The sequence below is a fragment of the Brevibacterium mcbrellneri ATCC 49030 genome (assembly GCF_000178455.1).
In the GTDB taxonomy this organism is placed as follows: domain Bacteria; phylum Actinomycetota; class Actinomycetes; order Actinomycetales; family Brevibacteriaceae; genus Brevibacterium; species Brevibacterium mcbrellneri.
The window spans coordinates 1-57,394 of record NZ_ADNU01000049.1 but is presented as its reverse complement, the minus strand read 5'-3'; the positions used below and the strand labels follow the sequence as shown (position 1 = coordinate 57,394).

General features: G+C 57.7%; 53 protein-coding genes and 1 pseudogene (1 of these 54 cut by a window edge). 31 read left to right on the top strand and 23 right to left on the bottom strand.

Going from position 1 to position 57,394, the window contains the following annotated elements; translation table 11 throughout:
• On the top strand, window positions 1–113 hold the end of the coding sequence (locus HMPREF0183_RS09200; protein ID WP_005885260.1) for a GNAT family N-acetyltransferase. The gene continues 475 nt to the left of window position 1, outside the view; only the last 113 of its 588 coding nucleotides appear in the window; its start codon lies beyond the left edge, outside the window; it ends in the stop codon at window positions 111–113.
• Here HMPREF0183_RS09200 and HMPREF0183_RS09195 read toward each other — a convergent pair.
• On the bottom strand, window positions 110–1,519 hold the full coding sequence (locus HMPREF0183_RS09195) for an SLC13 family permease (protein WP_005885259.1): 1,410 nt from the start codon (window positions 1,517–1,519) through the stop codon (window positions 110–112). The genes HMPREF0183_RS09200 and HMPREF0183_RS09195 overlap by 4 nt on opposite strands.
• Before the next feature lie 174 nt (window positions 1,520–1,693).
• On the opposite strand from HMPREF0183_RS09195, the gene HMPREF0183_RS09190 reads away from it, so the two are divergent.
• From HMPREF0183_RS09190 to HMPREF0183_RS09180, 3 genes are read left to right on the top strand one after another with little or no spacing between them, the layout of a single operon-like run.
• Window positions 1,694–2,656: an NADPH:quinone oxidoreductase family protein gene (locus HMPREF0183_RS09190; RefSeq protein WP_040348767.1), complete on the top strand. Its 963-nt coding sequence runs from the start codon at window positions 1,694–1,696 to the stop codon at window positions 2,654–2,656.
• Between the two features lie 16 nt (window positions 2,657–2,672).
• Entirely contained in the window at window positions 2,673–3,443 is a 771-nt protein-coding gene (locus tag HMPREF0183_RS09185; protein ID WP_005885255.1) for an enoyl-CoA hydratase, read from the top strand.
• Entirely contained in the window at window positions 3,436–5,064 is a 1,629-nt protein-coding gene (locus HMPREF0183_RS09180; protein ID WP_005885252.1) for a long-chain-fatty-acid--CoA ligase, read from the top strand. Before HMPREF0183_RS09185 ends, HMPREF0183_RS09180 begins: the two co-directional genes overlap by 8 nt.
• 39 nt (window positions 5,065–5,103) lie before the next feature.
• On the opposite strand, the gene HMPREF0183_RS09175 is transcribed toward HMPREF0183_RS09180, so the two are convergent.
• Window positions 5,104–5,964 (bottom strand): hypothetical protein, encoded by an 861-nt coding sequence (locus HMPREF0183_RS09175; RefSeq protein WP_005885250.1) that lies wholly within the window; start codon window positions 5,962–5,964, stop codon window positions 5,104–5,106.
• A 42-nt stretch (window positions 5,965–6,006) separates the two neighbouring features.
• Window positions 6,007–6,357 carry a nuclear transport factor 2 family protein gene (locus tag HMPREF0183_RS09170; RefSeq protein WP_040348765.1) on the bottom strand — a complete coding sequence of 117 codons (351 nt, stop codon included), beginning with the start codon at window positions 6,355–6,357 and terminating at the stop codon, window positions 6,007–6,009.
• A gap of 169 nt (window positions 6,358–6,526) precedes the next feature.
• On the opposite strand from HMPREF0183_RS09170, the gene HMPREF0183_RS09165 reads away from it, so the two are divergent.
• Both HMPREF0183_RS09165 and HMPREF0183_RS09160 read left to right on the top strand, forming a co-directional pair.
• Window positions 6,527–7,906 carry an NAD-dependent succinate-semialdehyde dehydrogenase gene (locus HMPREF0183_RS09165; RefSeq protein ID WP_005885246.1) on the top strand — a complete coding sequence of 460 codons (1,380 nt, stop codon included), beginning with the start codon at window positions 6,527–6,529 and terminating at the stop codon, window positions 7,904–7,906.
• Between the two features lie 59 nt (window positions 7,907–7,965).
• Window positions 7,966–8,421 carry an NUDIX hydrolase gene (locus tag HMPREF0183_RS09160; protein ID WP_005885244.1) on the top strand — a complete coding sequence of 152 codons (456 nt, stop codon included), beginning with the start codon at window positions 7,966–7,968 and terminating at the stop codon, window positions 8,419–8,421.
• Here the strand turns inward: HMPREF0183_RS09160 and HMPREF0183_RS09155 are convergent.
• The 3 genes from HMPREF0183_RS09155 to HMPREF0183_RS09145 all read right to left on the bottom strand — a co-directional run bounded on the left by HMPREF0183_RS09155 (window position 8,398) and on the right by HMPREF0183_RS09145 (window position 10,237).
• A complete protein-coding gene (locus HMPREF0183_RS09155) occupies window positions 8,398–8,613 on the bottom strand; it encodes a hypothetical protein (RefSeq protein WP_005885242.1) in 216 nt (71 codons plus the stop codon). The two genes, HMPREF0183_RS09160 and HMPREF0183_RS09155, sit on opposite strands and share 24 nt — an antisense overlap.
• Window positions 8,614–8,713: 100 nt before the next feature.
• Entirely contained in the window at window positions 8,714–9,313 is a 600-nt protein-coding gene (locus HMPREF0183_RS09150) for a DUF805 domain-containing protein (RefSeq protein ID WP_005885240.1), read from the bottom strand.
• A gap of 159 nt (window positions 9,314–9,472) precedes the next feature.
• Window positions 9,473–10,237 carry a DUF805 domain-containing protein gene (locus HMPREF0183_RS09145; protein ID WP_005885237.1) on the bottom strand — a complete coding sequence of 255 codons (765 nt, stop codon included), beginning with the start codon at window positions 10,235–10,237 and terminating at the stop codon, window positions 9,473–9,475.
• Between the two features lie 57 nt (window positions 10,238–10,294).
• Here HMPREF0183_RS09145 and HMPREF0183_RS09140 point away from each other — a divergent pair, with 57 nt between their 5' ends.
• Window positions 10,295–12,034, top strand: coding sequence for a formate--tetrahydrofolate ligase (locus tag HMPREF0183_RS09140; protein WP_005885235.1), 1,740 nt, complete (start codon window positions 10,295–10,297; stop codon window positions 12,032–12,034).
• Between the two features lie 168 nt (window positions 12,035–12,202).
• On the opposite strand, the gene HMPREF0183_RS09135 is transcribed toward HMPREF0183_RS09140, so the two are convergent.
• The 3 genes from HMPREF0183_RS09135 to HMPREF0183_RS09125 form a co-directional block, all read right to left on the bottom strand.
• Window positions 12,203–13,039, bottom strand: coding sequence for a MetQ/NlpA family ABC transporter substrate-binding protein (locus HMPREF0183_RS09135; RefSeq protein ID WP_005885234.1), 837 nt, complete (start codon window positions 13,037–13,039; stop codon window positions 12,203–12,205).
• 115 nt (window positions 13,040–13,154) lie between these two features.
• Complete coding sequence (locus tag HMPREF0183_RS09130; protein ID WP_005885233.1) at window positions 13,155–13,817, bottom strand: methionine ABC transporter permease; 663 nt, start codon at window positions 13,815–13,817, stop codon at window positions 13,155–13,157.
• Window positions 13,804–14,844 carry a methionine ABC transporter ATP-binding protein gene (locus tag HMPREF0183_RS09125; RefSeq protein ID WP_040348763.1) on the bottom strand — a complete coding sequence of 347 codons (1,041 nt, stop codon included), beginning with the start codon at window positions 14,842–14,844 and terminating at the stop codon, window positions 13,804–13,806. Before HMPREF0183_RS09125 ends, HMPREF0183_RS09130 begins: the two co-directional genes overlap by 14 nt.
• 207 nt (window positions 14,845–15,051) lie before the next feature.
• Here HMPREF0183_RS09125 and HMPREF0183_RS09120 point away from each other — a divergent pair, with 207 nt between their 5' ends.
• The 5 genes from HMPREF0183_RS09120 (at window position 15,052) to HMPREF0183_RS09100 (ending at window position 22,488) form a co-directional block, all read left to right on the top strand.
• Window positions 15,052–17,169: an acyltransferase family protein gene (locus HMPREF0183_RS09120; protein WP_005885231.1), complete on the top strand. Its 2,118-nt coding sequence runs from the start codon at window positions 15,052–15,054 to the stop codon at window positions 17,167–17,169.
• A gap of 75 nt (window positions 17,170–17,244) precedes the next feature.
• Entirely contained in the window at window positions 17,245–19,302 is a 2,058-nt protein-coding gene (locus HMPREF0183_RS09115) for an acyltransferase family protein (protein WP_005885230.1), read from the top strand.
• A gap of 238 nt (window positions 19,303–19,540) precedes the next feature.
• Window positions 19,541–20,509 (top strand): glycosyltransferase family 2 protein, encoded by a 969-nt coding sequence (locus HMPREF0183_RS09110; RefSeq protein WP_005885229.1) that lies wholly within the window; start codon window positions 19,541–19,543, stop codon window positions 20,507–20,509.
• Window positions 20,510–20,989 (top strand): GtrA family protein, encoded by a 480-nt coding sequence (locus HMPREF0183_RS09105; protein WP_005885228.1) that lies wholly within the window; start codon window positions 20,510–20,512, stop codon window positions 20,987–20,989. It begins immediately after the preceding gene.
• A complete protein-coding gene (locus HMPREF0183_RS09100) occupies window positions 20,986–22,488 on the top strand; it encodes a hypothetical protein (RefSeq protein ID WP_005885227.1) in 1,503 nt (500 codons plus the stop codon). Before HMPREF0183_RS09105 ends, HMPREF0183_RS09100 begins: the two co-directional genes overlap by 4 nt.
• Here the strand turns inward: HMPREF0183_RS09100 and HMPREF0183_RS13320 are convergent.
• From HMPREF0183_RS13320 to HMPREF0183_RS09070, 6 genes are all read right to left on the bottom strand, one after another.
• Window positions 22,388–24,541 (bottom strand): DUF6716 putative glycosyltransferase, encoded by a 2,154-nt coding sequence (locus HMPREF0183_RS13320; RefSeq protein ID WP_005885226.1) that lies wholly within the window; start codon window positions 24,539–24,541, stop codon window positions 22,388–22,390. The genes HMPREF0183_RS09100 and HMPREF0183_RS13320 overlap by 101 nt on opposite strands.
• 1 nt (window position 24,542) lies before the next feature.
• Window positions 24,543–25,973: a polysialyltransferase family glycosyltransferase gene (locus HMPREF0183_RS09090; RefSeq protein WP_005885225.1), complete on the bottom strand. Its 1,431-nt coding sequence runs from the start codon at window positions 25,971–25,973 to the stop codon at window positions 24,543–24,545.
• A complete protein-coding gene (locus HMPREF0183_RS09085) occupies window positions 25,970–26,962 on the bottom strand; it encodes a glycosyltransferase family 2 protein (RefSeq protein WP_005885224.1) in 993 nt (330 codons plus the stop codon). Before HMPREF0183_RS09085 ends, HMPREF0183_RS09090 begins: the two co-directional genes overlap by 4 nt.
• A gap of 58 nt (window positions 26,963–27,020) precedes the next feature.
• The gene (locus HMPREF0183_RS09080) at window positions 27,021–27,902 is read right to left on the bottom strand and encodes an N-acetylneuraminate synthase family protein (RefSeq protein ID WP_005885222.1); all 882 of its coding nucleotides are present in this window, start codon (window positions 27,900–27,902) and stop codon (window positions 27,021–27,023) included.
• Between the two features lie 57 nt (window positions 27,903–27,959).
• Window positions 27,960–29,141: an acylneuraminate cytidylyltransferase gene (locus HMPREF0183_RS09075; protein ID WP_005885220.1), complete on the bottom strand. Its 1,182-nt coding sequence runs from the start codon at window positions 29,139–29,141 to the stop codon at window positions 27,960–27,962.
• Window positions 29,142–29,230: 89 nt separating this feature from the next.
• Window positions 29,231–30,778 (bottom strand): dolichyl-phosphate-mannose--protein mannosyltransferase, encoded by a 1,548-nt coding sequence (locus HMPREF0183_RS09070; protein ID WP_005885219.1) that lies wholly within the window; start codon window positions 30,776–30,778, stop codon window positions 29,231–29,233.
• Window positions 30,779–30,840: 62 nt separating this feature from the next.
• Here HMPREF0183_RS09070 and HMPREF0183_RS12235 point away from each other — a divergent pair, with 62 nt between their 5' ends.
• The 14 genes from HMPREF0183_RS12235 to HMPREF0183_RS09000 all read left to right on the top strand — a co-directional run bounded on the left by HMPREF0183_RS12235 (window position 30,841) and on the right by HMPREF0183_RS09000 (window position 47,958).
• Complete coding sequence (locus HMPREF0183_RS12235; protein WP_050775402.1) at window positions 30,841–31,500, top strand: DUF4190 domain-containing protein; 660 nt, start codon at window positions 30,841–30,843, stop codon at window positions 31,498–31,500.
• Window positions 31,501–31,562: 62 nt separating this feature from the next.
• Complete coding sequence (gene rsmI, locus HMPREF0183_RS09060; protein ID WP_005885214.1) at window positions 31,563–32,402, top strand: 16S rRNA (cytidine(1402)-2'-O)-methyltransferase; 840 nt, start codon at window positions 31,563–31,565, stop codon at window positions 32,400–32,402.
• Window positions 32,403–32,420: 18 nt separating this feature from the next.
• On the top strand, window positions 32,421–34,004 hold the full coding sequence (gene metG / locus HMPREF0183_RS09055; RefSeq protein WP_005885212.1) for a methionine--tRNA ligase: 1,584 nt from the start codon (window positions 32,421–32,423) through the stop codon (window positions 34,002–34,004).
• A complete protein-coding gene (locus HMPREF0183_RS09050) occupies window positions 34,004–34,942 on the top strand; it encodes a TatD family hydrolase (RefSeq protein ID WP_005885210.1) in 939 nt (312 codons plus the stop codon). Before metG ends, HMPREF0183_RS09050 begins: the two co-directional genes overlap by 1 nt.
• Window positions 34,943–35,211: 269 nt before the next feature.
• Window positions 35,212–35,505, top strand: a complete 294-nt coding sequence (gene groES, locus HMPREF0183_RS09045; RefSeq protein WP_005885208.1) for a co-chaperone GroES — start codon at window positions 35,212–35,214, stop codon at window positions 35,503–35,505.
• Between the two features lie 42 nt (window positions 35,506–35,547).
• Complete coding sequence (gene groL, locus HMPREF0183_RS09040) at window positions 35,548–37,146, top strand: chaperonin GroEL (protein WP_005885206.1); 1,599 nt, start codon at window positions 35,548–35,550, stop codon at window positions 37,144–37,146.
• A gap of 167 nt (window positions 37,147–37,313) precedes the next feature.
• Window positions 37,314–39,983 carry a TIGR03773 family transporter-associated surface protein gene (locus HMPREF0183_RS09035; RefSeq protein WP_040348759.1) on the top strand — a complete coding sequence of 890 codons (2,670 nt, stop codon included), beginning with the start codon at window positions 37,314–37,316 and terminating at the stop codon, window positions 39,981–39,983.
• Window positions 39,980–41,557: an anchored repeat ABC transporter, substrate-binding protein gene (locus HMPREF0183_RS09030; protein WP_005885202.1), complete on the top strand. Its 1,578-nt coding sequence runs from the start codon at window positions 39,980–39,982 to the stop codon at window positions 41,555–41,557. Before HMPREF0183_RS09035 ends, HMPREF0183_RS09030 begins: the two co-directional genes overlap by 4 nt.
• The gene (locus HMPREF0183_RS09025) at window positions 41,554–42,549 is read left to right on the top strand and encodes a choice-of-anchor M domain-containing protein (RefSeq protein ID WP_050775401.1); all 996 of its coding nucleotides are present in this window, start codon (window positions 41,554–41,556) and stop codon (window positions 42,547–42,549) included. Before HMPREF0183_RS09030 ends, HMPREF0183_RS09025 begins: the two co-directional genes overlap by 4 nt.
• The gene (locus HMPREF0183_RS09020) at window positions 42,546–43,283 is read left to right on the top strand and encodes an anchored repeat-type ABC transporter ATP-binding subunit (protein WP_005885198.1); all 738 of its coding nucleotides are present in this window, start codon (window positions 42,546–42,548) and stop codon (window positions 43,281–43,283) included. Before HMPREF0183_RS09025 ends, HMPREF0183_RS09020 begins: the two co-directional genes overlap by 4 nt.
• Entirely contained in the window at window positions 43,280–44,122 is an 843-nt protein-coding gene (locus HMPREF0183_RS09015; RefSeq protein WP_005885196.1) for an anchored repeat-type ABC transporter permease subunit, read from the top strand. Before HMPREF0183_RS09020 ends, HMPREF0183_RS09015 begins: the two co-directional genes overlap by 4 nt.
• Window positions 44,119–46,014, top strand: coding sequence for a hypothetical protein (locus HMPREF0183_RS09010; RefSeq protein WP_156798221.1), 1,896 nt, complete (start codon window positions 44,119–44,121; stop codon window positions 46,012–46,014). Before HMPREF0183_RS09015 ends, HMPREF0183_RS09010 begins: the two co-directional genes overlap by 4 nt.
• Complete coding sequence (locus tag HMPREF0183_RS12230; RefSeq protein WP_005885194.1) at window positions 46,014–46,931, top strand: lytic transglycosylase domain-containing protein; 918 nt, start codon at window positions 46,014–46,016, stop codon at window positions 46,929–46,931. The genes HMPREF0183_RS09010 and HMPREF0183_RS12230 overlap by 1 nt, the downstream gene beginning before the upstream one ends.
• A 79-nt stretch (window positions 46,932–47,010) precedes the next feature.
• A complete protein-coding gene (locus HMPREF0183_RS09000) occupies window positions 47,011–47,958 on the top strand; it encodes a pseudouridine synthase (RefSeq protein WP_005885193.1) in 948 nt (315 codons plus the stop codon).
• Between the two features lie 8 nt (window positions 47,959–47,966).
• Here the strand turns inward: HMPREF0183_RS09000 and HMPREF0183_RS08995 are convergent, their stop codons facing one another.
• The 4 genes from HMPREF0183_RS08995 to HMPREF0183_RS08985 form a co-directional block, all read right to left on the bottom strand.
• Window positions 47,967–48,362: an HsmA family protein gene (locus tag HMPREF0183_RS08995; protein WP_005885192.1), complete on the bottom strand. Its 396-nt coding sequence runs from the start codon at window positions 48,360–48,362 to the stop codon at window positions 47,967–47,969.
• A gap of 216 nt (window positions 48,363–48,578) precedes the next feature.
• Window positions 48,579–48,875: a helix-turn-helix domain-containing protein gene (locus tag HMPREF0183_RS12590; protein WP_245527150.1), complete on the bottom strand. Its 297-nt coding sequence runs from the start codon at window positions 48,873–48,875 to the stop codon at window positions 48,579–48,581.
• A 127-nt stretch (window positions 48,876–49,002) separates the two neighbouring features.
• Window positions 49,003–50,166, bottom strand: coding sequence for an MFS transporter (locus tag HMPREF0183_RS08990; RefSeq protein WP_005885189.1), 1,164 nt, complete (start codon window positions 50,164–50,166; stop codon window positions 49,003–49,005).
• 71 nt (window positions 50,167–50,237) lie between these two features.
• A complete protein-coding gene (locus HMPREF0183_RS08985; RefSeq protein ID WP_040348753.1) occupies window positions 50,238–50,840 on the bottom strand; it encodes a TetR/AcrR family transcriptional regulator in 603 nt (200 codons plus the stop codon).
• A 109-nt stretch (window positions 50,841–50,949) separates the two neighbouring features.
• Here HMPREF0183_RS08985 and HMPREF0183_RS08980 point away from each other — a divergent pair, with 109 nt between their 5' ends.
• On the top strand, window positions 50,950–51,141 hold the full coding sequence (locus HMPREF0183_RS08980; protein ID WP_005885187.1) for an NUDIX hydrolase: 192 nt from the start codon (window positions 50,950–50,952) through the stop codon (window positions 51,139–51,141).
• A 171-nt stretch (window positions 51,142–51,312) separates the two neighbouring features.
• Here HMPREF0183_RS08980 and HMPREF0183_RS12225 read toward each other — a convergent pair whose 3' ends face one another.
• Genes HMPREF0183_RS12225 through HMPREF0183_RS08965 form a run of 3 tightly spaced genes read right to left on the bottom strand, consistent with a single transcriptional unit; the run spans window position 51,313 to window position 53,854 of the window.
• Window positions 51,313–51,774 (bottom strand): helix-turn-helix domain-containing protein, encoded by a 462-nt coding sequence (locus HMPREF0183_RS12225; RefSeq protein WP_005885185.1) that lies wholly within the window; start codon window positions 51,772–51,774, stop codon window positions 51,313–51,315.
• A 14-nt stretch (window positions 51,775–51,788) separates the two neighbouring features.
• A complete protein-coding gene (locus HMPREF0183_RS13405; RefSeq protein ID WP_005885184.1) occupies window positions 51,789–52,691 on the bottom strand; it encodes an NADP-dependent oxidoreductase in 903 nt (300 codons plus the stop codon).
• Between the two features lie 17 nt (window positions 52,692–52,708).
• Entirely contained in the window at window positions 52,709–53,854 is a 1,146-nt protein-coding gene (locus tag HMPREF0183_RS08965) for an MFS transporter (protein ID WP_040348750.1), read from the bottom strand.
• A gap of 18 nt (window positions 53,855–53,872) precedes the next feature.
• Between HMPREF0183_RS08965 and HMPREF0183_RS08960 the strand changes: the two genes are divergently transcribed.
• From HMPREF0183_RS08960 to HMPREF0183_RS13440, 4 genes and pseudogenes are all read left to right on the top strand, one after another.
• Complete coding sequence (locus HMPREF0183_RS08960) at window positions 53,873–54,319, top strand: MerR family transcriptional regulator (RefSeq protein ID WP_211205339.1); 447 nt, start codon at window positions 53,873–53,875, stop codon at window positions 54,317–54,319.
• Window positions 54,320–54,631: 312 nt separating this feature from the next.
• Entirely contained in the window at window positions 54,632–55,039 is a 408-nt protein-coding gene (locus HMPREF0183_RS13305) for a helix-turn-helix domain-containing protein (RefSeq protein ID WP_005885180.1), read from the top strand.
• Window positions 55,036–55,248 (top strand): MmyB family transcriptional regulator, encoded by a 213-nt coding sequence (locus tag HMPREF0183_RS13445; RefSeq protein WP_342610915.1) that lies wholly within the window; start codon window positions 55,036–55,038, stop codon window positions 55,246–55,248. The genes HMPREF0183_RS13305 and HMPREF0183_RS13445 overlap by 4 nt, the downstream gene beginning before the upstream one ends.
• Before the next feature lie 34 nt (window positions 55,249–55,282).
• Window positions 55,283–55,497 (top strand): annotated as a pseudogene (locus tag HMPREF0183_RS13440) (MmyB family transcriptional regulator).
• A gap of 13 nt (window positions 55,498–55,510) precedes the next feature.
• On the opposite strand, the gene HMPREF0183_RS13515 reads toward HMPREF0183_RS13440, so the two are convergent.
• A complete protein-coding gene (locus HMPREF0183_RS13515; RefSeq protein WP_211205338.1) occupies window positions 55,511–56,623 on the bottom strand; it encodes an MFS transporter in 1,113 nt (370 codons plus the stop codon).
• Window positions 56,624–57,394: the final 771 nt, after the last annotated feature.

The following is a 57,394-nucleotide window of genomic DNA, read 5'->3' as shown; positions in this document are numbered from 1 at the left end:
AGCCCACTGGGGAGACTGAACCGTTCCCGTACGGTGATGAGCGTTTTGGTACGCCCCTGCGTGATGATCTGGAATTTGTGGTGCTGTCAAAAGGGCTGGACATACCGAACTAGCTTGCAAGCATAGTTGGCACGACAAGCAAACCGATCAATGCAACTGGCCCAATCACTACCATTGAAAGCCCAAATCGAGTGAGCACTCGAACCAACCTGGGTTTGTCTTCTTCTGGAGCTGTTGCGACAACCGTGGCGCCCAAAGTGGAAAACGGGCTGACATCGACCACCGCTGAGCAAATTCCGAGCGCAGCGATGAGTGCCCAGCCTGGAAGGCTTCCATCTGCAATCAGTGGTAACGCGAGAGGAACAAGCGCGGCTAGGATCCCCGTGGTCGAAGCAAAAGCTGAAACCAGACCTCCCACAAGGCACAGAACAAAAGCCGCAACAATGGGCGATCCCGCCGATTTAGCGGCCTCTCCCAGAAGGTCGACCGCCCCCATGTGCTCGAGAACTCCCACGAATGTGATGATCCCGCCCACGAGAAGGACGGTCGACCAGTCGATCTTGCTGACTGAGTTCTTTCCTGTAGAAGGGTCGATAAGCGTCAATACGGAAGCAAACGCAAAGCAAAGAATTCCAATGTCAGGCTCCTTGCCAAAAGCCGCGAGTGCTATCACAGCGCCGATCAAAGCGACGATCATAACGACAGTCAGGATCTGAACCGTGGTGAGTTTCTGGACGGCGACCGACTCGTTGTCAGCGTCTGCAGAGCTATACATTGCTTCGTCGTCATCGCTAAGAAAATCACCGCTCGCGATTGACGCTTTTCCTCGGTTGAGAGCCGTTTCTTGCTCAGACGGGTGGTTGCCCTGTGCGCGAGCAGTTGCCAGGTCCGGTACGTCAATCGAACGTTGAGCTGACGTCTGCGTGCGCATAAGCGAACGCCCGAACATGGTGTAACTGACTGCCAGCATAATCACGTAAGTGGCTACGGCGATTCCAAACAAAACAAACGGGTGCAATGATATGCCTGCTGAGTGCGCTGTTCCGTAGGTGACGATGCCGTAAAGGCTTGTAGGGGCAAAACCGCCAGCGCCAATCGCGAAACACACAGCCAGGCCCATCAGCGCGAAGTCGATCCCGTACCTACGAGCAACTTGCATCGCTACAGGCATCATGACCAGTCCCGCAAGTGGCGCACCCATCGATGCGATTCCCATGGTGAGAAGAAAGAACACAAGTGGCAACAAGGCGGCTCGGTTTCCGACCTTCGTTAGTGCTCTATCAATGAGGGCGTCAATGGTGCCGTTAGTTTGTGCGATCGCAAAGAAATACGTGACTCCGACGAGCAGAATCATGATGTTCAGTGGGAAACCTTCAACGATTTCCTTTACTTCCATCCCCGCGAGAACGATTCCTGTTCCTGCCGCCCCAGCAATCATCAGCACGCCAATGTGCACACCTCGAACGGCGCCGATCGCAAAGAGAGCAACGAAGATGAGTAGAGCAAAGATCTCAGCCATTGAAATTTTGTCCTCTCGTCTAACAAAGTCTTGAGTATCGTACACACCCTGCTGAAATCTGTTGTGCTGACGAGGCCTTTGACCACACCATGATACGGGTCACACAGTTTTTCACTCCCGCACTGATCGAGCGTTAAGATGAGCTCGTTGGTGCTAATACGTCAAAGGAGACTCATGAAAGCCGTTCAGCTACCGGAACTCACAGGACCGCAGGCCCTGAAAGTTGTCGACGCCGACATCCCAGAACCACCAGCTGGTTGCGTCGTTGTTGAAGTGCACACGGCCGGTGTGACATTTCCGGAACTTCTACAAACCCGCGGCATGTACCAAACCAAACACCAAGTCCCGTTCATCATCGGTTCTGAAGGCGCCGGTACCGTCCATGCAGTTGGCAAGGGGGCCGACTTCCAGGTGGGAGACCGCGTCGCGTTCATCACGGATAAAGGGGCATGGGCACAATACGCAGTCGCCCCGGCAACGCACACTGTCAAACTCCCTGACGAAGTGAGCTTTGAAGCTGCTGCCGGAATGCCCATGAACGTTCTGACTGCTGACTTCGCGTTGCGTCACCGTGGCAAACTTCAGGCCGGACAGAGCGTTCTTATCCACGGCGCAGCAGGTGGTTTGGGAAGCGCCCTTGTTCAGGTTGCGCTCGCAATGGAAGCCGAAGTTATCGCGGTGGTATCCACTGAAGAAAAAGCGGCCATTGTGAAGGAGCTCGGCGCACAACACGTGGTTCTTGCCGATGGTTTCAAAGACCGCGTAAAAGAAATCAAACCCCGTGGCGTAGACCTGGTCGCAGACCCTGTGGGTGGAGATCGCTTCACTGACTCACTTCGCTGCCTGGCTACGTACGGAACCCTTCTGGTTTTGGGCTTCACCGCTGGCGGAATCCCAGAAGTCAAAGTCAACCGTCTGCTTTTGAATAACATCTCCGTTGCAGGTGTGGGCTGGGGTGCGGCAACCGTGCCCAACCCGGGGCTCATCGACGAACAGTGGCAGACCTTGCTTCCTCACGTCAAAGCCGGAAAGCTCAACCCGCGTATCCACGCGACCTTCCCATTAGAAGACGCATCCGCCGCCCTAGCTGAACTGGACAACAGGTCAGTCATGGGCAAGATCCTACTCACCCCATAAACACATTGGAGGAGCTATGAGCCAAGGAGTGCTCACCGATCTCACCGACGGTATTCTCACGATTCAGTTCAACCGTCCAGACGCTATGAACGCGTTGCACCTCGAGGCTTTCCTTGCACTGGAAGACGCCCTGGCCAACCTGGACCCAGAAGTGCGTGCAGTCATTGTGAAAGGTAACGAGCGCGCGTTCTGTTCTGGCGCTGACGTGAGCCTCATGTCCCCAGGCCAAGGCAGCCTGGGCATGGAAAAGATTACTCGTCTCATGCAGACCTACCGCAACGTCGAAGTCCCTGTGATTGCGGCGGTGTCCGGTCCGGCTGCAGGGATCGGGTGCTCCTTGGCCCTCATGGCTGACTACGTTCTTATGAGCGAAAAGTCATACCTCATGCTCGCGTTCACTCGGATTGGACTCATGCCCGACGGTGGGGCAACCGCGTTAGTCGCGGCCAGCGCTGGCCGCCACCGCGCCCTCCGCATGGCGCTCACTGCAGAGAAACTGACTGCCACCTCGGCGTTTGAATGGGGGCTGGCGTCCGAGGTCGTTGCCCCCGATCTTTTGGATACCCGGGCCGGTGAAGTTGCGGCCACCTTCGCGAAATCCGCGACCGTTGCGTTGGGGCGCACCAAACGTGCCATCAACGACGCGACACTGACTGAACTTGATGCGGCTCTAGGCCGGGAGGCAGAAGGGCAAGATGCACTTCGGACAACAGAAGACTATGCAGAAGGCGTAGCCGCATTCTTGGAGAAACGACCCGCAGTATTCAAAGGAGTGAACCGTGCTTAAAGGACGCGCTTCAACCCAGGGAGACAACTTCCCGCTCAACCTCACCACGTTCCTGACACGTTCAGTAGCTGTGTTCCCAGAGCGCGAAATTGTGCACCGCACAATTGACGGCGAATGGAAGCGCAGCAACTACGCTGAACTGGGACGCCGCGTCAAGAAGCTTGCCAACGTCCTGGGAGACTTGGGCATTGGCCCAGGTAGCGCCGTTGGTGTGCTCGACTGGAACTCGATGAGGTGCCTGGAGCTGTACTTTGGTATTCCGGCAGTGGCAGCCACCCTAGTACAGCTGAACCTGCGGTTGGCCACCCACGACCTCGAGTACGTGGTGTCCCACTCAGGTACCGAAACCGTTTTTGTTGACGAATCACTTCTGCCAATCGCTGAGCAGCTGGCACCCAAGGTGTACGTCAAGAAGTGGATCGTCATGACGGACAAGCCGTCCTCGGAGATCTCCACAACGCTTGACAACGTTGTCTTCTTTGAAGACCTCATGGCAGAAGCCAGCGAAGAGTACGACTTTGAGTTCGTCGAAGAAAACACCGCCGCATTTGCCGGATACACCACCGGAACCACTGGGCGTCCCAAGGGAATCTTCTACTCCCACCGCTCCGTAGTGCTCCACGCTCTGAACCTGTGCCAGATCCTGTCAGTGACAGAAGCAGACACTGTCATGCCCTGGACGCCTATGTTCCACGTGATGTCGTGGGGCTTCCCACAGGCGGGTGTTGCAGTGGGAGCCAAGATGGTTCTGCCCGGCAAGTTCAGTGCGAACGACATCGCAGAAGTTGCGCCAGCGCTCGTGACAGAAGAAGTGACACTCGCAAACGGGGCACCCGCTATCTTTGCTCCAGTGCTCGACTACCTGAAGACCTTGGACAATGTGCCAGACCTGTCGCGTCTGCGCCTGGTTTCGGGTTCAACAGCACCTGCTTTGGCTCTCATTAAGGGCTTCAAAGAGGTCGCCGGAGCTAACGTCATCCACGCCTACGGAGCATCTGAAACCACACCACTGGTCACCGCCAACGTGCGAACCAAGCCAGGGTCAACGCTCACTGAAGAAGAAGAGTGGGACCTTAAGCGTTCGCAGGGGCTTCCAAGCTTGCTCGTAGAGATGAAGATTGTGGACCCCACAGGCAAAGAGCTACCGCGTGACGGTAAGTCCGCAGGTGAACTTCTGCTACGCGGACCGTGGATTGCCGAAAGCTACTACAAGCTTGACGACAATTCTGACCGCTTCATGGACGGATGGTGGCGTTCAGGTGACGTTGGCGTCATTGAGCCAACAGGACACCTGCGACTGACTGACCGCCTCAAGGACGTTATCAAGTCTGGCGGCGAATGGATTTCGTCAATCGACATGGAAAACTCCATTCTGGACAACGCCAAAATCCTCGAAGCCGCAGTGATTGGTGTGCCGGACCCCAAGTACCAAGAGCGCCCAGTTGCGTACGTGGTGCCACGCCCAGGTAACACCGTGACAGAAGACGACGTCTACACCACCTTGAGCGAACGGTTTGCCAAATGGCAGCTCCCAGACAAGGTGATCATTACAGACGAACTGCCACGCACCTCGGTCGGAAAGCTGGACAAGAAACTCCTGCGGGAGCAGTGGAACGGATAACGCTCCAGCTGCTTGGCCGCTAGGACGGGTGGGACTGGCTCAGTCGTGGGTGAAGATGTACGTGTTATCTTTGCGCAGACCGGCTAGGTCCCACCCGTCTTGGGTGAGCTGGACAATCCCGCGACGCAACGCGTGACGCCACTGGCCGGCGAGTTCTGCGTCGGCGCCCCGCAGGGTTTCAACATCGGCAGGGATCTGTAGCGCCGCGTACGTGGTGGACCTAGGCACGTCGCTTTCCACCGGCTCACCGGAATCCCCGACGTGGAGCGCGTAGTTCATATCCAGATCATCGATTTCGTCTAAACGTTTGGACGACGTTTCTTTAGGTGCACGGTCCAAACTCCAGCTGACCATCATGCGGTCTGATGCTTGACCTGCGTTCACCCCGTCGCGCATCTGGCCGTAGAAGTCTTCGTAGTAGTCAACGAAGTAGACACCCAGTTTGCGGAAGTTAAACGCCGCGTTGCGTGCGATCAGCGGGTCGAACGTCCATGTCATCTGCATGATCCCGTGGTTGAGGCACCAGAGGCGTTGGTGGAGCTTCATCGCGGCACCGGTTCCGCGCCCCACTTGGTCATGCCGCACACCTGCGATATGTGAGTGCATGGACTTGCCAAGTGGCCGCCCAAAGAACCCCACGGTGACACCAATGAGTTCGTTTGTGTCGTTGTCAAAGGCGCCACCCACGTAGTTACCAGAGTGGGCAAGCGCCACAATCAAGCCGGGTTCCAGTTGGGTAGTCCCCGCTTTTCCCACGTTCCACACGTTGTCCAAAAGCAGTGACGCTTCAGCGGCTTCGTGCGCGTCGTGGAGTTCACGCATGGTGACGTTTGCGACTTCTTGTGCGTGGGCCAGTTCGTTTTCTGCGAGCGCCAAAACGGCGGAGCTTGTCGTACTCATGTTCAAAGTTTGCCAGGCTCACCCGGCGAAGTCACGCACGTTTCACACTGCTGCGCGATAAAAGAATGACCTGCGTGCCGCGATGAGCCCGTCGCCGTCAAACTGGATGAAGTCGGCGAACCCTTCATGGGCTTCGCTACCGTCTTTGAGCACCCCGTCGAAGGTACCGTGGACCGCTGCGGTGAACCCTTCAACCACGACCATGTTGACGGTGTGGGCACCGGATTCGATCACGCGAGAGTTGCGGTAGAACTCCCGGATTTCTTCACCCTTGAACGTGTCGTATCCGGGGCGGTCGTAGGTTGCGTTTTGTGCAAAAAGGTCCGAGGTGGCTTCCGGGTCACCTTTGTCCACGGTTTCATAGTAGTTGAGTGCGAGCTGTCGAATATCCATGTTTTTCACCCTAGTCATAAAACCGCTGGAAAACACGGAGTATCTACGGATTCGTTCGGGGCGTGAGTTCGTATTGAGAAATACGTGGCAACGAGGTTTAACACCTCTTGAACGTTGGTAACGTGTAACTAACCGGCTCATCCGAGTCCGTCAACAGAAGGGATAAACCGTGTCTGAATACAAAGTTGTAAATCCGGCAAATGGCGAAACCGTCAAAGAGTACCCCACCGATACTGATGACCAGATCAAAGATGCCCTGGAACGCAGCCACAAGGAGTACGCGAGCTGGAAGACTACCCCGGTAGAACAGCGTGTAGAAGTTTTGCGTAAGGTCGCTGCCATCTACCGCGAACGTTCAGAAGAGCTTGCGAAGATCATCCAGACTGAGATGGGTAAGGTCATTCCTGCCGGTCAGGGTGAAGTCGAAATTTCGGCTCGGATCTACGAATACTACGCAGACAACGCCAAAGCGTTCATTGAAGAAGAAAAACTGCGTGGCGCCAACGACGGGGACGCGTACTTGCTGCGCAAACCAACCGGGTCGATTCTGGGCATTATGCCGTGGAACTTCCCGTACTATCAGGTGGCGCGTTTCGCAGCACCTAACTTAGCTCTGGGGAACACGATTCTGCTCAAGCACGCTCCACAGTGTCCATGGTCAGCAGAAGTCATGGAGCAGATCTTTCAGGAAGCAGGCCTTCCTGCAGACGCATACATCAACATCTACGCAACCAACGAACAGGTTGCGGACGTCATTCTGCCCGACCCACGCAACCAGGGTGTTTCGCTTACCGGTTCAGAACGCGCCGGAAAAGCTGTGGCAGCTGAAGCAGGGAAGAACCTCAAGAAGGTCGTTCTGGAACTGGGCGGATCTGACCCATATGTGGTGCTGGACACGCCAGATGTTGCCAAGACTGCAGACCTCCTGTTCAACACCCGTATGGGTAACATGGGGCAGGCGTGCAACTCGCCTAAGCGCATGATCGTCATGGAAGACATTTACGATGACTTTGTGTCGTCCATTACGCAGGCAGCCAAAGACATCGCAGTGGACAACCCGTGGGAAGACCCGGGCACGCTCGCTCCGCTGTCTTCGACTGGGGCAAAGGAACGCTTTACCGAACAGGTCAAGGCGACCGTAGCTGAAGGGGCAACCCTCTTGGCTGGTGGCGAAGACTACGACGGCCCAGGGGCGTGGGTTCGCCCGGTTGTCCTCACCGACGTGAAGAAGGGGAGCCGCGGGTACTACGAAGAACTTTTTGGCCCGGCATTCATGGTGTTTAAGGTTTCAAGCGAAGAAGAAGCCATCGAACTTGCCAACGACACTCAGTTCGGGCTGGGGTCAGCTGTTTTCTCCTCGGACTCCGCACGCGCGGAAAAGGTGGGATCGCAGATCGACTCCGGAATGGTGTTCATCAACACTCCTGAAGAATCACGCGAATACCTACCGTTCGGTGGCGTGAAGCGTTCTGGCATTGGTCGCGAACTGGGCCCACTTGCCATGGACGAATTCGCAAACAAGCAGCTCTTCTTTAAGAAGAACGCATAAGACACAGTGATTCGGGCCCGAGGTGAGAACCACCTCGGGCCCGAACGCGTAAGGATCCCATGAAGAGCATCACCGTTTCAGCCTTAGTCATTCAGCACCCCAGCGAACCTGCGCTTCTCATGGTTCGCAAGAGGGGGACTACCTCTTTTATGTTGCCGGGCGGAAAACCCGAGCCAGGCGAAACAGCTCAGGACACGGTGGTGCGTGAAATTCGCGAAGAACTGGGGCTGCGCCTGGATGCGAACCAGCTATTTTTCTTAGGAACCTTCACCGCCCCCGCTGCCAATGAAGCACAGCACACGGTGACTGGACACATCTTTGTGTGCGAAACGGTTCCGGCGGATCTCAACGTTGACGCACCACAGTGTTTGCACGAAATCGAAGAGATCGGATGGTTTAGCTACGAGCAGCTGCCCCCAGACACGGATGCTCGGCAGTTCGCACCACTGACCCGGACGCGTGTGATTCCGGCTCTGATGCAACGTTCGGGTTCAGCGGGCGAGGAACAGGGCTAGACACACCACTGCCACTACAAGCACACTCGCTGCGATGATGACCGAGGTGACCGCCAAGCGTGCGCGCGGGCGTTTACGGGGGCGGGCGAGGGGTCCGTGGAGGGGAGCCGGTGAGGGGCGTGGCTCGGTGTTTGGTCCTGACGGGAGTCCGTAGAGATCAGTTGACCACGCATCGGACTTGTATGGTTGCATGCCTGTTCACTTTCCTTCTTGTGTTCCTCCTTCAGTCAACGTCACATGCACAAAAAATGGGACTGCCACGTGTGGCAGTCCCGAAACAGGCAGTTGTTGATTAGCCTTCCGAGGTGTCAAACCAGTCCTGTTGCCATTTTTCTTGGTTAGTGGGCATGGCGAGGAGTACCACGATAATGAAGGTTCCGAACGGAGCGAAGATCAGTAAGTACCACCAGCCGGAGTAGCCTGCGTCGTGTAGCCGCCGGATAGATGCTCCCAGTGATGGTAAGAACGTTGCGAAACTGATGAGACTCGTCAAGCCGCCCCCCACCAACAGAAAAACGAATCCAAGCCCGGAAGTTACCACGCCTCCTGCGCCACTTCCGTCATACGACGCTGACGCAGCCGCACTCAAAATACCGGCAAAAACCATGATGTATCCGATTGAGAAGATGACGCTCGGAATAAGCCCGATCAAGGTCAAGCCTAAGAATGACCACCAGTATTCGCCACGTGACGCGAAGCCGTTGAAGCGGACGTACTTCTTAAAAAAGCGTTTGTTTGCCTCCATGAAGCCAATTCCGTACCACGGCTGGTTAAGCGGCACTGTGCCATCGGGGCCAGGGTGACCGAAGCCCGGTGGCACGCTCACATACGTGTGTGCGTGTGGCTGTGGGTACGGGGTCGCTTGCGGTTGCCCGTAGTCGTACTGTGACATGTTTAGCTCCAAAAGGGGGGGGGTTCACAAGGATCTCATGCTTATCCTACGGGGGCACTTCGCCTGTATGGCCGTGTACACGTTGCTGTTTGGTTACGTTGCAAAACACGAGTGGGAGCCACTTTTGTGACTCCCACTCGTTAAGGATTGTTGTTGCTGTTAGGCGTTTTGGTCATACCATTCGGGTTGCCATTTTTCTGGTTTGCTTTCCATTGCGCAGAAAATAAGAACGACGATACTTCCAAAAGGAGCCAAGGACAAGAGGTACCACCAACCGCTGTAACCGGCGTCGTGAAGACGACGAACCGCCAGCGCGATGGAAGGCACAATGACGGCCAGTCCAAATAGGAAGAGGAGTCCACCAGAGAGGAACACGAGGATAGTTCCAAACGTGGCTGCCCCTCCGCCACCAGCCGTACCTGTTGATGAGTACGACGAAGCGGCAGTAGCCGTGCCCGCGGACACCATCACAATTCCAATGATGTAAGGGATCATGAGGATGAACTGAATAATAATCAGCGAGAGTACTGGCCACCAGAATTCGCTCCTGGAAGCAAACCCGTTGAAACGCGCGTACTTCTTGAAGAAGCGCATGGTCGCTTCTTTGATCGACGCGCCGTAGTGGGGCTGGTTGAGAGGAACCGTTCCGTCAGGTCCGGGCTGACCGAACCCTGCAGGCATTCCGCCACCCATGCCCTGGTTGGCGTATGAGTTTCCGTAAGCAGGCTGCTGACCGGCGCCACCCGCTGGCTGGGAGCCGTAAGGTTGCTGGCCGGCACTACCTGCTGGCTGGGAGCCGTAAGGCTGACCATTTCCGTAGTTGTGTGATTGGCCGGGCGCTCCGGATGCGTATGGGCTATTGCCTCCAGGTTGGGGGCTGTTGCCAGATCCGGGCGTGTTTGGGTATTGAGGGTAATTACTCACGCTTTCATAGTACCTGGAACGCAGTGTGTGTAAATAGTGTGTGTAAATATTGTGACTATGAGCATTGACTTAGAAATTGCGCATAAAGCTACTATCCGTCCTATCTCTACTATTGCAGCCAAGCTGGGCCTCAACGTTGAGGACATCGTTCCCTTTGGCCATGACAAGGCAAAAGTTCCTGCAACCACAGTGACACGCGACCGCGAAGCTGCTGACTCTTCGACACCGTCGACGACCCCAGCCAAGCTAGTCTTAGTCACCGCGATGAGCCCCACGCCGGCCGGGGAAGGCAAAACCACTACCTCGATTGGGCTCGCTGATGGCATCAATGAAGTTGCACACGAAGAAAACTGGGACGTCCCAGAAGGCAAAACCCCTGCTGTCCTGGCGCTGAGGGAACCTAGCCTGGGACCTGTTTTTGGGATGAAAGGTGGAGCTGCCGGCGGTGGCTACGCCCAGGTCCTGCCAATGGAAGACATCAACCTGCACTTCACAGGTGACTTCGCGGCAATCGCGTTGGCTAACAACTTGGCGTGTGCGGCACTGGATAACCACATCCACCAGGGAAACACTCTAGGAATTGACCCTCGCCGGGTTGAGATTCGTCGCGTCGTTGACCTGAATGACCGTGCTCTTCGCGATATTGCGATCGGTTTGGGTGGCTACAACAACGGGATGGCTCGCGAAGACCACTTCGACATTGTTGTGGCAAGTGAAGTCATGGCCGTGTTCTGCTTGGCCACGTCGATTGCTGACTTGAAGGAGCGCCTGGGCAACATTGTGGTTGCGCGCACGTTCGATAAGAAACCAGTGACGGTCGCCGACCTCGAAGTCGCTGGTTCGATGGCCGCTCTCTTGGCCAAGGGGCTGTCACCCAACTTGGTGCAGTCGATTGAAGGAACGCCAGCGTTTATCCACGGTGGTCCGTTCGCAAACATCGCCCACGGGTGCAACTCGGTGCTTGCTACAACGGCTGCGATGAACTACGGCCAGTATGCGATCACCGAGGCGGGATTCGGCGCTGATCTGGGTGCTGAAAAGTTCATCGACATCAAGTGCCGGGCTGCGGGAATCTTCCCGTCCGCTGCCGTGATCGTGGCTACCGTGCGTGCGTTGAAGTTCCACGGCGGGGTCGCTAAAGCTGACCTGGAGAACGAAAACGTCGACGCAATGCGGGCTGGTCTCGTGAACTTGGACAAGCACATTGCGAATGTCCGCGATGTTTACGGTGTCACCCCAGTTATTGCCGTTAACACGTTCCCATCGGACACTGACGCTGAACACACCGCACTGCTTGAGGCACTCAAGGAACGTGGTGTAGAAGCATCTCTCGCGCGCCACTGGGCAGAAGGTGGTAAGGGTGCAACCGACCTTGCACGCAAGGTGATCGCGGTTGCAGAAGCAGCGGACACCTCGGGCAAGGAACCACAGTTCACCTATCCACTTGACGCCACGCTGGAAGAAAAGATCACAACGATTGCCCAGCGGGTTTACGGTGCTGACCGGGTAGAACTTCCCAAGAAGGTGCGCAACAAGCTGGCACTGTTCGCAGAAGACGGGTATGGCGACTTGCCGGTGTGTATCGCCAAGACCCAGTATTCGTTCTCGACTGACGCAACCGAGTTGGGCGCACCAACTGGGCACGTGCTCGAGGTAGCTGACGTGCGTCTGTCTGCCGGTGCGGGCTTCGTAGTTGTGGTCTGTGGCGACATTATGACCATGCCAGGGCTTCCAAAGAAGCCGGCAGCCAACACGATCGACGTTGACGACGGCGGCAACATCAGCGGTTTGTTCTAAGCAGTTCTGGTGGTGCAGAAGCCACTTGCGTAGCTGACTCAAAGCGAGGGGCTCCCTGGTTGATTACCAGGGAGTCCCTCGCTTGTGCATTCAGATGGTCGTGTTTGGCCGATCAAGAGCAGTGGTTTGGCCGGTCAGAACCGACTAGTACCTGAGCACCTCAGACCTTTAGAACGCTGGGAGAACAGCGCCGTCGGTCCAAGTGTCTTCGATGTACTTCTTGACTTCAGGTGAGTGCAGAAGTTCGTCCAGCTTCTTGATCGATTCGTTGTCCTGGTCGCCGTCTCGCACGGCAAGGAAGTTGGCGTATGGGTTGTTTTCTGCCGATTCCACCAGGATCGAGTCCTTGGTGGGGGACAGACCAGCTTCGAGTGCGTTGTTTCCGTTGATGATCGACGCGTCGGTGTCGTCCAGGGTGCGTGCCAGCTGTGCTGCGTCGGCTTCCTGGAACTTCAGGTTCTTGGGGTTGTCCTTGATGTCGTGGATGGTCGCAGTGGTTGCGTCCTTGCCATCAGCCAAGGTGATGACGCCTTCCTTGGCCAGCATGTCCAGCGCGCGACCCTGGTTGGCAGGGTCGTTGTTGATACCAATGGTTCCGCCGTCAGGCAGTTCGTCAACCGACTTCACCTTCTTGGAGAAAAGTGCGATCGGTTCAATGTGGACACCTTCGAAGCCGTGGATCTTGTATCCCTGACCTTCAACTTCAGTATCCAGGTATGGCTTGTGCTGGAAGTAGTTGGCATCCAGGTCACCGTCAACCAGCGCGCGGTTCGGTAGCGTGTAGTCGGTGTATTCCTTGATTTCGATGTCGAGGCCAGCATCCTTTGCCAGGTTTTCGTCGACGAACTTCAGGATGTCACCGTGTGGAACCGGTGAGACGCCCACTGTAAGCGTGGTGATATCGCCGTTCTTCTTGCCGACTTCCTTCGCGTCCCCACCTGCGAGACCGCAACCGGTGAGCAGAAGGCTGGCAGCTGCAACGGCTGCTGCAATGCGGAGTTTCATACGTGTTTCCTTTTCTATTTGCGTGAAATTGGTAAGTACGGGCCAGGTTGCCCGCCGAGGTGTCAGCCACCCCTGCGAGCACCTTCGCCCAAGTGCCGCTAAAGTTTTGGAGTGCTTATCTGTGGTCCACGGCGTGTGCGATCCGGTCGCCTACGAACTGCAGTACGCCCACGAGTGCCACGAGCACGATGATGCACACCAGCATCGTGTCTCCTTGGTAGCGCTGGTAGCCGTAGGAAATAGCGAGGGCGCCAACACCTCCGCCGCCGGCCGCACCAGCCATCGCGGTGTAACCAACCAGGGTCACGGTGGTCACGGTGGCTGCCGAAACCAGGCCGGGCAGCGCCTCGGGAATCATGACCTGGCGGATGATCTGTCCGCGGCTGGCCCCCATCATGGTGACGGCTTCGATTTTCCCGGTGGAGACTTCGCGCAAGGCTGATTCAACTAACCGGGCGTAGAACGGGATCGCTCCTACGGTCAGCGGTACGACCGTTGCGTACCATCCCAGCGCGGTGCCCACCATAAATCGGGTGAACGGGATGAGCGCGATCATCAAGATGATGAACGGGATCGAACGCCCGATGTCCACGATCGTCGACAGGATTCGGTACAGGACCGGGTTGGGGGACAGGGAGTTCTTGGCGGTTCGCCACAGCAGGATCCCCAACGGCAGTCCCAAAACAACGGAGAACAAGGCTGACAGCAGCGTCATGAACAGGGTTTCGCAGAAGGCTGGCCACAGTTCATTCGCGATGACGGGGTTATTCAGCCACATCGTTGGCCTCCTTTCCGTTGTTGTGGGCGTTGTTCGCCGAGGTCGTTCCACCTACTGTGTACCCGGCCTGCTGGAGTGCCTGGGAAAGGCGGGGCAGGTCTTCGGGTCGTTGGGTAGAAACGCGCAGGCGTCCTACTTGCCGGTTAGCGATGACTTCGACGGTGCCGGCTTGGACGGCTGAGATCGGCACACCAGCCTGCGAGGCAGCTTCGAAGACACCTGAGACCGTGCCGGCGCCCGCCTCGGGACCCGTGACCGAGGTGGCAGGCAGGGCAACTTCCAAGGTCCCGGTGATGTCGGTGCCTTCTGGAAGCGGAATGAGGCTTTTGGCCAGCGGTGAAGCTGGTTCGCTCAACACACTTTCGAGCGTTCCGGTGTGGGCGATCGTTCCGTTGACCAGGTGGGTGACCGCGTCGCAGATTTCGCGCACGACTGACATTTCGTGGGTGATGATGAGCACGGTAATGCCCAGACGGTCACGCAAGGAACGTAGAAGTTGCAGGATCTGGCTGGTGGTCTGTGAGTCCAGTGCCGAGGTGGGTTCGTCACACAGCAAAAGTGAGGGTTCCGTGGCAAGGGCGCGGGCGATACCCACACGCTGACGTTGACCTCCGGACAGCTGTGCGGGGTGGTTGTTGGCGCGGTCGTTTAGGCCCACCAGTTCGAGGAGCTCTTGTGCTCGTGCCTTGCGCTTAGCGGCTGGGACGCCTGCCACTTTGAGTGGGTGCTCCACGTTGCCTTGCGCAGTGAGGGAGTCCAGCAGATTCGCGTGCTGGAACACCATGCCGATCGAACGGCGGGCACGCCTCAGGCCCGAGGCGGATTGCCCGGTGATGGCGGTGCCGTCGATGGTGACGGTGCCGCTGGTGGGCGTTTCTAGCCCGGTGATGCATCGAATGAGCGTGGACTTTCCGGCACCCGAGCGTCCCACAATTCCGTGGATTTGACCGTCTGGGATGGTGAGGTTGATTCCATCCAGTGCCGGAGCGCCAGCAAATTCTTTGCGAAGATCGCGCAGTTCGATCACGTGGTACTCCTTGTATGGTTTAGCGTCTCTCATATTGCGGAACGTTGATGCTAAGTGGGGTCGGGTTTGTCATGAAATGACATAGTGTGACCCGGGGCACGCCTGAATGTGACACGTATGACATTTGGGGGTGTTCGCAGGGGTGAGTAGGAGACACGGCGGGGATAATCGTTCAGGCGCCTGGCGGGTAGTGTTGAATGGTTCATTATGACGACTTCGAGGCCAAGCTCTGCGCAACGCTTTAGGCCAGAGATTCAGTTTTTGCGAGCCCTGGCTGTGGTCGCTGTCGTCGTTTATCACATCAACCCTGCCTGGTTGCCGGGTGGTTTTGTGGGTGTGGATGTGTTCTTTATGATCTCCGGATTCCTCATTACGGCCGGTATCCTCAACCGAATCGAAACCACGGGGCAGTTTTCGCTCATGCAGTTTTGGGCGAACCGCGCTCGCCGGATCTTGCCAGCAGCCACGGTGACCATTGTGGTGGTGTCGATTCTGTCGGTGTGGTTTTTGCCTTTGACACGTCTGAAAGATGTGGCCACACAGGGGGTTGCTTCAGCGCTTTACATTCAGAACTTCGCCCTTGCACGCCAGTCGGTTGACTATATGGCTGCTGACGCGAAGCCCACTCCGTTCCAACACTTCTGGTCGTTGTCCTTGGAAGAACAGTTCTACGTGGTGTGGCCGTTGTTGGTTGTGGCGGCCGGTTTGATCGCGGGACAGGTTCTACGGAAGTACCCAACGGGGTTCTATCAACACCGCAGGCGGTTCAGAGGTATCACGGTGGTGTTCTTCTCCGTGTTTGTCGCGGTGAGTTTCGTTGCCAGCGTGGTCCACGTGTCAAGTGGTGACCCCGCCGCGTACTTTGTGACGTGGACGCGCCTGTGGGAGTTGGGTGCTGGTGGGCTTTTGGCGTGCGTGCTCATCGAATGGACCTCGCACCCGTGGTTGCGACTGGCCCTCCAGTGGGGTGGAATTGCCGCCATCGTCATCAGCACGGTCATGTACTCTTCGGCAACTCCGTTCCCCGGTGTCGCCGCGCTTCTCCCCATCGCTGGGACGGTGGCGGTCATCGCGGCGGGGACGACTTCGGGCGTGGGTTCCCCAGACCGCGTCATGCGTTTAGCGCCTATCCAACGGGTGGGGGACTGGTCGTACTCCTTGTACTTGTGGCACTTCCCGGTAGTGGTGTTCGCGGGAGCCCGCATCGACGGTGGCATCACCGCGCTGGGCGGACTGCTGGTTTTTGCGGTGAGCCTGGTAGTTGCGTGTGCCAGTTATTACCTGGTGGAAAGGCCAATCTTGTCGTGGACGTGGCTCAAGGCTCGCAACGCGCACACGGTTGTGGGCGCGGTAGCCGTGGCGGCAGTTGGTGCCGTGGTCGCCGTGGTGCCCGGTTGGGTGAGCGCACACGAGTTGCGCCAGCAAAACCTGCGTGACGATGTGCTGGCTGCTCCTACGGTTGATCTGCCTACTAAGTTGGCGCCTGGGTTCGGGTCACTGCGCGAGTACGACTACGACGTATTCTTTGGCGAGGACACCACCATTGAGCCCGCTCCGATTAGCGCGCGAGAGAGCGAGCCCAAGTTTCCAGAGTGCTCCTTTGAGGTGCCCGTGCCGGTTTCTGAAAAGCGCACGCGGGATTGTGCGATTGCGGGTTCGGACGGCGGACGGACGATTGCTGTCGTGGGGGATTCTCACGCGGCGCAGTGGGTGCCGGCTCTGCGTAAGGTCGTCGAGGGCACCGACTGGAAAGTCGTGGTGTACTTACGGCAGAAGTGCCCGTTCACGGTGGGTGAGTTCAACGCTGAGCAGGCGGGCGGCCTGAAGTGTCAGGATGCAAACCGTGATGTTTTGGAAAGGTTGAAAAAGGACCGGCCCGAGGTCGTTCTCACCTCTGGCCTGGTCCGAGGTGACGCTGTGGCTCAGGATGCTGAGAAGGTGCCGGGGACAAAGGGGTTTGCGGACGTGTTCCGGGAGCTGAGCAGTGAAGACATCAAGGTTTTGGCTTTTGTCGATTCGCCCAATCCGCCGGGGGACATGCCTGAGTGCGTGAGTGAACACATGGACGATCCATCTGCGTGTGACTTCAAACGAAGTGACGCAAAACTGGACCAGGGCACGAACGCGGCCATGCGCGAAGCGGCGCGTGAGGTATCGGACGTGGAATTGGTGGACACAGCTGACGCGTTTTGCGTCGAAGACGTGTGCCCAGCCGTTGCTGGCTCGCGGCTTGTGTACCGCGACACTAACCACGTGTCGCCGGCATACGCAGAAACCTTAGAGCCCTGGTTAGGGACAATTATTGACGTAATAGTCCGACACTGAGACTTTAAGCGCTGTGTAGCGGGTTATATTTCTTACACTAGGTGGGCTGGTTTCCGTCTCATGAGAGTTTAGTAGATGCGAAAGTTTCGTCCTGAGATTCAGCTTCTGCGTGCGATAGCTGTTTTGGCTGTCGTTGTTTACCACATTCAGCCTTCGTGGTTGCCGGGTGGTTTTGTTGGTGTGGATGTGTTTTTTGTGATCTCTGGTTATCTGATCACGGCACACATGCTGAAAGAGGTTGAATCTACGGGGCGTTTGTCGCTGAGCCAGTTTTGGGCCAACCGGGCTAGGCGTATTCTCCCGGCTGCGACTCTTGCGATTGTTGTCACTACTATTGCGAGTTTGCTTTTTTTGCCGGTGACGCAGCTGGATACGGTGACCAAGCAAGCTGTGGCATCGGCTGTGTATGTGCAGAACTTTGCGTTGGCTGCTCAGTCTGTTGATTATTTGGGCCAGGGTGAGGCAGCTACTCCGTTTCAGCACTTCTGGTCGCTTTCGGTTGAAGAACAGTTCTATGTCTTCTGGCCACTTTTGGTGGTGTTGGCGCTGTGGGCTACACGCCGTTTGCAGAACCGCGGGCGCCATAGTGCAGATGTTTTCCGGCGTCGTTTCCGGCTCATTGCGTTTGTGTGCCTGGTTTCTTTCGTGTGGAGTGTTGTGTCGGTAGGGGCCGGGGACCCTGCCGCGTACTTCATTACGCCTACTCGTGTGTGGGAGTTGGGTATTGGTGGTTTGCTTGCGTGCGTATTAGGTGATCCGCAGAAGTTTAATAGTGCGCGCAAGGCGATGGCGATCGTTGGTGTAGCTGCGATTGGTGTTGCGTGCGTGACGTATACGGGGGAGGTGCCCGCGTTTCCGGGTGCTTCTGCTTTGTTGCCTACTGTGGCAACGGTTGCAGCTGGTTGGACTACCGGGTTGGGCTCTATGGGGCCCATTGTTAACTGGAAGCCTGTTCAGTTGGTGGGCCTATGGTCGTATTCGCTGTACTTGTGGCATTTCCCTGTTGTGGTGTTTTTCAGGGAACGCAATGGTCGTCCTGCTGAAGGTGTCACGGAGTTTATTGCCTTATTTGCGGTGAGTTTAGCGTTGGCGATGTTGTCGTTTTATTACGTTGAGCAGCCGTTACGTGTTTTACCCTTTTTGAAGAAGTCGAATCGAAGAGCTTTGATTGCCGCAGGCGTTGCGGTTGCTGTGACTGCTGCAGTGGGGGTAACTCCCGTCGCGAAACAGCAAGCGGTATTAGCGTTGGAGAAACGAGCGACCGAACGGCTCGTGAACGATCCAGACCTTCCAACTGGGCGCGCGTCGCTTCACGGGGAGTCGTACAACACCTTTATCGAAGGTTATGAGAATGTTTTTCTTCCCGCATTGCCTGAAGCTAAAGACGCGCAACCACGGTATCCATGTGACGGCGTTCCCGCAGGCCGTGACGAGGCGGAGACTAAGGAGTGTATTGTTGCGAACCCAGACGGGAAGAAGACTGTTGCGGTTGTTGGCGATTCACACGCGAGCCAGTGGGTGCCTGCTTTGGAAAAGATCGTGGAAGGTACCGACTGGAAACTAGTGGTATACATTCACAACTCATGCCCGTTATCACTTGAGCCTCGCGGTCTTGAGAAGCGCAAGGAACTTCGCTGCACTGAGCCCAACAAAGAGACGATTGAGAGGCTCATTGAGAGTAAGCCTGACAGGGTGATTACTACCAATCTCAAAGTCAATGACTATGCGAAAGTTGGAAGCGAGGAGCACGCAGGCACGTCAGGCTTCGTGAAAGCCTGGAAACCGTTAGTGAAAGCTGGGTTGCGCGTCACGGTTCTACATGGCACGCCGGCCTTTGGCACGAAAACGTTTATCCCTGATTGCATTGCAAAGCATGAGAAAAAAGGTGACCTGGAGAAGTGCGGTCGCAAACGTAGCGAGGTAGGAGAGGACAGCGGAACAAATGCAGCTATGAAAGCTGCAGTCGAAGAGCTCGACAACGTTGATTTCATTAACCTCACTGACAGCTTCTGCACTAAGAAGGAGTGCCCGGCTGTGATTGGAAACGTCATCGTCTATCGTGACGCGCACCACATCAGCACCACCTACATCGAAACCATTGTCGATGACCTTGAGGAGGCTCTGAAACTATGAGCTTACTTAGGGTGCTGATGATGTCTACTTACCGCTTTCGATCTTCAAGGTCGCCACGTGCATGGGGGATTAATGTATCGTCAGCATAAAGTTTGCGTGGAACGAGAGTGTCCTGTTGTTGTCGGGAACGTCCTTGTATATCGTGATCACAACCACGTTAGTGCGACATACGTAAAAACGCTTACACCATTTCTTCAGGACCAACTGCGTCTTGAGAGCTGACGAATGGAACGACTAGATGACGGTTGATCTGTCTACTTACAAAATTGCTGCCATTGTGCCTTGTCATAACGAGGAAGTGACTGTCCGCAAAGTAGTCACTGACCTCAAAGCGGCCGTTCCGTCAATGGACGTGTACGTGTACAACAACAACTCCTCCGACCGCACAGTAGAGGAAGCCATTGCGGCAGGAGCAATTGTTCGCCATGAAGAACGTCCTGGAAAAGGTAACGTTGTTCGGCGCGCATTCGCTGATGTTGAAGCCGACATTTACGTCATGGTAGACGGCGACGACACGTATGAAGCTTCGCATGTCCCTGACATGATTGAAATGTTGGTGAACGGTCCGTACGACCACATCCTGGGTGTTCGGCGTGACACAAACCCTGAGTCTTCATACCGCGCAGGGCACGAATTTGGCAACCGAATGTTCAACGTCATCACGAGTAAGCTTTTTGGCACCCATGTCAGCGACATGCTTTCCGGTTACCGTGTCTTTTCACGCCGCTTCGTCAAATCATTCCCGGCAGTGAGTAAGCGCTTCGAAATTGAGACGGAACTTACCATTCACATGATGTCGCTCCGACTTCCTTGCGCCGAATACAGCATTGACTTCCGTGACCGTCCGGAGGGAAGCGAGTCGAAGCTCTCCACCGTGTCAGATGGCTTTAAAATCCTTGGCACGATTGCGCAAATGATGCGACACGAACGCCCTAACTTGTTCTACGGTACGCTTGCCCTTCTCATGGTGATCGCGTCGCTTGTGTGTGGTGTGCCGGTCATCGTTGAGTTCATGAACACTGGATTGGTTCCACGGTTCCCTACAGCGCTTTTGGCAGTGGCGCTCATGATTATCGCCGCCATTTTTGCCACCGTTGGCATTATTGGTGACGCGTTACGGCGCGTGCGACGTGAATCAGCACGCCTACACTATCTGGAACTACTCCCGCCCAAGAAAACCGTGGGCCTGAGCGGGTCTTCATCTTAAATGCCCGCTGACTCTCAAAAATGGCGTTCCCTACTTGTGGAAGTCATGCGCTTCCTCATGGTAGGAGGAGCGGGATACGTTGTTGACGTTGGGCTCTCCAATCTACTGGTGTACGGCTTTCTGGGTATCCCTGCCACAATGCCAGGAAGTCCGGTCAAAGCAAAAATCATTTCAACGATTGCCTCTGTCATTGTTGCTTGGCTGGGAAACAAACTGTGGACATATGGCGACCGCACTACAGGGTCAAACGTACGCGGATTCATTCTCTTCGTGGTTGTGAACGCCATTGGAATGGTCATCACGGTGTTACCGCTGGGAGTGACGTGGTATCTCCTCAATCTGCGTGACCCGATCTCGTACAACATATCCACCAACATTGTAGGAATCGCTCTCGCCATGGCATTTAGGTTCTATGCATACAGAACATGGGTTTTCAAAGAAGCGGATTCTCCCCGAGCAGTGAAAATCGAGGAAAAGTGACGAAAGTGATGAGCTTTTCTAAACACAACAAAGCGCTACTGTGGGACGTCGGGCTCTTGCTTCTGTGCCTCGCAATTGCCGCCGTTACTTTCTTAGGCTTTTACCCAGGGCGTGCCGAATACGACATTTCGGAACAAGCGAAGCAAATGCTGGGAATGAAGAATCTTTCTGACTGGCATCCGCCTATCGTCGCTATTCTGTGGCGGGGTCTGTATGCAGTAACGGGCAAGCTCGGTTCGCTACTAGCCTTCCAGCTTGGTATCTATTTCCTGGCGGTGTTTCTGCTCGCCGTATTTGCGCACCGCATTCTAAAAAGTAAATGGGCGTCTTTGGCGATGATTGCGATCTTGGTTTCGCCTTGGGCCTATAGCCAGCTGGCTGTTATGTGGAAAGACACAATCATGGCAGCACTTTTACTTTTTGCCGCCGGATGTTTAGCGCTTGTCACTCCCAAGAACAAGAAAACACTTTGGTTTATTGTGCCAGCGGTTTCGCTGCTTGTATTTGCCACAGTAGTAAGGAAGAATGCGGCCCCTGCTGTTGTGCCAATGTGCATTTTTATTGGCTGGCGGCTTGCTCCACTTTTCGCCCCAAAACTACGGAATCTCATTCCGAAGCTGAGAGAAGGGCGATCCAAACAATTCATAAGTGCCTTTATCATGGGTTGTGTCATCGTGGGATTTGTAGGAGCGTCAGCGGTTTCCTTGGATGGTGCAATTGCAAGAAAGTGGAACGTTAAACCGACGCACCAGATCTATCAGGTCATTCTCGACGATGTTATGTTCTCTGTCCCTGAAAATGAGCTCAATGAATCAGCAGCACCCCAGGAGCTCAAGGACAAAATTAATAAGGCGCGCCCCAAGTGCTATGAAATGAACGAGCCCTATGACGCGTACTGGAACTGTTACGGTCGCGGATCTAGTGGCAGCGATTATTCACCGCTTGGCTACAGAGACGAGCTGAAACAACTGTGGCTGGATCACGTCATCACCCACCCACAACGTTACGTTGAATATCGATGGTCGGTGTATAAGTTTTATCTCACCACTTCTCGACTTATCTACTTCCCAAACAAAGTGGTCAAACCCGCTAAGGAAGTAGGTTTTCGCAAGGGAAGCACGAAGTTTGATAAGGTCGCGAAGTTCTACGTCGTGGACTTTGGTGCCGACACGATTGGCTTTGTGTTTAAGCCGTGGTTTTGGCTGCTGGCGGGAGCCGTTATATCCATCGGTGCGTGGTGGTCGGGCCGTAGCAGGGCGTTTGCTCTCATGCTGACGAGTTCAGCGTTCCTGTATGTTTTTGCGTACTTCCCGGTGATACCCGCGAATCATTTCCGTTACACGTACTGGCCCGCCCTGGCGGTTTCAGTGGCGTTTATAGCGGTCGTTGCAGGTTCGGTTAAAGCTTGGAAAGACCGTCGCGAACGCGCTGGGGCATTTCGCGCCTCACAAGGCGATACGCTTGAACCACGGGTTTTGGAGTCCTCGAGCGCACGGTAGCGCGTAGCCCACGGTAATTCTGCTGAAGCGCGCCCGTCCGAATATCCGGAAGCTGTTGAGCACGTGCTCGTTTCGCTAATAGTTGCAGAGCATGTGGTAATTCGTCGGTGAACGGTTGGAAATAGTTGGCTGTGAGCCACGCTTCAGACGGGAACCTAAAGTCCGACCGTTCTAGATCGCTCAACGGCTGCGCGATCCCAGAATCGGCGAACGCCTCATTGAGCATGTCTTCGTTGACTCCAAAGTCAGCGATAATGAGTGTTGCCAGGCCACGGTCCAAGCTTTCAAGCGCAGCTGTCGAAGACACTGTCGCCAGAGCCGTTCCCGGCTCAAGGAAATCGGACATAGGACCAACCTCAACCGACAGACGTCCCGGTATCACTTTTCCTTCACGCTCCAAATCCTCCAAGAGCGCGGTGTAGGAGTGTTCTTCGTGATGAGTCTCCTGTTCACCTGGCCGGCTACGCACCTTCACAATAACTGAGGACTTCGGAAAATTACGTGCGAAGCGGTTCAGAGACAACAAGATCTGCTCGCGTTCGTCCTTCTCCACGGGCACCTTTGCCTGCGGAGCAAAAACCAAACGGGTCGGAATATCCCCGGGAGTAAATCTAGCGCGAGGTGGTTTCTTCGACTTCAGCATGGGTAGACGAGCGACCACCACTTCGACAGGGAAGCGACAATCGGTTAATACCTGCTCGTATCTTTCTTTTTCAAAAGCGGAATGTGTGATGAACATGTCACCGAGACGCCTGTAACGTTGCCCCTTCGAAGTCGCAGGAAGTCCCACCCCAGGGAGGCCGGAGACCAGCCCAGGGCGGTGCGAGAGAAAGGCAGCAGTTGAATATATGACCTGCACAATAGGCCCAGTAGCAGCCGCGAGAATCACATCCGGCCGAAGGTCCTCTAGAGCGACTTTGAGCTCTGAATTCTTAACAACAGGCACATGCGCACTGCTGAAATCACTTCCGGCCAACGCGTTTGCGATCTGCTCGCCAGTGGGCAGGATCGGGTTGTCAACCAGCCACACGTGGACATCAAAATCCTCACGCAGCTGATCGAGGAGCGAAGCCGACCATTTCAGATAGGACTCTGAGTCGGAAATGGAAACAAGGATGGGTTTTGTAGTCGCACGGTTTACTGCTGTGTTGAGCTCCATTTTTGTTTTCATTGTGACGTTCGGTTTCCACCAGTCGTCAGGGACAAACGTGGTCTTGATCTTGGGTGCGTCCATCGTCAACGGCAACGTTTCGGTCGCGGTTGTGGGTAGCGAATAAACCTCAGAACCAGCTTGCGCGTGGGAAAGGCGAATTTCCACTGGAAGTCCTGCCGCATAAACCGTAGCGCCAGGGATACTTCCGACCCGATTCAGAAATGCGGAACTTTCGCGCCGGTGAGCAATATAGGCAAACTGATCGAGCCCAAGGTTTTCGAGCCAGCAAAAGTATGAGTCTTCATCGATCACACCGTCGGCGACCATTGCTGAACCAATGACAAACGGCCCTGAAGTTGGCAAGTCGTCCCAAGGAAAGGACCGGATCGTCGAGAAGCTGTGTGACTCAATGCGTACACCAGCGTTCTCTACGCGGGTCCGGAGCGAATCGTTGAGGGTGAGAGCTGTGAACCACGTGATATGGCCACGCTGTGCATGTGCGTAGAGAATACGAGAGGCAACATGGCCAAGCCCGGTACGGACAACAGAATTCGATACCCGTGAACGAACGAGTGGTGCCTTAGAAACCACGTTTTCGAACGCCGTGATCGTCGCACGTCCATCGTCAACAACGGTCAGGGCAGGTAACTTGCCACGCGCGCGGACCAGAAGTAGCTGAAACGATCCTGAGTTGAGGTCTCCCACGATCACGTTCTGAGCAGCAGTGAACGTGCGTGTCGGAGGGAGCCCCCACTTCACAGTGATGTCCGCGAGAAACGACAAAGGCAACTTTTCAACGAAGTCACGCATAGTCGCTGAGTCATAACAGAAAAGCGTCGAGGCTTTGTGTGTCTCCAAAGCCGCCAGAAACTGTAGCGGTGACTCAACTATCGCGATCATGTCAGTCCTCCACAGCGTCCCTTTTGGCACTTTGTCTCTTCTGGAATGATTTGTAGGTTTCACGCGCGAGCGTTTTTCCAGCGGACAACGATTTGCGAAGTACCGTGCGAGGACGATTCCGCTTTGGAAGTCCGCCTGGCAGATCGAGCGAAGTGAGACGACGTTTCTTAAAGTACTTCATGGTATTCGAGCCACGTCGCTTGCTTAGGAAATCCTGGGCTGTCTCCCGCAGGCGGAACGCAATTTCTGGTTGCATTGCGTAGGAAACGGAGTCGACGAGTGCTTGCAACTCTTTGACCTGTTCAGTTGAGAGCTCCGCATTCGAACCGTCGAGTGTAGCGTCGGCAATCGTCACGGGAATGCGGTTGGAGTTTTGGTAAGGCGTGATGCGCTCTAAAAGCAGGTCTGTCTTTACTGCCTTTGCCGGGATGCGGTACAAGGCGCGGGCGGTGACCAGTGCCGTTGAAAAACATCCAATGACCAACGCCGGTTTGAGCACTGCAACAGCAACTTCGGCAATGACTGGGGAGCTGTACACAAAAAAGCCGATTCCCAATTCGTGTGCATAGGCACCCAGTGCTTGCACCATGTCGGGTGGCGAAGCGGGATGTGGCTTGAACACCACGGCTGTCATTCCTGCCTCGTGGGCAGCAGAAACAAAATCACGGTGCAGGTCGTGTTCTTCTTGGGGCGTCAAGATTCCTAATGCGGAAAGATACTGGCCAAACGCCATGGCTGTCGTTGATGAGTCAAGCGCCTTGATTTCATCGCTGAGACCCAGGTCAGTGTCGCGCGCGATTTCGTCAACGACTTTGACAAAAGCTTGGCGATCGAGAGCAATCGGAGTGATCTCATACTCGTTTAAGAGCCGTGGCACGAGCCCTTCAACAAGTGGCAGATAATGCAAAGACGACATCCGCTGTCCGTTAGCCAGCGGGATAAAGTTGCGAGTTGGGCCGTAACTCATGAGACCGTCAGAATGTACGCGAATCATTGCTGTGTGAAAGATACGGCCAAGCGCGATTGCAGGATTCACTTGGGGAGATTCCACAACAAGCTCAATGGTTTCGTCGCCAAGTTGCCAGCGCGAGCGTAGCTCAGTTTCCCACAAAGGCAGGTCTTCGGTGCGTGGTGCCCATGAGTTTGGGTGATTAGGTGCAACAAAGTCGTTGAGATAGATCACACGGTCGAAGCGTGTTAGTAGTGAGGCGGCGCCGGGTGCCTCGTCGATAGGGGTTGCAGCTTCGAGGACCACAGCGTTGTTTGAGAGGAGCAGAATGCGCTCGCTCGGAGTCTCAAAAAGCGCGTCGGGAGCTCCTGGGCCTTCGAGTGATGCCGCTGGGGTTACCGCCGAGTCATACACGCCTGAATCGATTCCGGCCGCAAGTCCCGCGACCTGAAAAAGGGTAGAGGCAAGGAAGATCTGCTTCACTTGATGAGCTCCTTTAGCGCGTCTTTCGTCAACCCGAGAGCAGGGAGTACCGCATGCTGGCGGTTGGGTTTGGACTGGGCAAACTCGCGGAGAAGTACGTCTTTGGGAACCATGGCTGATACCGTTCGGCTCTTTTCGTACAGCTTGTTCTTCATTACTTGTGGCGAGAGGGAGAACCGCTCGACTTGAGCCTGCACAATGGCAAGCCAGTTGCGTGCCGCTTTCTGCCACCACATATCCGCGTCACGGTCGGCTTCCACGAGTCGGAAAATTCCTTCGAAGGCATCGGCGAACATTAACTGACGTTCATCAACGATCTGGGTAAGCGATCCGGCAACATCCCGACGATACAGAATGCCTGGAGCATCAACTACGGCAAAGGAATCGGCGTTTAAATGCAGGTTCCAAATCCACTCGCGGTCTTCTGCCGTCATGAAGTCTTTGGGGAAATACAACATTCCTGAGTCTTTGACTCGACGGTGGAAGATCCCAGCCCACGCATACGGATAGTCCACCATAGTGGAGTCATGTACCGGCAAAATTCCATAACGAGGGTTCAGCGGTCGGTTGCGCAATGCCATTGGAGCACGCTTCAAAACACGCTTGTTGCCCGTGACAGTGACGTGGTCGCACCGAATGAAATCTACGTCGAGTGCTTTGGCAGCGTCGAGAAGTGTGGGGAGATGATTGTCGGCTAACCAGTCGTCACCATCGAGAAAAACGATGTAGTCACCTTTTGCGCGGTCAAGCCCCTGGTTGCGCCCATTTGCGAGGCCCACGTTGGTGGCGTTTGTGACTACTTCAAAGTGGGGGAACTGCGCGCCGTATTCGTCTAGCAACAGCGGGGTGTCATCCGAAGACCCGTCGTTAATGAAAATAATCTGTACTTTGCTCATATCACCCTGTTTGTGGAGGGAAGTAAAGAGCGTGCTCAGATACGGCGCCGCATTCATCGCAGGAATGATGAGCGAAAGTTCAGGTGTTGACACGGTTCTCCTCGACATAGAAAGGTGCGGTCGGTAGAACCGACCGCACCTTTAGCATCAGCTACTTTACGACGCGCAGGGAAGCGATCTTGGATTCTTCGCCAGGCATGACGCGCTTCTTACCGTCACCCAGGGCAGTGGTGACTTCGCGGATTTCTTCGCCCAACTTGATGAACTCGTCAGGCTCCATGGACGCCTTCTGGTCCGACCCCCACATTTCGTTGTCCAGAGTGATGTGACGTTCAACGGTCACAGCGCCCAGTGCAACGGCAGCGGCGGAGATCGCAGTACCGATTTCGTGGCCAGAATAACCAACGGGAACACCGTAACGTTCGCGCAGAGCTGGGATTGCCAGCAGGTTCACTTCCTCAGGAGGAAGCGGGTATGTGGACGTTGCGTGCATGAGCACCAGGTTGTCCTTGCCCATGACCTCAACGGCCTTGTCGATCTGTTCCAGCGTGGACATTCCGGTAGACATGATGACGGGCTTACCGGTGTCGCGAACAGCTTCGAGGAGTGGAATATCGGTAATGGAAGCCGAGGCAATCTTGTAGGTCACAGCGTTGAACTTCTCCAAGAAGTTCACCGAATCAATGTCCCACGGAGATGCGAACCACTGCAGGCCGAGTTCCTTGGCGTATGCGTCGATCTCTGCATACTCAGCGTCTTCAAACTCCACCCGGAACTTGTATTCCAAGTAGGTCATTTCGCCCCATGGGGTACTACGAGGCTTTGACTTCTGGTCTTCCGGAACAGCAACGTCCGGGTTGCGCTTCTGGAACTTAACAGCCTGAGCGCCGGCCTTTTTAGCCACATCCATGAGTTGCTTAGCGATCTCTACATCGCCATTGTGGTTGATGCCAATTTCGCCGATCAAGTAAACCGGGTGGCCAGCACCAAGCGTGTGTTCGCCGATTGCAACGGGCTTAATTTCAGCGGTCATTGCAGACTCTCGCTTCCTTTTGTCTTAAGGAACCGTTTGCGGTTCCAGGTACAACTGTCATTGAGTGGCCTCGGGAATGCTCACCAAGTCGCAGACTTCGCGAACAGCCCCGTGACCGCCGTTCTTCTTCAGGACAAATCTGGCAGCCGCCAACACCTTGGGGTGCGCATCCGCTACTGCGATTGGCCACCCCACGGCGCTAAAAGCCTCCAGGTCGTTAATGTCATTTCCTACATAGGCAACACGTTCAGGATCCAGACCCTTGTCCGCCATCCATTCCGAGATTACCTGAGCTTTGTTGTCAATTCCCTGTGCCACCTCGACACGCAGTTTTTCTGCGCGCCTAGTGACAACGGGGTTGCGTTCTTTAGAAAGAATGAGGAATGGGAACTCAGCTTTGACAAGTCGGCTGACACCCATGCCGTCGCCTCGGTGGACACGCACTGATTCGACGCCGTTTTCATCAACATGCACGGCGTCATCGGTGTGTACTCCATCGAAGTCGGTGACCAATGCGTCGATGTCGAGGTGGGTAGTTTCCGTACGCCCCGCAGCCATGGCACGCAAAAGCGTGAGATCAGACATGGTGTCGATTTCACGTGCGTCTTCTGGTGGGACTTCCTCAATTTCGACTCGCCCAAAGAAACGGTGGTTACGCTCTATGAATCCAGCGGTGCGCATGACATAGAAAGCGCCGGTTTCATTGAAGTGTTTTTGGCGGTCTTGGCGACGTGGACGGTAATCCATGCTGTGGCCCACAGCGACTGCGTGGTGTGCTTCATCTAAGGTCCACAAGAAGCTGTGATCCTCAACGGCCGAGAACACAACATCTGCAGCATTGCGCTTAACCCGTGCGATCGCGTTGTCCATGTTCTGTGGGTTGATAAACGGGGAAGTGCACTGGATGAACACGGTGATGTCGAATTGTGTGCCACGAAGCTTTTCCAGCTGCTCGAGCGTGTAAATGAGTGCTGACTCGCTGGTCGCGGTGTCGCCCGAAATTGCGTCGGGGCGCCTGACTACAGTGGCGCCATGCCGTTCAGCTTCCGCGGCAATCCCGTCGTGATCAGTCGACACTACGACCAAATCGATCCCGTGGGTTGCCTGAGCAGACTCAATCGCACGTGCGAGCAAAGACTTGCCAGCAATCTTCTGCAGGTTCTTCAGTGGTACGCCTTTTGAGCCACCGCGGGCGGGAATGATCGCAACGGTGCTCGGCGTTGTCTGTTGAGTAGTCACAGGCCTCCATTATGCGCAGAGTTTCCTTCACCATACAAGACCAAACACACGCTTCAGTACTGTGACATGGCGTTTTTACTCACGCGTCATTAAATCCACGACGGGTTAAACATGTGCTGTCGCCAGCTGTCATACGGCACAGTAGTGCCCGTGTATAGAGGCCAGAAGTAGGCGAAAAGTAGCACTGCAACTGCGAGGAACACGCCCACAGTCGCGCGCCGGGCGCGCAAAGAGGCGGTGAGACGACCTCGGCCCCACACAAGGCCTAAGCAGTAGGTCACCGCCAGCACAACGAACGGAACCATGACGATTGTGTAGAAGGTAAAAATAGTGCGGTCCTGATACGTAAACCATGGGCCCCACGTGGCAAGCATGCCCGCTGCAATGCCTCCTGCACGCCAGTCTTGCCGTACTAGCCACGCAAGAATCACGATCACTAACGCGACCGCGGCAACTCCCCACAAGGCAGGGTTACCCACCGAGGTGATGGCTGCCGAGCACTTGTCCCAAACGCAACCGTTCTGACCGGGTTCGGGAGAGCGGTAATAAAAACTGGTGGGTCGCCACTGCACAATCCAGCCCCACGGGTTTGACGCATAGGGGTGTTCGGAACTCAAGCCCACGTGAAACTTGTACGCCGAATGGTGGTAGTGCGCCAGGGACGGAATCCAGTCGGGGAGCCAGCTCCACCAGCCTTGATGCTCTTTAGCCCAATGCCTGTCATAACCATTGCTGGTAAAAATCCAACCTGACCAGCACAGGACATACGCGATGAAAGCCACGGGAACGAGTGACATAAAAGCGGGAACGGAATCGCGTACCAGCATGCCGCGCACTGGATACTTCACCCGCGCCGCGTAACGGTTTCTTACGTCCCACACAACGATCATGATGCCGAACACGGCTAGTGCATAGAGTCCAGACCACTTCACGCCCATCGCGCATCCCAGCGCTACGCCTGCAGCCAAACGCCATGGGCGCCACCCCAAGTGCGGGCCGAAAGTCGAAAGGTCCGCGGATTCCTTGTGCGTACTGCCGGTGGTGAGTTCCACCATGCGGGAGCGGGCGTGATCGCGGTCGATCACGAGAAGCCAGAACGCAACGAGTACGAAGAACATCAGGAAGAGATCCAGTAGCGCGGTGCGTGAGTGAACGAAATGCTCACCGTCAGTCATGAGGAGAAGTCCCGCAATGCAGCCCATCCACACGGAACCAAACAAACGAATCGCTAAGCGCACAATGATGAAGACAGTCAATGCGCCAACTACCGCTGCTGAAAACCGCCACCCGAACGACGAATCCTGGCCAAAAATCATTTGGCCCACGGACAACATCCACTTGCCTAAAGGCGGGTGAACAACGTATCCGGGATCGTCCAGCGGCATAGGATTGCCTGCGACGAAATCGGGGTTAGGTTCTTCTGGCCACGCGCGTTCCGTGCCGTACTTCCACAGTGAGTAGGCGTCTTTGACATAGTAAGTTTCGTCAAAAATCAGTTCTTTGGGGTGGCCCAGACCAATCATGCGCAAGATTGCCGCAATGACAGCCAACCCCGCGGCGACCACCCAGCCAATAGGGTTGCGGAGCGCGTCATGCGAAAGCACGTGTTTAGTAGGAATTCGCTTAGAAGAAACCACGCGCCTAGTTTACGCATGTGACTTCCACTAGTCTTGGGTTTAGGAGTCTTAGGAAGGAAGTCATGTCGTCGAACACTCCCAGTTCACACGAGGGATCGAGTCGCCCATATAACGACCTCCCCTCGTACGGTTCAGGCCCGTCGTCAAGTAGTCAGGGTCCTGCCAGTTTTAAACCTGGGGCTTCGCACGGTTCGGGAGGATCCGCGTACGGTTCGGCAACTCCAGGGGTGGAGTCTTCCGGATCTGCTGCATACGGTTCTGCTGCATACGGTTCGTCACCTAGCGACTATGGGAATAGCCAAAGCGGTACGTATGGCGGTGGGGACTACTCACCGGGAAACTACGGAGCGTCGGCAAGTGAACCGGCTAACCCCGCGTCGGCGTACAACCCAGCGCCAACATATGACGCACAATCCTCCCCGTACGGAGCGCCCTATGGGGCTCCCGGGTATCCCGTACGTCGCGGAACAAACGGCTTGGCTATTGCAGCGCTGATTACAGGGATCGTGAGCTTGATGGCCACCTGGCCTTTCGGGTTGGTTGGTATTGCTCCTGTCATCATGGGTCACATTGCGGTCAAGCAATGTAAGGAGCGCGGTCAAGAAGGAAAAGGGCTGGCAATTGGTGGGCTCGTAACCGGGTACATTGCGATCGGTGGCTTTATTTTGATCATCCTGTTCTTCATTTTGATGTTAGGTCTAGCCGGGCTTGCATCCAGCTGAAGCTTGAGAAACAGAACACAGCGAGTGACGGAACACTTAACCAGTAACCCACGGGCGCGTGCATGACTGACCCGGCTCTGGTGCTCGTGGGTACTCCGATCGGAAACCTCGACGACGCGAGTCCCCGAATGCGGGCAGAGATTGAAGCTGCCGACGTCATCGCGGCTGAAGATACCCGTCGCTTCATGGGCCTAGCTACGCGCCTAGGAATTACATACTCTGGCACTCTGATCAGCCTTTTTGACCACAATGAACGGTCTAAAGCCAGTGAGATCGCCCAACAGATTGAGAACGGCGCCAGGGTCGTGTTGCTCACCGACGCGGGGATGCCAGCAGTGTCAGACCCCGGCTACCACGTGGTCAAAGAGGTCGTGTCACGCGATTTACCCGTAACAGCAGTTCCGGGCCCGTCGGCAGTATTTACCGCTATTGCCCTATCCGGTCTACCGTCTGACCGCTTCACGTTCGAAGGTTTCGTGCCGCGCAAAGCCGGAGAGCGAGGGCGCTTGCTAACAGACCTTGCCAGCGAACGGCGCACCATGGTCTTCTTCGAAAGCCCACACCGGATCCACACAACCCTGGCGGACTTTGTCACCCGCTTTGGGGCAGACCGACCTATGACCCTGAGCCGAGAACTGACCAAAACCTATGAAGAAACCCTGCGGGGGACAACCCAGAGCATCCATGAGCAAGTGGTCGCCAGAGACGGTCTGAAAGGTGAGCTCACGCTGGTGGTGGCAGGCGCGCCCGAGGTGAGTGACACCTCGGCGGCGGAACTCACAGAAGACGTTGCTCAGTTAGTGGAATCTGGGATGCGAGCCAAAGACGCAGCCGCCCACATTGCAAAGATCCACGGACTGAAATCCCGCGACGTGTACGAGGAATACATCCACACAAAGTGAGTGCATAGACTAGAGGCCATGACGTTTTACATGACCACCGCAATTGCATACCCCAACGGTGCCCCACACATCGGGCACGCGTACGAATACATCGCATCCGACACGATCGCGCGTTTCAAGCGTTTGACTGGTGAAGACGTATTCATGCTGACCGGCACAGACGAGCACGGGCTGAAAATGCAACAGTCGGCTCAGAAAGCTGGAATTACGCCACGGGAACTTGCAGACAAGAATGCGGCAGGCTTCCGCGCTTTGCACGATGCGTTGGGATCGTCATACGACAGGTTTATTCGCACGACTGACCCTGACCACTACACGGCCAGTCAAGATCTGTGGAAGAAAATGGACGAGGCTGGGGACATCTACCTCGACACCTACGCCGGCTGGTACTCCGTGCGCGATGAGGCCTACTACGCAGCAGACGAAACTGAAGTGCGGGAAGACGGTGAACGCTATGCGATTGCTACCGGCACCCCCGTGGAATGGACAGAAGAGGAGTCGTACTTCTTCAAGCTTTCGGCATACGAAGAACGGTTGCTGGAATGGCTTGACTCCGTCGATGACACAGGCAGGCACCCAGTTGGCCCCGATGTACGACGCAACGAAGTCGTGTCATTCATCAAGGGTGGCCTGAAAGACCTGTCGATTTCACGCACCACATTCGACTGGGGTGTGCCAGTGCCCGGCAACGACAAGCACGTGATGTACGTGTGGGTCGACGCTTTGACTAACTACCTCACGGGTGCGGGGTACCCCAATGTCGACTCTGAAGAGTTCCAGCAGCGCTGGCCCTGTGAGCTTCACGTTGTGGGTAAGGACATTCTGCGATTCCACGCCGTGTACTGGCCAGCCTTCTTGATGAGTGCTGGGTTGGAACTGCCCAAGCGCGTTCACGCCCACGGGTTCTTGTTCAACAAGGGCGAAAAGATGTCGAAGTCAGTGGGCAACGTGGTTGACCCGTACGACCTCGTCGACGCTTTTGGTCTGGACACGCTCCGTTACTTCCTGCTGCGGGAAATTTCGTACGGTCAAGACGGTTCATACTCAGCCGGAGCGATCATTGGACGCAAGAACGCAGACCTGGCTAATGAGTACGGTAACTTGGTTCAGCGTTCCACCTCCATGGTCGCCAAGAACCTGAGTGGAGTAGTTCCCGAGGTGTCTGAGGCTGATCTGACGGACGACGACCGTGCGCTGCTCGAACGCACCGACGGACTGCTGGAACGCGTCACCGCTTTTGTGGACGTGCAAGAACTGCACCGTTATGTGGAAGCGCTGTGGCGGGTGCTAGAGGAAACCAACCGGTACTTCTCTGCCCAAGAACCGTGGAAGCTAAAGAAAACCGACCCTGACCGCATGGGTGTCGTCCTTTACGTCACGCTCGAAGTTCTGCGCCGGGTATCGATTCTGGCTCAACCAGTCATGCCGGAATCAACCGGCAAGGTCCTCACCCAGCTGGGAGTTGCCGAGGACGCGCGGACCTTTAACGATTTCGGCCAGTGGTTGCCAGCCGGAACTGAACTGCCCGCGCCGGCCCCCGTATTCCCGCGGTACGAAGCCCCGAACGAAGGTGACGCCGGGACTGCAGGAGGCGCCAAGTAATGGCATCTCGCGCTGCCGGCGAATACCCACCGGTGCCTGAACCACTCGCGGTTCCGGCCGTGGACACGCACACGCACCTGGACATGTGTACGGGCGCTCGCGGTCCTATCAAGTCCGGTGAACCTGCCCCGGAGGTCGAACCCGAAGAGGACGAAACGTTCCCGCCCCTGGACTTCTTCTACGACACGGCCATGGCTACGGGCGTGACCCGAATCGTACAAATCGGATGCGAAATGGGTGCTGCCCGGTGGACGGCTCGTGTAGTGGAGGAGCAGGCGCAGGCTGGCCGCGACTGGATGTTGGGTGGGGTTGCGATCCACCCCAACGAAGCACCTCGGCTGGCACGCGCCGGCATCTTAGAAGAGTCGCTGGACGAAATTGAAAGCCTTGTTACGTCCCATGACCGCATGCGCGTGGTGGGGGAGACCGGGCTTGATTTCTTCCGCACCGACGCTGATTCCGCGCGCGATATGAAGGCGCAGGAAGAGTCGTTCAGGGCTCATATTGAGATCGCGCAGAGGAACGGGCTGACGCTCCAGATCCACGACCGTGAAGCGCACGCGGATGTATTCCGGGTTCTGCGTGACACAGGTGTTCCTGACCGCACCATTCTGCACTGCTTTTCCGGTGACGCTGAGATGGCAAGGGAAGCGGGCAAGTTGGGGATCTTCTGCTCCTTCGCTGGCAACGTCACCTTCAAGAATGCTCACGGGTTGAGGGAAGCCGCCGAGGTGGTCCCGCCTGAGCTGCTCCTCACAGAAACCGACGCGCCGTTTTTGACCCCGCACCCTCACCGTGGAAAGCCCGGCGGGCCGTACATGGTTGCGCACGTGGTGCGGACTCTTGCCCAGGTGCGCGGAGTCAGCGAAGAAGAGCTGGCTGAGCGCGTCACCGCGAACGCTGTGCGTGCGGTGGGGTCGTGGGAGTTGACGCTCTGAGCTGAAAATTCGCTCAAGGATGGCGAAAAATTGGCACTCGAGTTGAAAGAGTGCCAACTGCGGAATAGAGTTTCAATTAGCACTTGGGCAATGTGAGTGCTAACTGCACGGTGAGGTGAGTGTCGCACTCGGCGGCACCTAGAGACACCGGCAAACTGCACTAAAGCTTAATGCTGATTCGGCACCCGCGACGACGAACAACACTAAGCGAGCTAGCCCAGAGGGCACACAAAACACATCTCGACACAGACTCAAAAGGAGACTGTCACATGTCGGTAGCTATTAAGCCACTCGAAGACCGCATCGTAATCCGTCAGCTCGAAGCAGAACAGACCACTGCTTCCGGCCTGGTAATCCCAGACACCGCTAAGGAAAAGCCACAGGAAGGCGAAGTTGTCGCAGTTGGCCCCGGCCGCGTTGCAGACAACGGAAACCGTGTGCCTGTTGATGTCAACGTTGGCGACAAGGTCATCTACTCCAAGTACGGTGGAACCGAAGTGAAGTACCAGGGCACGGAATACCTGGTGCTGTCAGCTCGCGACGTTCTCGCAGTCATCGGCTAATCACACCTTCACACACTCACACTCTTTAGAAGGAAGTGAAAAATGGCTAAAACTTTGCAGTTCAATGACGACGCTCGCAAGGCACTTGAGCGCGGTGTAAACGTTCTGGCTGACACCGTCAAAGTGACACTGGGCCCACGCGGTCGCAACGTTGTTCTTGACAAGCAGTGGGGCGCACCCACAATCACCAACGATGGTGTCACCATCGCACGTGAAGTAGAACTCACCGACCCATACGAAAACCTGGGCGCTCAGCTGGCAAAAGAAGTTGCCACCAAAACAAACGACGTTGCCGGTGACGGAACCACCACCGCAACCGTTTTGGCTCAGGCACTCGTTCACGAAGGTCTGCGCAACGTCGCAGCCGGCGCAGCTCCTGGCCAGTTGAAGGCTGGCGTTGAAGCGGCTGTCGATGCAGTTGAAAAACGCCTCAAGGAAATCGCTCGCGAAGTTGCTGACTCAAAAGAAATTGCACACGTTGCAGCGCTTTCGGCTCAGTCGCCTGAAATTGGTGAACTGATCGCAGAAGCTTTCGACAAGGTTGGTAAAGACGGCGTCATCACGATCGACGAATCGCAGGCGTCTTCGGTTGAGCTTGAGTTCACTGAAGGTATGCAGTTCGACAAGGGCTTCCTGTCGCCATACTTCGTGACTGACGCTGACCGTCAAGAAGCGGTTCTGTCGGATCCATACATCCTGATCCACCAGGGCAAGATCTCCAACATTCAGGATCTGCTCCCTGTTCTGGAAAAGGTGCAGCAGGCAGGCAAGCCACTGTTCATTGTTGCCGAGGATGTGGAAGGCGAAGCGCTGTCCACTCTGGTTGTCAACAAGATTCGTGGAATCCTCAACGTCGCCGCCGTGAAGGCCCCCGGATTCGGTGACCGCCGCAAGGCGATCTTGGAAGACCTCGCAATCCTCACCGGTGGACAGGTCATCACCGCTGACATGGGTATGAAGCTCGACCAGATTACCCTGGACCAACTGGGTACCGCCCGCACCATCACTGTCACCAAGGACAACACCACTGTTGTTGACGGTGGAGGATCGCAGGACGACGTCGACGCTCGCACCGCCCAGATCCGTGGCGAAATCGAGAACACTGACTCGTCATGGGACAAGGAGAAGCTGCAGGAACGCCTGGCCAAGCTGGCCGGCGGTGTTGCAGTGATCAAGGTGGGTGCCGCCACCGAGGTCGAACTCAAGGAACGTAAGCACCGTGTCGAAGACGCTGTTTCCGCTACGCGCGCCGCCATCGAAGAAGGTGTGGTTGCTGGTGGTGGATCCGCGCTGATCCACGCAGCTAAGGTCCTTGACGGTAATGACCTGGGCAAGGAACACGACGCCGCAACTGGTGTGAACATCGTTCGCCGTGCAATCGTTCAGCCGCTGCGCCAGATCGCAGAAAACGCTGGACAGGACGGCTACGTTGTTGCATCGAAGGTTGCTGAGCTGGAAGCAGGTCAGGGATACAACGCCGCAACCGGCGAATACGGTGACCTGATTGCTCAGGGAATCATTGACCCAGTCAAGGTGACCCGTTCGGCACTGCGCAACGCTGCATCGATCGCAGCTCTGGTTCTCACCACCGAAACACTGGTTGTAGAGAAGCAGGAAGACAACGACGAAGACGACAAGTAAACGTCCCTTCTGAAGAATCGGGCCGCAAGCATCACGCTTGCGGCCCAATTTTTGTATGCCGTCACGCGCCTCACGCATGCACGCATATTTACATAAAGCTATGACACTATAACGTTTCGTTTTTACTGTTTGGGAGGAAAAGACAATAGAGATAGAAAGTCGAAACTGTGCCGTTTCTTGGTCGTGCTGTGGCGGGATTCGCCACCTCTGTCGCACTCATCGCATCAGTGCTGGGCACCGGAGCCCACGCCGCCCCAACTGACAACACCTACACTGCATCATCCGCACCCGTCTGTGGCGCCGACGCCACCGGACTTCGCGGAGACGTGCCCAAAATCGGCAAACGCAACGTTGTCGCCACTGAACACGCCGACGCAGTTGCTATGTGCATCCGTGGCGGAAAAATGCACATGTTCTCCAAAGTCGACTGGGCGCCTTCCAACGGTAAGTACGAGCACGCCCGCGAACCGGCCAACGAACTGCTGTTCCACGTTAGCGACGCACTCAAGCAAGAAATACCTGCCAAAGGCTTCGAGTTTACTCACGCGGCAGGAAAACGGGCATGGATGATCCCACAGAACCAGAACCACGAAGGGCTCTGGGCAGGGTGGAACACGCAAGACATCGCTGAAAAGGATGTCAAAGGTGGCAAGGTCACCATGCGGCTCAACCAGAAGAAGTCCCAAGCACCAAAGGGTGCTCACGTCGAGGTATTCCAGACCGGGTGGTCGGGCTCGAACCGAATCTTCTCACTCACCGACCCCAAGCACTCCAGCTACGAGCAGATCGCTAACGCTCACGTTCACGCTAATTGGGTGTTCACTCATCCAGGTGTCTACCGTTTGGTCTTTGATTCCAGCGCGGTAGTCAATGGCAAACGCGTCACCGGTGAACAGGAATACGTCTTCGTCGTAGGTGACCTGAACAAAGCCGAACTTGAAGACCTTGACAAGCCCAAACCTGCGCCACAACCCACACCCGAAATACCAAAACCAGCTCCCACCTCGGGACCAACGACAGCACCTTCAGCGCCAGCCACTGATAAGCCCGCCCCCTCACCAAGTGGCAAACCTGGACAGCCGGCACCAGAACAGCCGAGCGTCACGGTCGAAGCGCGTGCTGACAAAGATCAGTACGAGGCCGGTGACACCGCGGTCCTCAGCGCCACAATAGACGGTGGCGATGAAAACGGACTTGTGTCATGGGAACGCAAAGCATCCGGTTCAGAAAACTGGGAGCCCGTTGAAGCGGCACAAGGAAAAGAACTCCGCATCGAAAACCTCGAAGCTACTGACTCGGGCACCGTATTTCGTGCCGTATATGCCGGGGAAACGCGGTCGAACGAAGTTGAACTGAAGGTGGGAGCAGGCGAACCTGAAGCTCCTGAGGCCCCACAGGAACCAGAGCCATCCACCTCGGAAGCCCCATCCGACGAAGACAACTCTGAGTACGACTTCACACTCACCACGACCTTGGACCAAGACGAATACGTCGAAGGCCAAGATGCACGCGCAGAAGCCACCTACAGCCAAACCTCTGATAACGGCGGACAACCACTTAAGGTCGCCGGAAAACTGGTGTGGGAAACCCGTGCATCGGAGTCTGAAAAGTGGATGGAATACAAGGACGGTAAGAAGGCAGTGTCCTCGCGCCAGATCATCATTCCGTCCGTGACTAAAGAGTTTGACGGCGTTCAGTTTCGCGCCGTTCACACATCAGGTGACGAACGCGTCGAATCTAAGCCGGTCACATTAACGGTGAACTCAAAGGACGACGCTGACGGGAACGGCGGGAGCGCCAACGCTGGCCAAAGCGGTGGCACAAGTGCCAACCACAACTCTGCACCAGCCCAGGCCCCCGTGGTGTGCGAACCAACCGCTGCTTCTGGTGCAGCCGGCCAGGGCACTGAAAGCAACACTGGTGCCGGTCAAGGAAGCAACGGCAGCACAGGCGGCGGAGGTGGCCAGCAGGCTCCTGCAGGCCAGCGTGTTCGCGTGACTGACGGTCACTTCGACTTTGGTGCCCGCCTCAATGGGAAGCGCGCAACCGCGCAAGTGAAAGACGACCGTACCTCGCCGCCCGTGTGGCGCAACCCGTCAGACGTGATGTTCGTTCTGGGGGACGCGTCGAAGAAGAAGGTCCCCGCCGAATTCGGATTCTTAGGCAAGCCCGGTTCAGACATTTATATGATCGGCCAAACCCAGGAGTCACAAGTTCCATGGTTGGGGTGGAACACGCAGGACGAGCAACTCGTCAATAACGCCACGAAAGTCACCATGCGCCTCGATTCGCTCAACGGTCCCGGAAAACTCAACGTCTTCGTGGGTGGCGGTGGCCTGGGCGGCGGAAGCATCAAACACGTGTTCCGTAACGCCGGAGACTCCTACGACATTCCGTTGCGTACGCACGAACACGGCAACTGGGTGTTCTCGGCTCCCGGAAACTACACCGCGACAGTCACCTTCACCGTGAAACTCAAGGACGGGTCGACCACCCAAGCCACCGGAACCCTGAACTTTGAAGTGGGCCAGTCCGCCAACGCCGGCGCCGGCAACATCACGCCAACGGGGCAGACGGCTCCCGATCAGAAAGCTGACGCCCAGTCCGGTGACCAGCAGGGCGACCAGTCCACCTCGGACCAGGCAACCGCTGACGCCAACGGCGGTGACTCAACCGCTTCCGTCAGCAACGCAGATGCCGGCAACATGGAAAACTGTGCTCACCCATCCCTGCCGCGGACAGGTGTTTCAGGAATCTCCGCCGGCCTGATAGGTGGCGGTGTGCTTATAGGGATCGGAATCGTTGCCGTCGTTTCGCAACGGCGCCGCCGTTCATGATCAGGCGTACGTTCCTCGCGGTCAGCGCTGTCCTGGTGACGGTGTTGGCCGCGGGGTGTCAGGGGAGTGCGTACACCCACCGCAACGCAGACCAGCTTCAGGTGGTTGCCACGACCGGCATCATCGCTGACCTCGTTAAGAACGTTGCCGGTGATGCGGCGAACGTGGTCCCGTTGGTTCCTGCCAACGCGGACCCGCACTCCTACGAACCCACCCTGCGCGATGTTCGCAACATCGTGTATTCCGACGTCGCCTTTTCCAACTACGTCATGCTGGAAGAGCACAAACTCATCAAGACCCTAGACGCGAATATCCCGTCTGACGCACCCAACATTGGGCTCGCGGAAGGCGCTACCAAGTATTCCGCGCGCGTCATCCCCCTGGTGGAGGACGTCACTCTTGACACCGTGTGGCTGGGGCTGCGCGTCTCGGGTGCCGGTAGTGAGTTGGGCGCTGACCGTTCCAGTGAGGTACGGATGAAAATGACCGAGGTCGTTGCCCCTTCCGGGGGCACCGTCCACGGGTTTCTCACGCAAGCGTTGGGGCAGAACACCCTGTACTTTGACAGTTCAGACGGTGCAAGGGACTCTGACATGGCGACCTTGCCGGTCAATGCGCACACCCACTTAAGCTGGGCGTTTTCCAAGCCCGGAGTGTACAAGGTCACGTTCGAAACGCATCTGGCAACCGACCCGGAAAACGAAACCTACATCGGAAAGGGTACGTACACCTTCGCCGTTGGGGTCGACCCTCACTCCGACCCGCAGCTGAAAAACAAACGCATCATCGACGAAGGCCACGCGGACCTCACCACCGACCTCGACACCAAACGCCTCACCGTGTTTGCCGACTCGGAAAAGGAAACCAGCTCCGACCTCGGCGAAAGCTCTTATGAACGCAATGTTGCCGGACACGACAGTCTGAACCCAGACGACACTGTCATTTCCGTGACCAACAAAGCGTGGCAGGAAATCCCACGCGGTTCGAAGTTCTTAGGCGAACCAGGCTCGTCCACGTATCTGTTGCCACAAGCGGTTCTGGGGAAGCACGTGCACGGCGAAATGGACCCGCACTTGTGGCACGACGTGAGCAACGCAATCGCCTACGTCAAGCTCATTCGCGACACGCTGGCCCACGCCGACCCGGACAACGCACGCACATATGAGGCCAACGCCAAGCGTTACGTGGACAGGCTGGACGCACTGGACCGCGAAGTACGCGACACCCTTGCGTCTATTCCCAAAGACAAACGCCACCTCATTACCACGCATGACGCGTTCGCGTACCTCGGCGCGGCATACGACGTGGACATCGCCGGGTTCGTCACGCCAAACCCCGCTGTTGAACCCAGCGTCACTGATCGAATTCGGCTCGCCGACACCATTCAGAACCTTAAAGTCCCAGCGGTCTTCGTTGAACCGCAATTGGGTAGGTCACTCACTCTCAGAACAGTTGCGGATGAAGCGAACGTGAGCGTGTGCGACATCTACTCGGACGCGTTTGACTCCCGCGTCACTACTTATGAAGAACTCATGCGGTTCAACGCACAATCATTGAAAGGATGCCTGACATGAAAGCGATTCGACTGACAGCGATCGCATGCACGCTACTGGCTGTAGGGGTAGTGAGCCCCGTTGCGACAACCGTTTCCTCTAGCGTCACAGCGACCGCGGCGCATGCCACGGGAAGCCAACCTTCAGGCAACGGTGCTGAAGACGAAGAAGAAAAGCTTAAACAGAACGTCTCTGATTCTGAAGAACTCAGCGAGGACCAGGCGACGATCGACGCCGGTCACGTGGACATTGGCCCGCGCCTCACCGACGGCAAAACCGAACTCGTCGCTCGTGACGACACTACTAACCCACCCGTGTGGCGACACCTGGACAAGACCGTGCTCAAGGTCGTTGATCAGGGTGGCAAGATTCAGATGCCAGACGACGAACAGTACTCGTTCATTCCAGCCAACGCGGGCGATGACGTGTGGGTGATCCCGCAGGTTGAACAACCCGGTGTCGTATGGCTCGGGTGGAACACACAGAACCCCAGCTTCGTCAACGAAGTAGACGGAAACGTCACCTTGTCTCTGCGCGGAGTGCAAGGCCCCGGAGACCTTGTGGTGTACCTGCAAAACGGCGGTTTCGGTGCCCCGCAAATCGTGTGGGACGACCAGCAGCGTGACGCCTCGGTGGACCTCAACACTCACACGCACGCCAACTGGGTATTCACCAAGCCGGGGGAGTATTTGGTGAAGATGTCCGTGAGCGCGAAAACCACCTCGGGCGAAAAATTAGAAGACACCAAAACCATCCGCCTTGCCGTGGGAGACCAAGCTGACGTAGACAAAGCCGCCAGCATGCAGTGGGAAGGTTCAGACGACGCTTCCAACGAATCCGGGCAGAATGAAAACTCGGAAGACAACACAGCCGCTGGGAAATCGGACGGCAACTCTGCACTGCCACTGATCGCAGGGGGAGTGGGTGGCGTTTTCCTCATTGCCGTCATCTCGGTCGCTGTCATGTCAGCGAACGCACGCAAGCGCAAGAAGGCCGCAGGGATGGACGAGTGAGCGCACCCGACACGACCACTGTTTTAGACGTCCGCGACCTGAGCACAAAACTGGGTGGCCGGTTGGTTCTTGAGAACCTCAACCTGGAGATTTCCGCGGGCAGCTTTGTGGGTCTTGTGGGTCCCAACGGGGCTGGTAAGACCACCCTGTTGCGATCGATCCTGGGGCTCATACCTTCCCGCGGGAAGGTGACTATGCAGGCCGAGGTGGGTGTTGGGTACGTGCCCCAAAAGCACGAGTTTGCGTGGGACTTCCCGATTTCGGTTGAAGACACCGTGCTGACCGGTAAGCGCTTCAAACTATGGCAACGCCCGACCGTTGAAGATTACAGAGCGGTCAATAATGCGCTTAAACAAGTACATCTTTCAGAGGTCAAAGACCGTCCCGTTGCCGAACTTTCCGGTGGGCAAAAGCAACGTGTTTTGGTGGCTCGCGCGCTTGTTTCGCACCCGCAGCTGCTGGTGTTAGACGAACCCTTCACCGGTGTTGACGTGCCCACTCAGGAGCTGCTCACTGACCTGTTCATCTCTCTTGCGAAAGAAGGAACCGTCGTGCTCATGGCCACTCACGACCTGGTGGCGGCCATGCACACGTGTACACACATTGCGATGCTCAAAGGCAACATCCGTGCGTACGACTCGCCGCACAACCTGACCGATCCACAGCTGTGGTGCGATGTGTTCAGCCTCAAACCCCAGTCACCTCTGCTGACTGCGCTGGGGGTGAGCGCATGAGCGTGTTCGACTTCTTTGCCGACCTCACCAATCCGCTTCTGGTGTTCCTCCCCAAGGCACTCATGGTCGCTACGATGGCGAGCATTCTGTGCGGTGTCGTAGGTTGTTTCGTGGTGTTGCGGGGCATGAGCTTTATTGGTGACGCGGTGGCTCACTCGGTATTTCCGGGTCTTGCAGTCGCGTTCGTGGTAGGCGGAAACCTGGTCGTGGGTGGTGCGATCGCAGGTATTGTGACGGCGCTTTTGGTAGCGATTTTTTCCCAGTTCCGCAGGCTTAAAGAAGACTCGGTCATTGGTGTGTTCTTCGTTGCGGCGTTCGCGTTGGGAATCGTCATCATCTCGCAGTCTCCCGGCTATGCAGGGTCGCTGACGGACTTCCTGTTCGGGTCGATCACAGGTATCCCCACATCAGACGTGTACGTTGTCGCTATCACCGCTTGCGTCGTGATCGCGGTGCTCATGGTCTTCTTGCGTGACCTTGTCACGGTGAGCATCGACCGTGAATATGCGCGGGCGTTGGGGCTCCGCGTCTTCTGGCTGGACATCGTCCTCTACATTGCGGTGACTCTGGCAATCGTTGTGTCGATCAGGACCATTGGAAACATCCTGGTGCTGTCGTTGCTCATCACCCCGGCGGCGACCGCGCGACTTCTCACCGACAAACTCTCCACCATGATGTTCCTCGCACCCGCGCTGGGTGCAGTGTCGGCGTTCATTGGGCTCTATATTTCTTGGACTGCTGACTTCCCCGTGGGCGGAACGATCGTCCTGGTGCTCACCAGTTTTTTCCTACTTGCGTGGTTGTTTGCTCCACGGCACGGGATGGTGGCGCGTCTGTGAAGTGTCGATTCTGGGTAGCTATTTGTGCTGTGGTGGCGCTGGCGTTTGTGCCGCACGTGACACCTCAACCGGTGTATGCCAGTGAGATTTTCGAATCGCGTGGGGACACACTCACGCTCGATACACGCGAGTGGAAGAGCACGGGGCCCGTAACTCTGAGCGTGCCTGCCGGCGCGAAAGTCGCTGATAGCTCTGACGGTGCTGAACCCGCGGGTGGCACCAACCCGCACACCATCTCAGACGAAGTGACCTTCGACGGGGAACACCTGCCGTTTGCGGTACAGACCAAGCCATCGCGCCCGGTGAGTGTGCAAGTGAAGGCCACTCCTGGGACGTACTGTCTGAGCATCCACGCGCACTCGCTTGGCAAGAAAGAGCCTCGGCAACACACCCACACCATCCGGGTCGAATCCACCGACGGCACCACCACAATCGACACCGACCCCGCAGACTGCCCAACCGACCTCGACGAGAAATACCGCATCAAACCGCCTGAGCTGGGACCCAAACAGCACACGGTCAAGGCGGAAAACACCTCGGCGGGGTACGTTGCCCACGCCGATTTCGACGCACGCGGACTGGACGGACGCGTGCGCATGGCGTTCCGGCACGACGGCCATGGAACCATGGGCGTCATCAACCCCAACCGTTCTCAAGGCGGGTACATCGCGACGCGTGGGGACACGTTCGCCTACGACATTTCGGCCCCCACGATCGAGCCCTTACACCTGACGTTCTCCGAGCCGGGAACGCACTGCGTCGCCTACTCCATGTACGGAGAAGACGCCAAGAAACCGGCGCGAAACGGGATGCTGACGGTCACCGCACAAGGGGCCGAGGTGACTGACGACCGGGATGCGGACGGCCGGGCGGAAGATGGGGAGGCTAGTGATGGGGCGGCGGACTCGCAGTGCGCGCCCACAACCCCGGTCCCTCGGAACCCAGCCGAAAGCCCCTCCGATTCTCACGACACGTCGACCGACGACAAAGGCGCGGACAACGCAGAGGAAACGGGCCCCGGCCAGGAGGGTGACACCTCGGGCAATATGCCTGGCCAGTACGGCGCCACGCCGGGCGTGACCGTGCCCACTCCCGCCGCGCTGCCCTTCCAACCGGTTGCGGCCAATGTGTGCGCACCGGCAGGCGAGGGGCAAATGGTTGACGTGACGCACGGGCAGGTGCTCATCAGCCCCACCCAGGTCCAAGTGAATGGGGCAGAACGCGCACCCTCAACCGTGAACGTCACCGTGCCAGATTCAGCGCGGACTGCATTCACTCCTTCAACAACTCAGGACAAAGAATTCGCCACCCCCGGATCCCAAGTATGGGCAACCGGTGGTGCAAACGCGCCCGCCGTGGGATGGAGCGCGAACGACCTGGATCCGGCACTCGTGAAGTCCATGCAGGTGACGCTCACGCGCGTGAGCGGACCGGGAAACGTCATCATTCAGCAAAAAGACGCGCTAGGGAAGAACACCAAGAACCTTCGTCAAGGTTCGCAGTCGACCGTCACGCCTGGGCAATTTAGCACCCCCACCTTCATGTTTAACCAGCCAGGCGCGTATGACGTGGAGTTTGAAACGCTGACTCGTGAGGTTCACGGACACGAACGCCGGGTCACTGTTGTTCTCCGGTTCAACGTGGGCAAAAAACTGCCAGCTCAGGTGGTCGGCTCGCCCTTAGGCGCTCTCATTGGCCACTGCCAAGCCGCCTCGCTCACCGGGGACATTGTGCACGCCAACCCACCTGCGGATCCTCCTCAAGCTGCCCCAGTAACGCCCGAGGTCGAAGGTCCGTCGAACTGGTGGTGGGGAGTCGTTGGGGCAGCGGTCTTGTGTAGCATTGCGCTGGCGATCCTTGCCGCCAGTGTGTGGGTCAGAGGGGACTCGTAATGCACAGTGAAGACAAGCGTTACGCCAGCAGCCTGCAGGACAGCGCCGAAATCCCCAAGGTTCCTACGCAGCCCAAAGGAGCTACGAAACCCAAGGTCGCAGCGAAACCCAAAGGCACTACGAAGGTGGCAACGACCTCGGCGGGGGTATCCCGGTGGTGGGCAGTCCCGCTCATGGCGATGTCGATTGCGTTGGTGGTACTGGCCGGGTTGCTGTTTGTGAACCTCCGTGCAGACGGGGCGGCCAGCGAGGCCGAGGAAGTCGTGGAGATTCCAGCGCCGGTTGCGCCCTCCATGCCTGCCGTTGACCCGGTGACGGGCGGGGTTGCCGTCGATAACCCGTGGTTGCGAGAGACGAGCGAAAAGTCGGGGATCCCGCAACGTGTTCTGCAGGCGTATGTCGCGGCAACGGTGTGGGCTGCCCAGCGCAGTCCGCAGTGTGGGTTGTCGTGGAATACGTTGGCTGGAATCGGCAAAATCGAGACCGATCACGGACGCTACAAGGGCGCCCGCGTCGATGACTCCGGCGAGGTCACGCCGCACCTCTTTGGGGTTCAGCTGCGTGGTGATGGGACGGCGCATATTCGCGACACAGACGGCGGGCAGCTCGACGGCGACCGGACACACGACCGTGCTGTGGGCCCAATGCAGTTCATTCCAACCACATGGAACCAGTTTGCTGTGGACGGTAACGGCGACGGCGAGAAAGACCCGCACAACATTGACGATGCGGCGGCGTCCGCAGCTGCTTTTCTGTGTGCGAACAACCGCAACCTGACCGACGTGAACGGGTACACGGTCGCGATCAAGGCATACAACCCGTCGGATCAATACGTGCGCGACGTGGCAAATGAAGCGCAACGCATTGCCCAAGTTGTGGGTCAGACTGCGCAAAGCGAGCAAAACCGCGCAATATAATGCGTAGTCTCGCTCGCTTTGCGCCGTTTGTTAAGGCCGTTTGGCTGATGGAGCCCGAGGTGTCGGTAGGGTAAGGGGCATGAGAAGTCCGCTACGACCTCGGGAAGGGATCAGCGCAACCCGGTTGCGCGCACCTGGCGGAAATCAGACGCACTCCCGCCAACACGAACCAGTCCCAGCGACCATCCGCGACTGGTTGTTAGCCGACTTCCCCGAATCAAGCGAAGACCTTGACTACATCGCCGACCCCCACGGTGGTGGGCTCGTGGACGAAAACGGTCAACCGGTCACTCTGGAAACACCTGTGACCCCAGGTGGCTTCTACTTCTTCCACCGGATCGTGCCGCCGGAAGAGCGCGTGCCGTTTGACGTGACTGTGGTGCATGAAGACGAACACCTGCTGGTGGTGGACAAACCTCACTTCTTGGCCTCGACTCCCAACGGGCGATTCGTACGCGAATGCGTGGTCACCCGGTTGCGTGTAGACCGCAACGAACCTGATCTGGTGGCCATCCACAGGCTTGACCGCGTGACAGCCGGGCTACTCATTCTTTCGCGCAACCCGGACACACGCGGGGCGTACCAGCGGCTTTTCCAAGACCGAAAAGTGGACAAAACGTATGAGGCCTTAGCGGTTCTGCCGCCGGACTTTGACCCGGCTGCGTTTCCACGTGAGTGCGAGTCGCGGATCGAAAAAGACAAGGGCACGCGCGGTGTTAAGGAAGTCGACGGGCCCATCAACGCGCGTTCCCGCATTGAGTTTTCACACGTGGTTGGCACGTATGAGGGTGATCCCGTGGGCCGGTTTGTGCTCACACCGCACACGGGTAAGACTCACCAGTTGCGCGTTCACATGCTAGGGGCCGGCGTGCCTATTTTGGGTGACCCCGTGTACCCGCACGACTTGGACCAGGACCCGTACGACTTTTCGCACCCCCTGCGTTTGTGTGCGGTTGGGCTTGAGTTCCGAGATCCGCTCAGTGGTGAGGAACGCCGGTTTACTTCCGGGATTCAGTTAACTGTGTGAGCTTTCGGTTACAGCATTCCGCCAACCATGCCGGTGAAGTAGGGAACCAACCAAATACCCCACACCACAAGCGAAAACTTGTGGAACACTGCACGCGCACGGTCCGAACCCTTGATCATGACGTAAAGCGCCCACACAAAATGGATGGCCATGAGCAATAGTGCCAACGCTCCCGTGACCGCCATGATGAGCCCCAAAATTTGGGCGGCCTCGCCACCAAAGGAAAAAGAGTCGGACTGTGCGATTCGGCGCATAAACTCGGTTCCAGTTGCGTCACACACAAACCCAAGCCCAAATAGGATCACATGTGGCCACGTGAGAACTTTTTTCTTGTGTTCTGCCCACACGCCCATGGTGTAGAAAACCAGGGCTGCGGTGATGAAAGCAATAGCAAAAATCAACATAGCTCCAGTGTGTGAAAAGTAGCGCTCACCCACATCGCCCACCAGTTTGGTTGTTCACTCAACCAAACGGTTGAGCTGCCTGTTTATGAACTCTGAAGTGCCCCGGGTTGGATGTCGTCATCAAACCCGGGGCACTTCAACCCAACCCGTGAGTCCAGCACATCTTTCTCATCACAGCCATGAGCCATCAACATGATTTCAGCTGCCAACATTGCGCTAACAGACATGCCCACACCACGGACTCGTCCGCACGCCTCGATCGCGGTACGCAGCCCGATACTCGGTTGGTGACCGCCCTGTGAGCTTGCGGTACTGCTTCGCCGCATGAGCCTGGTTCATCCAGCCGACCTCGGCTGCTGCCTGTCGGGTGGTGGTGTCTGTGGCGCTGATGGTTCGAGCTATCGCTCTCACCCGTTGAAGGGTCGGCCACGCGATCGGTGGCATCTCGAGGATCTCGACGAACAACTGTCGCCGCCGCGACGGTGACAGATGCGCGATCTCAGCCAACTCCACCAACCGCCACGGGCGTGTCAGATCGGCGTGGACCGCATCCGCCACTGCTGCAACCCCCGAGGGGACTAGTGGCCGTGCAGCGGGGGAATGTGGACGGGCGGAAGCTTCTGGTAGTCCGCGCTGAAGGTCACGTGTTCGTTGTTGCGGGTGTGTTTCGAGGGGCGGTCTGTAGCGTGAGGGCTCCCGCGGCGAGGATAGCGAAACCGGCCCCGGTCCACATGGCGATGGCGGGGTCGTCGCCGAAGCCACTCATAGTCAGCGCGCTGATGGCGGTCCCGAGTGTCACGCCCATCGTGATCACAGAAGTGTGGATGGTGCTGACCAGGTTCCCTGTCCCGCCCACCTCGGCAACCCGCGTTACAAGCGCGGGATTCATCGTCACGCCCGCCAGCCCAACAACGAGCACCATGGCGACTACCACCCAGGCAGCGGTCACGAACATCGCGATCACGCTCAGCGAAGCGATCAGCAACCCGTGGCCGATGCGCAGCACGGCCACGGCATGACGGTCGGCGAACCGGCCGACCACGAGGTTGCCAACGAACGAAAAGACCCCGTAGGTCAGCAACACCACCGTGGTCACATTCCGTCCCAGGCCGGCGCTGTGCTCCAGCAGTGGTGTGAAGTACGAGAACGAACCGTAGGCAGCCCCGATAGTCAGCAAGCTGACCAGATAACGCGACCACAGCCGCGGTGAACGAAGGTTGCGTAGATCCTGCGCCGCATCCTCCGGCGACGCGGGCTCGCGAGGCGGTAGCGCGAGCGCGCTGGCCACTAACAGACACAGAGCCGCCACCGAAAGGAAATAAAAGCTGGCCTGCCAGCCAAGGACGCCGGCGATGTAGTGCGACAACGGCAGCCCGATCACCGTTCCGACCATGATCCCACCCAACACGATCGAAATCGCCTCGCCGATCTTCGCCGGACTCTGCGCCAACTGAGCCCCGAACGTGACCGACAGACCGAACGTCGCACCAGACAAGCAACCGGTCAACACCCGCATCAGGGCCACCCACCAGTACTCATGCACCACCGGAAGCAGCGCCTCAAGAACCCCATACATGCCCACTACCGTCAACAACGCACGCTTCGGCGGTACATGCCGCAGAACGTAGGCCACCGCAGGGCCGCCGAGCGCCATTCCCAGCGAATACATCGACACAAGCAGCCCCACCTGCCCAATCGACGTCCCCAAATCAGCCGCGATCGATGGCATCATGCCCGCGACCTGCAACTCACTCATCATCACGATCAAGATCGTGACCATCAACAAGTACAGATGCTTCCTCATCCAACAACCTTTCTGTATTACAAAGTACAAAACTAGGGCAGAGGTGGGCCAGGGTGGCGTTGCGAGTGGAGCTAGGGGAGCAGGGCCCTCAGTCCAAGTGACGTCACGACCTGCAACTCCTCAGCGGCAGTGCCGGACTGGGCCATCACCCGCACCCCCCAGACCAGCGACACCATCAACCGCGCCGCGTCCCGCGGGGTCACATCCTGCGCGATCGAGCCATCGGCCTGCCCCTGCCGGACGACTAGCGAGAGTGCGGAAAGTTGATGCTCCAAGCCCTGATCGAGGAGTCGCCCAATGCGATCATCCCGGCGCACAAGGTCAGGCGTCATCCGAGCCGCGACCACCATGCACCCCGCCGCATGGCCATGCCGCGCCGCATTGGCTTCCTCTTCGACCATGAGGTCCAAGAAGGCGCGTAGGCGTTCCATCCCATCGAGCGACTCGCACTCCAAGATCTCCGCCTGAGCTGCCGACGTGGCCTCCAGGTAGCGTTCCAGGGCCCGCACGAACAACTCATCCTTCGAGATGAATGTGTTGTACAGCGTGCTGCGGCGCACGCCCGCCGCCTCGCATAGCTGCTCCGTCGATGTGTCGGCAAACCCATGTACGCGGAACTCGCCCGCCGCTGCGTCAAGCACTGCTGCCTCGTTGAACATGCGCGGTCGTCCCATGGGCTCGATGCTACCACGAACTGTACCTGTGAGTACAAAATGTGCGGAGAGGGGAAAGGGTTTGCATGCGTCGAGAAGGAAGCGTTCGGCGCAGGGAGTGGGAGGAACTATGGGAACGAGTCATGGCCTCGAGGAGACAGCCATTCGTGTCGAGGTGAGGAACGAACTCTGGACGGTCGAAATCCCGGCGGGCGACGGCCGACCAAATGAGGCCCACGACTATGCGGCAGCGCCAGTCGGTGGCACTCTCGCGGCCGGGGAAGATGCTAAGGACGTGTGGTGTTCACGCCAGAGGAGCTAGACTAGGCTACGGTCACCCATGACCGGGCCGGATGCCTCCGACGAGCGGGCGTCATTCCGCCAATGCCTTCAAAGCGGCAGCGTGCCTCCCGTTGAGGCTGATTGTGTACTGTATGCGGATTTAACGGGAGGTGTCGTGGCCCCTTCGCCGTGGATAGCCCATCAGGCACGACTATCCGCGAGCACGTGAAGAGGGTTGCTTGATCGGGTGGCCACACCAGCGACAAATCCCTACGGGCTCGTTTTGACTCCAGACCTTGGCGCGATACTCGGTTGGTGACCGCCCTGTGAGCTTGCGGAACTGCTTCGCCGCATGAGCCTGGTTCATCCAGCCGACCTCGGCTGTTGCCTGTCGGGTGGTGGTGTCTGTGGCGCTGATGGTTCGGGCCATCGCTCTCACCCGTTGAAGGGTCGGCCACGCGATCGGTGGCATCCCGAGGATCTCGACGAACAACTGTCGCCGCCGCGACGGTGACAGATGCGCGATCTCAGCCAACTCCACCAACCGCCACGGGTGTGCCAAGTCAGCCTGCATCGCCGCCATCAGGGTAGTTACCTCCACGCGTAACCTACCTGCTTGACTGCCTGCAAGCTCCATCTGGAGGTGACGCTGGTGGCCCGGGTGGAGGGTCATGGATCGTTGGCTGTTCAGACGGAGATGACGACTTTGCCGTCCAGCCCGCCGGCCTCGACGGTTCGGTGTGCGTTCTGGATGTCTGACAGGGGGTAGTGGTGGGCGACGCGTAGCCTGAGCGCACCGGTTGTCACCAGAGTGGACAGCTCGCCGAGGCGCTGAGGGTCGTGGTGGACGTAATTGTGATCGGCTATCCGTGCGCGTTCAGCCAAAGCATTGGGGATTCGGTCGTCGCTGACGGTGACAAGTTTGCCTCCGGGCTTCAGGAGGCGTGGTTGCCCGAGGATCCCAGCCGTGTCGAAGATGGCGTCGAATTCGTGGGCGGAGTCAAATTCTGACTGCGCGGCGGTTGCCCCCAGAGAGATTGCCGTTGTTTGGTGCTCTGGGCGCGAGACGAGAGCGGTGACGCTGATGCCTGAGAGTGTCGCAAGTTGCACGGCCATGCCGCCGACACTGCCGACTGCTCCTGTGACTAGGAGGCGTTCTCCCTTGCGCAAGTTCAGCCTCTGGAGTGCTTGGTCGGCGGTGAGGGCGGCAAGGGGGAGTGTGGTCGCCGTGATGAGGTCAACGTTTGTCGGTGCTGCCGCTAGAAGGTTCGGGTCAATGGTGACGTACTGCTGCCAGCATCCGTGGCCCGTCGGCTGTGGTGGATGCATCGCGATCACACGGTCCCCGGGCCGCCAGGCCGACTCCGGCGGGGCGGTGACGACCACGCCCGCGAGATCCCAGCCCAGGACGGCGGGAAACGTGCTCACCTCTTGAGGGGTGTCTGGAAGGCGGGTCTTCACGTCCACTGGGTTGATCGTCGAGCTGACTACGGCGATCAGGGCTTCATGTGGAGAAGCGGTGGGTACGGGTAGGTCGAGGATCGTCAGTGCGTTGAGACTGCCGTACGTGGTGATGGCGGCAGCTTTCATTGTGGTTCTCCTTGTCGTCAGGAAGTTGAGGAGTCGGGCGAGGAGGGCGTCGCGCGCAGTGCAATGACTGACAGAGCGAGCCCTATGAGTGCGAAGAGGCTGGCGCCGAAGCCGCTCCACCGCAGCAGGCCGGTGGCGACTCCTAGGCCGCCGAGGGCAGCGCCAATTGCGTTGGCAAGGTTGAAGGCCCCTACATTGACTGCCAGTGACAGCGTCGGTGCTTCGCCTGCGTGCCTTAGGGCGAGAGACTGCAGGGGAGCGATGGTGGCTGTGGACAGCAGTCCGAGTGCCAGTACCAGCATGATCATCGGTCCCGCAGCGCCTGCCAACAGAGGGAATGCTGCCAGTACGGCTGCCAGGGAGACGAAGACGCCGGTCAGGGTCTTGCTCAGAGAATGGTCCGTGAGGTGTCCTGCGACCAGATTCCCTAGGAACCCCCCTACGCCGTACGCGAGTAGCAGAGCCGGAACAGCCCCGGGGCTGATGCCAGTCACCTCGGACAGCAACGGGACGAGATAGGTGAACACCACGCTGACTCCCGCGAAGCCGACCACGGTGGTCCCCACGGCCAGCAGAACCGGGATCCGCAGCAGCGTGCGGAACTCATCGCTCACTCTGGTGGATGGAGCAGGCGTGCGGGGCATTGCCAGTGCTACGACTGCAACCGCAGCCACTGCCATACCGGCCACGATGATGAACGGGGTGCGCCAGCTGATGCTTCCGCCCAGCAGACTCCCCAGTGGCACTCCCAGCACAGTGGCAACCGTCAGTCCCGACGTCACAAGAGCGATCGCCCGGCCCTGCCGCTGAGCCCCCATCGCCACGGTGGCCGTCATCAATGCGATCGCGAACAGCGTGGCCTGAGTGCACGCCGACACCACTCGACCGACGATCACCCACCCGAAGCTCGGTGCGGCCACCGTGATCGCGGTGCCAGCGATGAAGACACCCGCCAGCGTCAGCGCCAAACCCTTACGGGGCAACCGAACCGTCAATGCGCTGATGATCGGGCCACCCACGGCGACTCCCAGCGCATATGCCGTCACTGCCTGCCCGGCCGTCGCCACATCCACCGACATGTCGTTAGCGAGCTGCGGCAGCACGCCGGCCACCAGGTACTCCGCCGTCCCTGTGCAGAAGACCAGGACCACGAAACCGACCACCGAGAGTACATCCAGCAATTGGGCACGAGAAGAAGCACATTTAACACTCACCCTGCTAGACTGAACCTTCACATCAATGAGAAGGCAAGTCTCCGCAGAAAGTACCCATCCATGCGCATCTCTGACGTAGCCGCTCGGACCGGCACCACCCCGCGACTGCTGCGCTACTACGAGGAGCAAGGGCTCCTTGACCCTGCCCGCAACACCTCGGGGTATCGCGACTACAACGACCAGGACGTCGAGACCGTACGACGGATCCGGACACTTCTCGATGCGGGCCTCAGTACGGACACCATCCGCGCAGTTCTGCCCTGCCTGATCGAACGTGCCGGACACCTCGCACCAATCTGCTCCGAGACAATCACCGCCCTCCAGCGCGAACAAAGCCGCATCGAAGCGTCCATCGCCGCCCTCACCACCTCCCGCGACGCCATCACCCAGGTCATCAACGCCGCCAAGCCCTGAACAGCTCGGTGGGCTGTGGGACTGCTCACCCAGCAATTCCAAAATCAGATCAGCCGCGCGTCTCGCAGGAGTTTGGTGCATACCAGTACGCGCGCCAAGTCCACACCCTTTTTTGTGACCAAGCGTCAGCGCGAACCTTGAGACTGGTCCATTGATCGCGTAGGGAGGATCACCAGGCCGGTTGCCCATACCGATCGGCCGGTTCCGGCCTGTAGGGCCTGTTTCTGGTGGTCGGCTCGACGACAGGAATCGGTTGCTGCCTAGCACTCATAGGGTCAGGTATCGAGACATGATCGCTGCGATAGTTGGTGCATGGCCACCTCGTTCTCTGTGTACACCGACGGACCCGTGACCGAGCTGGGAGAGTTCCTGTGTTCCCGCCGTGACCGCATCACTCCCGAAGCCACAGGCATCAACAGTTACGGACGTCGTCGGGTGCCTGGACTGCGTCGTGAGGAGTTGGCCCACCCTGTCGGTGTCACTGTGACGTACGTTACTCGGCTGGAGCAGGGGCAATCCCAGGACGCTTCTGACGTGATCATCGGTGCTCTCGCCCGCGCCCTCCAACTGGATTCGGACGAACGTGCCCACCTGTACGCGCTGGTCCATCCCGCACCCAAGGAGCACATACGCCAGCGGACGCCTGCGATCGCCAAGGCCGGTGCCGAGCGGCTCCTGCACGCCATGGGGACGTGCCGGCCGCGCTCTTGGGGCGCTTGAATGACATCCTCGCGTGGAACCGTGCTGGCCACCTGCCTCTCGCTGGCCATCTGGACCTTGAAGCGCCCACGCGTGTGGCGGATCGCCCCAATCAGCTGAAGCTACTGTTTCTGGATAAGCACATGCGTGACCTGTACGTCAATTGGGAGGACGAAGCCGCCGTGGCGGTCTCGTCGATGCGCTACGTGGCCGCACAGTTCCCCCCATGACCAGAGACTGGCGGCGCTCGTGGGCGAGGTGAGCATGAATAGCCCCGAGTTCGCACGCCTGTGGGTCGGTCACTACGTACGCCGTGCACAAGCGGGACCAAGAGGCTGCGCCACCCGGAAGCCGGCGATATTGAACTCGACTACGAGGTACTCCACCTGCCCGAGGGCAACGGGCAACGACCCTTGACTCACACTGCCGAACGCGGGAGCACCTCGTTTGCGGCACTGCGTCTGTTGCTCTCCGCGTAGACGCCCTACTTTCTCAGAGCTGCCTCAGCGCGTCGCTGTCGATGGTCCACTCTGCGCCGGTGACTGGAGGCCGCTGACCGTTTTCGTGACATCGTCGGGATGTGCGATTTTGCCGAAGGGCAGGAGGCGTTCCTCGCGGATGAAGCGCTCGACTGCTGTATCCGGGCCGGTGTTGAACCGGGTGCGAACCGCCCAGGGCATCGAACGGGGCCGAAACGACGTTCGAGCAGATTCCGAGCGGGCCGAGCTCGATCGTCAGCGACTTCGACACGTGAGCAGCGCTGCCTTTAATGCCGCGTAGGCGGCCATGGTCGGCTCGGGCATCCGCTTGTTGCGCCAGTGACGATGATGACGTGATCTCGCGCGTTCGACTCAACGATGGTCTCCCTTGCCAGAGGTGGCATGTTAGGGGCAGTCGGTGGTGGCGGTGCTCGAATCGAACGACGTCCGTGCGGATGATCGTCGAGTGAAGAGGACGATGACAAGCCCGGCCAGGGTGAGTGCAGCTCCGGTGACGGTGGCACTCCGCAGACCCCACACGGCGCCGATTGCGGCACCGGCGATGTTGCCCCCGATGGTGCTGCCAAGGTTGAAAGCGGCGATGTTCGTGGCAGAGGCGAGGGTGCCTCATGACCCGCGCCTGCAGTCCGGGCACGGTGGCGAAACCGACCAAGCTGAGCAGGAACAGGCCGATGCCCATCGGCACGGGCAGAGCAGAAACCGCGACCGGTCCAAGAATCACCACCGGAAGCAGCATGGCCAGGACAATGACGGCCTCGTCGGGGTCATGGTCAGCGGCCTTGCCTCCCACGACGTTCGCTGTGAACAGCCCGGTTCCGAAGACCACGAGCAGCCAGGGGATGGCTTCGGCTGGATAGCCGGTGACTTGACGCAGCAGAGGCTCGATGTAGGTGAAGACCCCGAACATCCCGCTGAACACCAGCGCGGTCGTGGCCAGTGCCCCGAGGACCTGCGGTTGGGCCAGGGTTCGGAACTGGGACCTCAGCGGCAGTTGAACGCGTTCCGGATCGGTCGTGGGCACCAGTGCGATGACACCGGCAAGGGCGAGCAGGCTGACAGCGGAGATGCTCCAGAATACCGCCTGCCAGCCCAGATGTTGACCCACCCAGACGCCCAGCGGCACCCCAGTACGTTCGCGATGGTGAAACCCGCGAACAGTGCAGTCTTTGCTGAAGCACGTTTGTTTTCCGAAACTAGGGAAGAGGCAAGCATGGTGCCGATGCCGAAGTAGCCACCATGCGCGAGTGCGGAGGTAATGCGGCCGGCCAGCATGACCGCGTAGTTCGGTGACCAGGCGGACAGGACGCTCCCGACGATGAAGGAGCTAGGAGGATAACCAGTGCGAGCTTCGGGGTTCGACGCATAAGCATTGGAGTGATGATGAGGGCTCCCGGGACGACGGCCAGTGCGTAGGCGCCTACGAAATGTCCTGCGGCAGAGATGCTCACGTAGAGGTCGCTTCCGACCTCGGTGAGCAATCCCGCAATGATGAACTCGGTCAGACCGATCCCGAACCCGCCCGTGCTCAATGCGAGTAGAGCAAGTGCTGGCGTCCGGCGCGACAGTTCGCAGGCAACTTCCAAGGGCGCCGTCCGATCGGCTGGAGAGAGTGGCTGCGGCTGATGGCTCGACCTGCGCGGGCGGGGTGTAGTCATGCGTCCACGCTGCTTGCCTTGAACCGAGGTAGCCAGAGCTCTCAGCTGTCTACCCCTGGCAGGGCCACGACGGGACTGTTGCGCGGTTGGGTGACATCTTGAAGTGCCCCGGGTTTGATGGAGACATCGAACAGCCGGAAGGACAAGCGACTCATGGAAGCACCACTAAAGTACCCGGACGAGTTGCGCACGTGGGTTCGAAAGGCTCATTCCCTCGGATG

What these genes read in the sequence shown, in the direction of transcription:
- HMPREF0183_RS09195 (WP_005885259.1), bottom strand. Translation starts at nt 1,519, where the DNA reads ATGGCTGAGATCTTTGCTCTACTCATCTTCGTTGCTCTCTTTGCGATC.
- HMPREF0183_RS09190 (WP_040348767.1), top strand. Translation starts at nt 1,694, where the DNA reads ATGAAAGCCGTTCAGCTACCGGAACTCACAGGACCGCAGGCCCTGAAA.
- HMPREF0183_RS09185 (WP_005885255.1), top strand. Translation starts at nt 2,673, where the DNA reads ATGAGCCAAGGAGTGCTCACCGATCTCACCGACGGTATTCTCACGATT.
- HMPREF0183_RS09175 (WP_005885250.1), bottom strand. Translation starts at nt 5,964, where the DNA reads ATGAGTACGACAAGCTCCGCCGTTTTGGCGCTCGCAGAAAACGAACTG.
- HMPREF0183_RS09170 (WP_040348765.1), bottom strand. Translation starts at nt 6,357, where the DNA reads ATGGATATTCGACAGCTCGCACTCAACTACTATGAAACCGTGGACAAA.
- HMPREF0183_RS09160 (WP_005885244.1), top strand. Translation starts at nt 7,966, where the DNA reads ATGAAGAGCATCACCGTTTCAGCCTTAGTCATTCAGCACCCCAGCGAA.
- HMPREF0183_RS09155 (WP_005885242.1), bottom strand. Translation starts at nt 8,613, where the DNA reads ATGCAACCATACAAGTCCGATGCGTGGTCAACTGATCTCTACGGACTC.
- HMPREF0183_RS09150 (WP_005885240.1), bottom strand. Translation starts at nt 9,313, where the DNA reads ATGTCACAGTACGACTACGGGCAACCGCAAGCGACCCCGTACCCACAG.
- HMPREF0183_RS09140 (WP_005885235.1), top strand. Translation starts at nt 10,295, where the DNA reads ATGAGCATTGACTTAGAAATTGCGCATAAAGCTACTATCCGTCCTATC.
- HMPREF0183_RS09135 (WP_005885234.1), bottom strand. Translation starts at nt 13,039, where the DNA reads ATGAAACTCCGCATTGCAGCAGCCGTTGCAGCTGCCAGCCTTCTGCTC.
- HMPREF0183_RS09130 (WP_005885233.1), bottom strand. Translation starts at nt 13,817, where the DNA reads ATGTGGCTGAATAACCCCGTCATCGCGAATGAACTGTGGCCAGCCTTC.
- HMPREF0183_RS09120 (WP_005885231.1), top strand. Translation starts at nt 15,052, where the DNA reads ATGACGACTTCGAGGCCAAGCTCTGCGCAACGCTTTAGGCCAGAGATT.
- HMPREF0183_RS09115 (WP_005885230.1), top strand. Translation starts at nt 17,245, where the DNA reads ATGCGAAAGTTTCGTCCTGAGATTCAGCTTCTGCGTGCGATAGCTGTT.
- HMPREF0183_RS09110 (WP_005885229.1), top strand. Translation starts at nt 19,541, where the DNA reads ATGACGGTTGATCTGTCTACTTACAAAATTGCTGCCATTGTGCCTTGT.
- HMPREF0183_RS09105 (WP_005885228.1), top strand. Translation starts at nt 20,510, where the DNA reads ATGCCCGCTGACTCTCAAAAATGGCGTTCCCTACTTGTGGAAGTCATG.
- HMPREF0183_RS13320 (WP_005885226.1), bottom strand. Translation starts at nt 24,541, where the DNA reads ATGATCGCGATAGTTGAGTCACCGCTACAGTTTCTGGCGGCTTTGGAG.
- HMPREF0183_RS09080 (WP_005885222.1), bottom strand. Translation starts at nt 27,902, where the DNA reads ATGACCGCTGAAATTAAGCCCGTTGCAATCGGCGAACACACGCTTGGT.
- HMPREF0183_RS12235 (WP_050775402.1), top strand. Translation starts at nt 30,841, where the DNA reads ATGTCGTCGAACACTCCCAGTTCACACGAGGGATCGAGTCGCCCATAT.
- rsmI (WP_005885214.1), top strand. Translation starts at nt 31,563, where the DNA reads ATGACTGACCCGGCTCTGGTGCTCGTGGGTACTCCGATCGGAAACCTC.
- metG (WP_005885212.1), top strand. Translation starts at nt 32,421, where the DNA reads ATGACGTTTTACATGACCACCGCAATTGCATACCCCAACGGTGCCCCA.
- HMPREF0183_RS09050 (WP_005885210.1), top strand. Translation starts at nt 34,004, where the DNA reads ATGGCATCTCGCGCTGCCGGCGAATACCCACCGGTGCCTGAACCACTC.
- groES (WP_005885208.1), top strand. Translation starts at nt 35,212, where the DNA reads ATGTCGGTAGCTATTAAGCCACTCGAAGACCGCATCGTAATCCGTCAG.
- groL (WP_005885206.1), top strand. Translation starts at nt 35,548, where the DNA reads ATGGCTAAAACTTTGCAGTTCAATGACGACGCTCGCAAGGCACTTGAG.
- HMPREF0183_RS09030 (WP_005885202.1), top strand. Translation starts at nt 39,980, where the DNA reads ATGATCAGGCGTACGTTCCTCGCGGTCAGCGCTGTCCTGGTGACGGTG.
- HMPREF0183_RS09025 (WP_050775401.1), top strand. Translation starts at nt 41,554, where the DNA reads ATGAAAGCGATTCGACTGACAGCGATCGCATGCACGCTACTGGCTGTA.
- HMPREF0183_RS09015 (WP_005885196.1), top strand. Translation starts at nt 43,280, where the DNA reads ATGAGCGTGTTCGACTTCTTTGCCGACCTCACCAATCCGCTTCTGGTG.
- HMPREF0183_RS12230 (WP_005885194.1), top strand. Translation starts at nt 46,014, where the DNA reads ATGCACAGTGAAGACAAGCGTTACGCCAGCAGCCTGCAGGACAGCGCC.
- HMPREF0183_RS09000 (WP_005885193.1), top strand. Translation starts at nt 47,011, where the DNA reads ATGAGAAGTCCGCTACGACCTCGGGAAGGGATCAGCGCAACCCGGTTG.
- HMPREF0183_RS08995 (WP_005885192.1), bottom strand. Translation starts at nt 48,362, where the DNA reads ATGTTGATTTTTGCTATTGCTTTCATCACCGCAGCCCTGGTTTTCTAC.
- HMPREF0183_RS08990 (WP_005885189.1), bottom strand. Translation starts at nt 50,166, where the DNA reads ATGAGGAAGCATCTGTACTTGTTGATGGTCACGATCTTGATCGTGATG.
- HMPREF0183_RS08985 (WP_040348753.1), bottom strand. Translation starts at nt 50,840, where the DNA reads ATGGGACGACCGCGCATGTTCAACGAGGCAGCAGTGCTTGACGCAGCG.
- HMPREF0183_RS08980 (WP_005885187.1), top strand. Translation starts at nt 50,950, where the DNA reads ATGGGAACGAGTCATGGCCTCGAGGAGACAGCCATTCGTGTCGAGGTG.
- HMPREF0183_RS12225 (WP_005885185.1), bottom strand. Translation starts at nt 51,774, where the DNA reads ATGACCCTCCACCCGGGCCACCAGCGTCACCTCCAGATGGAGCTTGCA.
- HMPREF0183_RS13405 (WP_005885184.1), bottom strand. Translation starts at nt 52,691, where the DNA reads ATGAAAGCTGCCGCCATCACCACGTACGGCAGTCTCAACGCACTGACG.
- HMPREF0183_RS13305 (WP_005885180.1), top strand. Translation starts at nt 54,632, where the DNA reads ATGGCCACCTCGTTCTCTGTGTACACCGACGGACCCGTGACCGAGCTG.